Source organism: uncultured Arthrobacter sp. (assembly GCF_947493765.1).
In the GTDB taxonomy this organism is placed as follows: Bacteria; Actinomycetota; Actinomycetes; order Actinomycetales; family Micrococcaceae; genus Arthrobacter_D.
Genome location: NZ_CANLSZ010000001.1, coordinates 1 through 56,534 on the forward strand (window position 1 = coordinate 1; position 56,534 = coordinate 56,534).

General features: G+C 67.8%; 57 protein-coding genes, 4 tRNA genes and 1 pseudogene (1 of these 62 running past the window's edge). 32 read left to right on the plus strand and 30 right to left on the minus strand.

Going from position 1 to position 56,534, the window contains the following annotated elements; translation table 11 throughout:
* A partial coding sequence (locus tag Q0747_RS00005) for a transposase (protein WP_298251231.1) occupies positions 1-393 on the plus strand: 393 nt, incomplete at its 5' end.
* Between the two features lie 20 nt (positions 394-413).
* Here Q0747_RS00005 and Q0747_RS00010 read toward each other — a convergent pair.
* Positions 414-713 (minus strand): annotated as a pseudogene (locus tag Q0747_RS00010) (ISL3 family transposase); the annotation flags it as partial.
* A 307-nt stretch (positions 714-1,020) separates the two neighbouring features.
* On the opposite strand from Q0747_RS00010, the gene Q0747_RS00015 reads away from it, so the two are divergent.
* The 4 genes from Q0747_RS00015 (at position 1,021) to Q0747_RS00030 (ending at position 5,018) form a co-directional block, all read left to right on the plus strand.
* On the plus strand, positions 1,021-2,193 hold the full coding sequence (locus tag Q0747_RS00015) for an SPFH domain-containing protein (RefSeq protein ID WP_298251232.1): 1,173 nt from the start codon (positions 1,021-1,023) through the stop codon (positions 2,191-2,193).
* 302 nt (positions 2,194-2,495) lie between these two features.
* The gene (locus tag Q0747_RS00020; protein ID WP_298251233.1) at positions 2,496-3,131 is read left to right on the plus strand and encodes a YbjQ family protein; all 636 of its coding nucleotides are present in this window, start codon (positions 2,496-2,498) and stop codon (positions 3,129-3,131) included.
* A gap of 604 nt (positions 3,132-3,735) precedes the next feature.
* A complete protein-coding gene (locus tag Q0747_RS00025) occupies positions 3,736-3,981 on the plus strand; it encodes a hypothetical protein (RefSeq protein WP_298251234.1) in 246 nt (81 codons plus the stop codon).
* Complete coding sequence (locus Q0747_RS00030; protein WP_298251235.1) at positions 3,978-5,018, plus strand: SRPBCC domain-containing protein; 1,041 nt, start codon at positions 3,978-3,980, stop codon at positions 5,016-5,018. Before Q0747_RS00025 ends, Q0747_RS00030 begins: the two co-directional genes overlap by 4 nt.
* Before the next feature lie 304 nt (positions 5,019-5,322).
* Here the strand turns inward: Q0747_RS00030 and Q0747_RS00035 are convergent, their stop codons facing one another.
* From Q0747_RS00035 to Q0747_RS00050, 4 genes are all read right to left on the minus strand, one after another.
* Positions 5,323-5,946, minus strand: a complete 624-nt coding sequence (locus tag Q0747_RS00035; protein WP_367277646.1) for a class I SAM-dependent methyltransferase — start codon at positions 5,944-5,946, stop codon at positions 5,323-5,325.
* Between the two features lie 830 nt (positions 5,947-6,776).
* Positions 6,777-7,004, minus strand: coding sequence for a helix-turn-helix transcriptional regulator (locus Q0747_RS00040; protein WP_298251734.1), 228 nt, complete (start codon positions 7,002-7,004; stop codon positions 6,777-6,779).
* Complete coding sequence (locus Q0747_RS00045; protein WP_298251237.1) at positions 7,001-7,396, minus strand: hypothetical protein; 396 nt, start codon at positions 7,394-7,396, stop codon at positions 7,001-7,003. The genes Q0747_RS00040 and Q0747_RS00045 overlap by 4 nt, the downstream gene beginning before the upstream one ends.
* 850 nt (positions 7,397-8,246) lie before the next feature.
* A complete protein-coding gene (locus tag Q0747_RS00050) occupies positions 8,247-8,681 on the minus strand; it encodes a DUF1643 domain-containing protein (RefSeq protein WP_298251238.1) in 435 nt (144 codons plus the stop codon).
* A gap of 337 nt (positions 8,682-9,018) precedes the next feature.
* Between Q0747_RS00050 and Q0747_RS00055 the strand changes: the two genes are divergently transcribed.
* The 3 genes from Q0747_RS00055 to Q0747_RS00065 all read left to right on the plus strand — a co-directional run bounded on the left by Q0747_RS00055 (position 9,019) and on the right by Q0747_RS00065 (position 11,254).
* Positions 9,019-9,357 (plus strand): TIGR00366 family protein, encoded by a 339-nt coding sequence (locus Q0747_RS00055; RefSeq protein WP_367277626.1) that lies wholly within the window; start codon positions 9,019-9,021, stop codon positions 9,355-9,357.
* Positions 9,358-9,422: 65 nt separating this feature from the next.
* Complete coding sequence (locus Q0747_RS00060; RefSeq protein ID WP_298251239.1) at positions 9,423-10,235, plus strand: glycosyltransferase; 813 nt, start codon at positions 9,423-9,425, stop codon at positions 10,233-10,235.
* Positions 10,208-11,254, plus strand: coding sequence for a glycosyltransferase (locus tag Q0747_RS00065; RefSeq protein WP_298251240.1), 1,047 nt, complete (start codon positions 10,208-10,210; stop codon positions 11,252-11,254). Before Q0747_RS00060 ends, Q0747_RS00065 begins: the two co-directional genes overlap by 28 nt.
* 4 nt (positions 11,255-11,258) lie before the next feature.
* On the opposite strand, the gene Q0747_RS00070 is transcribed toward Q0747_RS00065, so the two are convergent.
* The gene (locus Q0747_RS00070) at positions 11,259-12,173 is read right to left on the minus strand and encodes a 2-hydroxyacid dehydrogenase (protein WP_298251241.1); all 915 of its coding nucleotides are present in this window, start codon (positions 12,171-12,173) and stop codon (positions 11,259-11,261) included.
* Positions 12,174-12,341: 168 nt separating this feature from the next.
* On the opposite strand from Q0747_RS00070, the gene Q0747_RS00075 reads away from it, so the two are divergent.
* From Q0747_RS00075 to Q0747_RS00090, 5 genes are all read left to right on the plus strand, one after another.
* Positions 12,342-13,724: a D-arabinono-1,4-lactone oxidase gene (locus Q0747_RS00075; RefSeq protein WP_298251242.1), complete on the plus strand. Its 1,383-nt coding sequence runs from the start codon at positions 12,342-12,344 to the stop codon at positions 13,722-13,724.
* Positions 13,725-13,793: 69 nt separating this feature from the next.
* On the plus strand, positions 13,794-14,624 hold the full coding sequence (locus tag Q0747_RS00080; RefSeq protein ID WP_298251243.1) for a glycosyltransferase family 8 protein: 831 nt from the start codon (positions 13,794-13,796) through the stop codon (positions 14,622-14,624).
* Between the two features lie 245 nt (positions 14,625-14,869).
* Complete coding sequence (locus Q0747_RS00085; protein ID WP_298251244.1) at positions 14,870-16,699, plus strand: immune inhibitor A domain-containing protein; 1,830 nt, start codon at positions 14,870-14,872, stop codon at positions 16,697-16,699.
* 282 nt (positions 16,700-16,981) lie between these two features.
* A complete protein-coding gene (locus Q0747_RS13885; protein ID WP_367277647.1) occupies positions 16,982-17,572 on the plus strand; it encodes an N-acetyltransferase family protein in 591 nt (196 codons plus the stop codon).
* The gene (locus tag Q0747_RS00090) at positions 17,569-17,970 is read left to right on the plus strand and encodes a hypothetical protein (RefSeq protein ID WP_298251245.1); all 402 of its coding nucleotides are present in this window, start codon (positions 17,569-17,571) and stop codon (positions 17,968-17,970) included. The genes Q0747_RS13885 and Q0747_RS00090 overlap by 4 nt, the downstream gene beginning before the upstream one ends.
* A 76-nt stretch (positions 17,971-18,046) precedes the next feature.
* On the opposite strand, the gene nusB is transcribed toward Q0747_RS00090, so the two are convergent.
* The 13 genes from nusB to Q0747_RS00155 all read right to left on the minus strand — a co-directional run bounded on the left by nusB (position 18,047) and on the right by Q0747_RS00155 (position 30,785).
* On the minus strand, positions 18,047-18,457 hold the full coding sequence (gene nusB, locus Q0747_RS00095) for a transcription antitermination factor NusB (RefSeq protein ID WP_298251246.1): 411 nt from the start codon (positions 18,455-18,457) through the stop codon (positions 18,047-18,049).
* The gene (gene efp, locus Q0747_RS00100; RefSeq protein WP_298251247.1) at positions 18,454-19,017 is read right to left on the minus strand and encodes an elongation factor P; all 564 of its coding nucleotides are present in this window, start codon (positions 19,015-19,017) and stop codon (positions 18,454-18,456) included. Before efp ends, nusB begins: the two co-directional genes overlap by 4 nt.
* Positions 19,018-19,154: 137 nt before the next feature.
* Positions 19,155-20,249, minus strand: coding sequence for a 3-dehydroquinate synthase (gene aroB / locus Q0747_RS00105; RefSeq protein ID WP_298251248.1), 1,095 nt, complete (start codon positions 20,247-20,249; stop codon positions 19,155-19,157).
* The gene (locus Q0747_RS00110) at positions 20,239-20,823 is read right to left on the minus strand and encodes a shikimate kinase (protein WP_298251249.1); all 585 of its coding nucleotides are present in this window, start codon (positions 20,821-20,823) and stop codon (positions 20,239-20,241) included. Before Q0747_RS00110 ends, aroB begins: the two co-directional genes overlap by 11 nt.
* Positions 20,824-20,831: 8 nt before the next feature.
* The gene (gene aroC, locus Q0747_RS00115; protein ID WP_298251250.1) at positions 20,832-22,040 is read right to left on the minus strand and encodes a chorismate synthase; all 1,209 of its coding nucleotides are present in this window, start codon (positions 22,038-22,040) and stop codon (positions 20,832-20,834) included.
* 32 nt (positions 22,041-22,072) lie between these two features.
* Complete coding sequence (locus tag Q0747_RS00120; protein WP_298251251.1) at positions 22,073-22,963, minus strand: shikimate dehydrogenase; 891 nt, start codon at positions 22,961-22,963, stop codon at positions 22,073-22,075.
* Between the two features lie 3 nt (positions 22,964-22,966).
* Positions 22,967-24,175, minus strand: coding sequence for an endolytic transglycosylase MltG (gene mltG, locus Q0747_RS00125; protein WP_298251252.1), 1,209 nt, complete (start codon positions 24,173-24,175; stop codon positions 22,967-22,969).
* A complete protein-coding gene (gene ruvX / locus Q0747_RS00130) occupies positions 24,172-24,780 on the minus strand; it encodes a Holliday junction resolvase RuvX (protein ID WP_298251253.1) in 609 nt (202 codons plus the stop codon). The genes mltG and ruvX overlap by 4 nt, the downstream gene beginning before the upstream one ends.
* A gap of 7 nt (positions 24,781-24,787) precedes the next feature.
* Positions 24,788-27,466 (minus strand): alanine--tRNA ligase, encoded by a 2,679-nt coding sequence (alaS, locus tag Q0747_RS00135; protein ID WP_298251254.1) that lies wholly within the window; start codon positions 27,464-27,466, stop codon positions 24,788-24,790.
* A 132-nt stretch (positions 27,467-27,598) separates the two neighbouring features.
* On the minus strand, positions 27,599-27,901 hold the full coding sequence (locus Q0747_RS00140) for a DUF6167 family protein (RefSeq protein ID WP_298251255.1): 303 nt from the start codon (positions 27,899-27,901) through the stop codon (positions 27,599-27,601).
* A gap of 23 nt (positions 27,902-27,924) precedes the next feature.
* Positions 27,925-28,299, minus strand: coding sequence for a DUF948 domain-containing protein (locus tag Q0747_RS00145; protein WP_298251256.1), 375 nt, complete (start codon positions 28,297-28,299; stop codon positions 27,925-27,927).
* A 161-nt stretch (positions 28,300-28,460) separates the two neighbouring features.
* On the minus strand, positions 28,461-29,087 hold the full coding sequence (gene rpsD / locus Q0747_RS00150) for a 30S ribosomal protein S4 (RefSeq protein ID WP_055771608.1): 627 nt from the start codon (positions 29,085-29,087) through the stop codon (positions 28,461-28,463).
* A 267-nt stretch (positions 29,088-29,354) separates the two neighbouring features.
* Positions 29,355-30,785, minus strand: coding sequence for a replication-associated recombination protein A (locus Q0747_RS00155; RefSeq protein WP_298251257.1), 1,431 nt, complete (start codon positions 30,783-30,785; stop codon positions 29,355-29,357).
* Between the two features lie 102 nt (positions 30,786-30,887).
* Between Q0747_RS00155 and Q0747_RS00160 the strand changes: the two genes are divergently transcribed.
* A complete protein-coding gene (locus tag Q0747_RS00160; RefSeq protein WP_298251258.1) occupies positions 30,888-31,673 on the plus strand; it encodes an acVLRF1 family peptidyl-tRNA hydrolase in 786 nt (261 codons plus the stop codon).
* Positions 31,674-31,765: 92 nt separating this feature from the next.
* Here the strand turns inward: Q0747_RS00160 and rpe are convergent, their stop codons facing one another.
* The 5 genes from rpe to Q0747_RS00185 form a co-directional block, all read right to left on the minus strand.
* The gene (rpe, locus tag Q0747_RS00165) at positions 31,766-32,425 is read right to left on the minus strand and encodes a ribulose-phosphate 3-epimerase (RefSeq protein ID WP_298251735.1); all 660 of its coding nucleotides are present in this window, start codon (positions 32,423-32,425) and stop codon (positions 31,766-31,768) included.
* 37 nt (positions 32,426-32,462) lie between these two features.
* Positions 32,463-34,025, minus strand: a complete 1,563-nt coding sequence (locus Q0747_RS00170; RefSeq protein WP_298251259.1) for an RsmB/NOP family class I SAM-dependent RNA methyltransferase — start codon at positions 34,023-34,025, stop codon at positions 32,463-32,465.
* Positions 34,022-34,972: a methionyl-tRNA formyltransferase gene (locus Q0747_RS00175; RefSeq protein ID WP_298251260.1), complete on the minus strand. Its 951-nt coding sequence runs from the start codon at positions 34,970-34,972 to the stop codon at positions 34,022-34,024. The genes Q0747_RS00170 and Q0747_RS00175 overlap by 4 nt, the downstream gene beginning before the upstream one ends.
* Positions 34,969-35,583: a peptide deformylase gene (gene def, locus Q0747_RS00180; RefSeq protein ID WP_298251261.1), complete on the minus strand. Its 615-nt coding sequence runs from the start codon at positions 35,581-35,583 to the stop codon at positions 34,969-34,971. Before def ends, Q0747_RS00175 begins: the two co-directional genes overlap by 4 nt.
* Before the next feature lie 149 nt (positions 35,584-35,732).
* Entirely contained in the window at positions 35,733-36,617 is an 885-nt protein-coding gene (locus Q0747_RS00185; RefSeq protein WP_298251262.1) for a cytochrome, read from the minus strand.
* Between the two features lie 194 nt (positions 36,618-36,811).
* On the opposite strand from Q0747_RS00185, the gene Q0747_RS00190 reads away from it, so the two are divergent.
* The 5 genes from Q0747_RS00190 to Q0747_RS00210 all read left to right on the plus strand — a co-directional run bounded on the left by Q0747_RS00190 (position 36,812) and on the right by Q0747_RS00210 (position 37,625).
* Positions 36,812-36,885: transfer RNA gene (locus tag Q0747_RS00190), tRNA-Gly, on the plus strand.
* A 52-nt stretch (positions 36,886-36,937) separates the two neighbouring features.
* Positions 36,938-37,008: transfer RNA gene (locus tag Q0747_RS00195), tRNA-Cys, on the plus strand.
* A gap of 26 nt (positions 37,009-37,034) precedes the next feature.
* Positions 37,035-37,109, plus strand: a tRNA-Val gene (locus Q0747_RS00200).
* 28 nt (positions 37,110-37,137) lie between these two features.
* Positions 37,138-37,211, plus strand: a tRNA-Gly gene (locus tag Q0747_RS00205).
* 165 nt (positions 37,212-37,376) lie between these two features.
* A complete protein-coding gene (locus Q0747_RS00210) occupies positions 37,377-37,625 on the plus strand; it encodes an antitoxin (protein ID WP_298251263.1) in 249 nt (82 codons plus the stop codon).
* Between the two features lie 69 nt (positions 37,626-37,694).
* Here Q0747_RS00210 and zapE read toward each other — a convergent pair whose 3' ends face one another.
* Positions 37,695-38,729: a cell division protein ZapE gene (gene zapE / locus Q0747_RS00215; protein WP_298251264.1), complete on the minus strand. Its 1,035-nt coding sequence runs from the start codon at positions 38,727-38,729 to the stop codon at positions 37,695-37,697.
* Positions 38,730-38,880: 151 nt separating this feature from the next.
* The gene (locus Q0747_RS00220) at positions 38,881-39,270 is read right to left on the minus strand and encodes a VOC family protein (RefSeq protein WP_298251265.1); all 390 of its coding nucleotides are present in this window, start codon (positions 39,268-39,270) and stop codon (positions 38,881-38,883) included.
* Between the two features lie 79 nt (positions 39,271-39,349).
* On the opposite strand from Q0747_RS00220, the gene Q0747_RS00225 reads away from it, so the two are divergent.
* Positions 39,350-39,844, plus strand: a complete 495-nt coding sequence (locus tag Q0747_RS00225; protein ID WP_298251266.1) for a nucleoside deaminase — start codon at positions 39,350-39,352, stop codon at positions 39,842-39,844.
* Here the strand turns inward: Q0747_RS00225 and Q0747_RS00230 are convergent.
* Complete coding sequence (locus Q0747_RS00230; protein WP_298251267.1) at positions 39,841-41,064, minus strand: amidohydrolase family protein; 1,224 nt, start codon at positions 41,062-41,064, stop codon at positions 39,841-39,843. The two genes, Q0747_RS00225 and Q0747_RS00230, sit on opposite strands and share 4 nt — an antisense overlap.
* A 220-nt stretch (positions 41,065-41,284) precedes the next feature.
* Between Q0747_RS00230 and Q0747_RS00235 the strand changes: the two genes are divergently transcribed.
* Positions 41,285-42,037 carry a methyltransferase domain-containing protein gene (locus tag Q0747_RS00235; protein WP_298251268.1) on the plus strand — a complete coding sequence of 251 codons (753 nt, stop codon included), beginning with the start codon at positions 41,285-41,287 and terminating at the stop codon, positions 42,035-42,037.
* Between the two features lie 133 nt (positions 42,038-42,170).
* Here the strand turns inward: Q0747_RS00235 and Q0747_RS00240 are convergent, their stop codons facing one another.
* Both Q0747_RS00240 and Q0747_RS00245 read right to left on the minus strand, forming a co-directional pair.
* A complete protein-coding gene (locus tag Q0747_RS00240; RefSeq protein WP_298251269.1) occupies positions 42,171-43,553 on the minus strand; it encodes an NAD-dependent succinate-semialdehyde dehydrogenase in 1,383 nt (460 codons plus the stop codon).
* Between the two features lie 266 nt (positions 43,554-43,819).
* Positions 43,820-45,226, minus strand: a complete 1,407-nt coding sequence (locus Q0747_RS00245; RefSeq protein WP_298251270.1) for an IS1380 family transposase — start codon at positions 45,224-45,226, stop codon at positions 43,820-43,822.
* Positions 45,227-45,612: 386 nt separating this feature from the next.
* On the opposite strand from Q0747_RS00245, the gene Q0747_RS00250 reads away from it, so the two are divergent.
* Positions 45,613-46,530: a sulfurtransferase gene (locus Q0747_RS00250; RefSeq protein ID WP_298251271.1), complete on the plus strand. Its 918-nt coding sequence runs from the start codon at positions 45,613-45,615 to the stop codon at positions 46,528-46,530.
* Positions 46,527-46,967, plus strand: a complete 441-nt coding sequence (locus Q0747_RS00255; protein WP_298251272.1) for a SufE family protein — start codon at positions 46,527-46,529, stop codon at positions 46,965-46,967. Before Q0747_RS00250 ends, Q0747_RS00255 begins: the two co-directional genes overlap by 4 nt.
* Here the strand turns inward: Q0747_RS00255 and Q0747_RS00260 are convergent.
* Entirely contained in the window at positions 46,951-48,219 is a 1,269-nt protein-coding gene (locus Q0747_RS00260) for a S9 family peptidase (RefSeq protein WP_298251273.1), read from the minus strand. The two genes, Q0747_RS00255 and Q0747_RS00260, sit on opposite strands and share 17 nt — an antisense overlap.
* A 68-nt stretch (positions 48,220-48,287) precedes the next feature.
* On the opposite strand from Q0747_RS00260, the gene Q0747_RS00265 reads away from it, so the two are divergent.
* The 9 genes from Q0747_RS00265 to Q0747_RS00305 form a co-directional block, all read left to right on the plus strand.
* Entirely contained in the window at positions 48,288-48,773 is a 486-nt protein-coding gene (locus Q0747_RS00265) for a hypothetical protein (RefSeq protein ID WP_298251274.1), read from the plus strand.
* Positions 48,774-48,787: 14 nt separating this feature from the next.
* On the plus strand, positions 48,788-49,213 hold the full coding sequence (gene msrB, locus Q0747_RS00270) for a peptide-methionine (R)-S-oxide reductase MsrB (protein ID WP_367277627.1): 426 nt from the start codon (positions 48,788-48,790) through the stop codon (positions 49,211-49,213).
* Between the two features lie 206 nt (positions 49,214-49,419).
* On the plus strand, positions 49,420-50,784 hold the full coding sequence (locus tag Q0747_RS00275; protein ID WP_298251276.1) for a DUF6421 family protein: 1,365 nt from the start codon (positions 49,420-49,422) through the stop codon (positions 50,782-50,784).
* Entirely contained in the window at positions 50,781-51,488 is a 708-nt protein-coding gene (locus Q0747_RS00280; RefSeq protein ID WP_298251277.1) for an SDR family oxidoreductase, read from the plus strand. Before Q0747_RS00275 ends, Q0747_RS00280 begins: the two co-directional genes overlap by 4 nt.
* A gap of 19 nt (positions 51,489-51,507) precedes the next feature.
* Positions 51,508-52,584, plus strand: a complete 1,077-nt coding sequence (locus Q0747_RS00285; RefSeq protein ID WP_298251736.1) for a low specificity L-threonine aldolase — start codon at positions 51,508-51,510, stop codon at positions 52,582-52,584.
* A 115-nt stretch (positions 52,585-52,699) separates the two neighbouring features.
* On the plus strand, positions 52,700-53,326 hold the full coding sequence (locus Q0747_RS00290) for a DUF3000 domain-containing protein (RefSeq protein WP_298251278.1): 627 nt from the start codon (positions 52,700-52,702) through the stop codon (positions 53,324-53,326).
* A gap of 36 nt (positions 53,327-53,362) precedes the next feature.
* A complete protein-coding gene (locus tag Q0747_RS00295) occupies positions 53,363-54,673 on the plus strand; it encodes an HRDC domain-containing protein (protein ID WP_298251279.1) in 1,311 nt (436 codons plus the stop codon).
* 82 nt (positions 54,674-54,755) lie between these two features.
* On the plus strand, positions 54,756-56,006 hold the full coding sequence (locus tag Q0747_RS00300) for a thiolase family protein (RefSeq protein ID WP_298251280.1): 1,251 nt from the start codon (positions 54,756-54,758) through the stop codon (positions 56,004-56,006).
* Positions 56,003-56,534, plus strand: partial view of a 3-hydroxyacyl-CoA dehydrogenase NAD-binding domain-containing protein gene (locus tag Q0747_RS00305; protein WP_298251281.1) — the start only. The gene runs 1,595 nt beyond the window's last position; the window shows 532 of its 2,127 coding nt (coding positions 1-532); it begins with the start codon at positions 56,003-56,005; its stop codon lies off the right edge, out of view. Before Q0747_RS00300 ends, Q0747_RS00305 begins: the two co-directional genes overlap by 4 nt.

Genomic DNA, 56,534 nt, shown 5'->3' on the forward strand with positions numbered 1-56,534 from the left:
GCAGAGAACCTCACTGACAAGCAGCGCGCCCGGTTCATCACAGCGATCGAAGCCCATGAAGCGCACGAGGAGGTGTTCATCGCGTGGCAGTGCGCCCAGCAACTCCGTGATGCGTACCGGCAGAAGGACCTGAGCCTCGGGCGGCGGATTGCCGAGAAAGTCGTCGAGACGTTCCCTACCTGCCCAATCCCCGAAATCGCGAGGCTCGGACGGACCCTCAAGCGCTGGCGGGAAGCGTTCCTGGCGTACTTCACCACCGACCGGGCAAACAATGGTGGGACCGAAGCCGTGAACGGGATCATCGAACTCCACCGTCGGCTTGCCCGCGGCTACCGCAACCGCCACAACTACCGGCTCAGAATGCTCCTCGCCGCAGGCGGCCTCACACCATGACCCCTACCGGATGTCCGAAGAGCCGCTTTCGTGGTGTCCTGCCGCCACACATGCCCGCAGCTGCCGCACCGGTAGCGGCGGATCGTGATCAGTAGTGTGGTCGGTCGCCAACCCAGAGGCTCGTGCGCCAACCGGCGAGTCACCGTATCCCGTGGGACACCTCCGGCTCCGCAGCGACGGCACCACTGATCCGGTTCCACCACCCTGCATGCAAGCACGGCACGATCAAGTTCAATACGTTGTCCAATGACGACGAGCCCGAGCTCATCGAGGCGGCAGAACGTAGTCAGGTCAGGGCGCTTGAAGGTAGCGTCATCCATGTCGAGGTCTTCCAAATGGCCGGCGTGAGAACCACCATTCTCGGAAGACCTCGGCGCCTACCTCAAGACCAACGCGCCACCGCGGCTACACCCTGGAATCGGATGAGCCCAGTAAGCCCCTCATCCTTCAGCCTTGGGTAATGAACGATCGAAATCTCCTGACGCGGCGCACCATCCAGAACACGAAAACGGCAATGAGAACAGATCACCGGAAAAACCTCTCCCGTGTGCTTGACTTGACGCGTTGAACTGAGCAACGGGCAATTCATGGGCTCTAGACGAGGTTACCTATGACGGAGGAACAGGAATGGGTTTAATCAAGGCTGCTATGGGCGCTATCGGCAGTACCTCTGCTGACCAGTGGAAGGATTTCCTCACTGTCCCCGCCAGCATTCCGCCAACAGCTGCGCTCTTCCCTGCTGTGCGGTCGGGAGCCAATGCGAACCGTAACTCGAATACCCGCGGGTCGCAGGCAGTGGTGACCAACGGATCCAAGATCGTCGTACCCGAAGGCTACGGCTTGCTCCTGTTTCAGGACGGAGAACTTACTGCTGCCACAGATGTGCCTGGTGGGTACATTTGGAATTCAGACGAATTGGATTCCCAATCTTTTTTTGTCAGCGATGATCAGTTCGCGACGCTCGTGATTCAGTCCTGGGAACGCTTCAAGTTTGGTGGGCGCCCAGGTTCGCAGCAGCTAGCTCTGTTCGTTGCCCTTAAGGAGCTTCCGAACAATAAGTTCGGGACGCAGTCGCCAGTCTATTGGGACGACGCCTACTTCAATGCGCAGGTCGGCGTGCTGACATACGGAACCTACAGCATGAACATTGTCGATCCGATTTTGTTTGCGAAACGGTTCGTCCCGGCCATTTATTTGCAGGCCCAGGGCGTATTCGACTTCACCGACGCGACCAACGATGCTGCCACCCAACTATTTTCAGAAGTTGTAGGCTCACTCTCCGCGGCTTTCAGCTCATACACGAACCATCCTCAGCGAGGCAATCGCATTACAGCAATTCAGCGGGACTCGATTGGCTTTGCAGAACACCTTTCTGTTGCAGTGGAGAGCGCTTATCAGTGGAGGACCACTCGCGGTCTTGCTATCTCAAACGTCAGCATTATGGGCATACGCTATGACGAGAGCACCCAGGAGCTTCTGAAGTCTGTCCAACGCGCCGACGCGCTGGGTGGCGCGCGCGGACACGCCAATCTACAGGCGTCGGTTGCGGCCGGGTTGGAAACCGCCGGAGGTGAAAGCGGAGCCAACGGCATCCTCGGCATGGGCCTCGCAGCCGGCGCCTTGAATATTCCCTGGGCCATGCAGAAAGTCGAGACGCCAGAAACTCCTCCAGCGGGCGCCCTCCAAGAAACGCCCGACCTCGTAACCAAGCTGGAAGGACTTAAGCGTGCACTCGATGCTGGCCTGATCGATCAGGCGGAGTTCGATGCCGCCAAAGCAAAAGCACTTGGCCTTTCTTAAGAATTTAGTGATCGCGGGAGGCTTGGAGTTGCTTTGAAAGTAATTGAATGCAGTCGATGTGGCAGCGGGGAGCTCTCCAAGGAAAATAGATATGCAATATGCGCCTATTGTCGATCACGGCACGCATTGCAACCAGCGGACATCTCTCAACGAAAAACCATAGTCAATCTAGTTTCGGATATTCAGGTGCTACTTCAAAAATGTGAAACAGATCCTAGAAATCGACATCGCTATGCAAGCTTAGTCCTTGATATTGACCCCACCAATCAGCACGCCATGAAGTATCTACGATAGGAAGAATCGTGAAGACTAGAGAAATTGCAAGAAACTACCAACTTGACCCATCCACCTTTGACCAGTGGGTGAAGCAGTCCGGCCTGCAATTCAAGTCTGGCATTACCGGCCTAAGCGTCGACGACGGAATCAACATGGATGAAATGGTTGGCCATTACAACCAGTATCTTGTTCAGGAAAATGCGCGAAGAGCTGAGGAACAGGAACGCCTTGCGTTTGAGCACGCCAACGCACAGCAAGCGGAGTTTGAAAAGCAGCAGGCCCTGGCAAATATGCTTATCACCTCCGGTTTCAACTTTGACGGGTACACTATCACCAAGTACTCAGGCTATATCTCCGGAGACAGCGCAGTATCAATGGATCGCCCCACTCAGGGTTGGCTATCCGGTGTGAACAGGGATGTCGGCGAAGACTTACTCTCAGGCCTGTCGCACATCAGACGAAATGCCCTGGCGGAGTTGAAAGAAGCAGCTTACGCCCTTGGCTGCAACGCAGTAATCGGCGTAGATTTCGACTACCTGACTTTGGACCCTCAGACCGCAAGCAATACGGGCGGAACACTGTATCTACCGTTCCTCTTTGCCGTGACAGCCAATGGCAACGCTGTGGTCATCGAGAAAAACGAACACGCTGGTTCAGCCTAGCGAACACCGTGGCACGCTAGGCAATTACCTAAAGAACTGAACCGGCTCGATGTTTCGCTAAGATCTTGGAGCAACAACCGACCAGTCCAGCTTCATGGCTAGACCGATTACAGTCCACCAAGGAAATTGTGGGAAGCCGTTCGACTCTGTTCGCTGAGCGAGCCAAGCCGAACGCGCTCCTCCACTTCACGAGAATCCGTTGCAGATCCTCGCGCTGCTCCAAGGTGCTGACCTTGGCCGAACAGGTACTCCCTAGAGATCACACCACGCACATCAAAGGTCTTGTTTTACGTTGGTGAGAACAATCAGCATGAGACACATTGGTGGGCCTCGGTGCAGGAGCAGGGCTTCGCGGAAATGCTGGGCTCTCTAATCCACTGTCTAAACTGCCGAACTAGCCAACTGTTCAAGCAACAGTCGCCATGCCCCAAACCGTTCTGTGAATGTGCCGGACAGTACGTAGCTCTTGGACACGGTCCATGGAACACGACATGCCGCTTCCAGCACTCTCCGCCGAGGATGTCTCGTGGGCGGTCGCTTGTTGGACCGCCCGCTTTAGCAACGCAGGTTGACGGAATGTGAGGAAGCAACATAGGTTGACGTCATGGAGTCTTCAGAGGTTGCGAGTGTCGCAGCGGATACCACTGATCCGCGCGCCGGCCTGCGGGCCGTGGCATCGCTGCGCGTTCTCGCAGACGCGTTGGAGCTACGTCAGGTCGAGGCGGCTCTTCGCTCGGGCATGAACTGGCAGATGATCGCCGATGCACTGGGCGTGACGCGTCAAGCAGTCCACAAGAAATACTCCAAGCGCGTTGATCCTTCACTTATCACCACCAGGAGCCGACCATGAGTAAGTTCACCCGGTACGCGGCGACCAGTCAGTCCCTGGCGTTGGCCGCGATGGAGGAAGCATCCCGTAGGGGTCTGCGGGAGGCAGATCTTCAGGACCTGTTCCTCGCTCTGACCTTGAGCGATCAGCACGCCGGCCATGTCCTTCGCGACCTGGGGATCACCATCAACGCCGGCCGCGCGGCGGTGGAGCAATGCCAGAAGGACCAGATCGAGTCCCTGGGTATCAGCGCGTCCTTGCCCCCGGCTGGAGACATCGTCGTCCACAAGACCAGTGGGTACGAATTGTCCAAGCGTGCCCTGGCTCTCATCGGAAGGGCCGGCGACAAAGGCACGACGGCCGACGCTGCCGCGGTTCTACGTGAGCTCCTCGATGAACCCAGCGGAATCGTGACAGAGCTCCTCGAGCGGCTCAATACCACTCCCGGCCTGGTAATCGCCGCACTGGACCACCCATCAACACCTCTCCCCCAGGACAAGGCGACTCGGCCGCGTCGACGGGGTGAGAGCACGGTGATAAACGAGTCGTTTGTCCCCGCTCCGATCGATGAGGTGTGGGCCCTCCTTTCAGAGCCAGACCGGATCCCGGAATGGGACCCCACGGCCGGCACCGTCGAGAACGCTATCGCCAAGACTGCGTCCTCGCCCGCGACGGCAGGCAACCATGAATCCAACGGTGAGAAAGTACAGGCAGGCGCAACGTGGACGGTTTACGCGTCGACGACGCAACCGGACGGCAAACCCCGCAAGGTCAACGAGAAATTCCGTCGCCGAACACTTGAAGTTCTCCACGCCACTCCCCCACGTCGCATCAGCTGGTTCCTCACGTACCCGGACTCCATCACCAGCCCGCCCATCACCAGGACCTTCGACCTAGCCCCAGCGACGGGTGGAACACACCTGACCATCACCATGACCTGGGCGCAACGCCAAGGATGGCAACAACTCCTAAGCCCTGTGCTGCTGCCCCTTCGACGGTTCCTGACCTGGATCATGGTCACCCAGATCAGAAACACGATCAGTCGCACCTTCCGCTAGGCATCCCCATCACACGGCGGCGTCCATCGGTGACAGCGCGCACGACCAAAGTGCGCGGCGACGAAGCCCCACGCGTGCACGGTCGGCGACACGGACCACACACCGGGTACGCGCGACTCTTCACCCCACGCAGACGCCTGGTCCTATCGATCGCTCACCGCCACAAAGACCACGCCGCATACAGTTGCGGTCTACCCTCACCCGCTGCCGAACCCTGCCACCGGTCCTGTCAAAGGATCGTTCACGAACGGGATATGGGAATGTCTCCCAACGCCGCTTCAACGCCTGCAACGACAACTACGGGCTAATAGGGCTTATGTCCGTAGAGGCGATAGCGGCGCTGGGTGATCCGGAGTGGGCCGCTGCGGTCCAGTTCCTGCAGTGTTTCCAGGTGGTCGTCGATTTGGAAACCGGGAACGTCCCAAGGGACCAGTGCCATGTAGGTCATGAGAGCCTCCAAGTCGGCAAACCCCATGAATCCTGCCCATTCTTCGGCCACGTCGACAGCGAGACCGGCCCTTACAACGGCCTCTCGCTCTGTGTTCAGACGGATATCCAGGTACTGTTGCTCGCCGCCAAACCAATCGCGCAACTCCTGCGCGTCCCGTCCGTCGACCTGCTGACTGAGGATTACCCCACCCGGTGCTAGCGTTCGGGCGACTTCTGCGGCGTCGAGCGTCTCATGACGACACATGATCAGGTCGAGCGAATCATCGTCGAACGGCAGTGCGTCCCCGGCATCTGCGTCGTACTCGACCACTTCGACCCCGACCGCGGCTAAATTCTTGCGCGCCACCGGGACATTCGGTTCCCAGGCTTCCGTCGCAATCAGGTGCGGCCGCGTACCGTCCGTCAGCTGCGACAACAACCGCAGTACTCGCTCCCCGCCACCGGTACCCATATCGAGAACCCGTTTCGCGGACGGCAGCGCATCGAGGCAGTCGGTTTCAAAATCCTAGGGTGGATCCTCGTGATCCAGTCGTCCATCCAGGACTGAGAAGTCCCAACCTTGCATCACGACCTCACCATGGACCTGGCGAAGGCGGTCCAACAGATTCGCAAGCGTCATGACTTGAGTATCGCTGATGGGACTCGCATCTCACGGCGATGAGTCTAAGAGAGTGAGCACGCCGCCCACTTCGATTCAGGAACGGCTTGCGGGCCGGCGACCAGCCATAAAGTGCTGCGAAGAACGCGCCGTCCACTGTCACACACAACTGAATTCTCCTGCCCGGTGGCAGACCCCGCCGCTCGTCCGGTCAAGAGATCCTTTGATGAGCGGGACCGGATGAGGGTCACCACGCTTGAATCTGCGTATCCAACCTCGAACGGGCACTGTCTCGAGCAGGTTATGTGGAATTCTATGGAGCCAGCTTTGTCGCGGAGCCTATTCACGGACCAGTGACGGTCGCCAGCCCGACGCCGCAGCGATTCACGGCAGCAGATCGATAACCTACAAACTGGACCGGCACACGTACGATTCAATGCGACGGATACCTACGAAACGATCAGCTACTTCGTCTGCATCCTTGGTGGGGCGGGCCTGATCATCAGGAGCTCCCTGTGGCCGATTCGGCATCCGCGGAAACCGGGCGAGCCATTGAGCAGAGAACGAAAGACCTGGATGGTGCTACCTCTGATCGGATCCGTACTTATCCTTGCTGCGCTTTTGACTCTGTGCCTAGAGAAAGTCGACGCGCACTGGTCGCTCCTCGGCCGATCCCTTCGCCGTCCTCGTTCATCAGCTGGTCCAGGAGTTCAAGCGCCGGCGTCGACGAGTGCGAGATCTTCCGGGTCCGCAGTGAAGACGTCTTCGATACTCGTGCCGAAGACATGAACTATGCGGAAAGCCAACTGCAAGGTGGGCTGGAAGCGTCCATTCTCCAGAGCAACGATGGTCTGCCGGGACACGAGCACTCTGCGAGCCAGCTCCGCCTGGCTCCACCGTCTTTCAGCCCGAAGAACACGGAATCGGTTGGATATCACTCCATCTCCCGACTGAGCCGTGCCCATGTCAAGATCCAGATGAGTCCTGCTGCGGCCGATACTACGGCGGTTGTCATGCGTGGAGCTCCTGCGAATGCTTCAAGGAGCGAGTAGCCGAAACCACCGACCACGACGACGGGCACGGTCACCATCGAGGCTCGTGCAACGTTCTCGCGTTCGACCCCCACCTGGTCCTGACGATGTGTCGCTCGAATGGTAACCCCGAAGAACACAGCCAACGCGGCGATTGCTCCGCCGCCGAGTACGGCAGTCCACCACGTCGGCACCTGGTCCGCGGTGTTGTAGAGGACGATCGCCAACACGGTGAGCAACACGTAAGAGATCAAGCTCGCCAGAAAGACCACTGCTTCGCCCTTGGTAAAAATCCTCATGCTCCACGGTAAAGCTGACATATCGCAAAGACAAGTTAACTTACCTAAAACAAGTCGCATGGCGAAGAAGAGCACAAGCTGCCACGATGCTCGACGGCGCTGTGAGTACTTCCTCCCACCCTGCGATGAAACTCCCCGAGAGACCACATTCCTCCAGGAACCACCACTTGACGCCCGGGGCTGCTGCACAGCTAGGCGACATCCTGATCTGGCATTCCCGCCGAAGAGCCATGAGGAATGTTTTTATGTCTAGGCCCTACCCGGGCGAGGTCCATGACGACGTGGTCCACGTCGCCCTCAACCGCGAGCCCGGAGTCCTAATCGAGCAGATTGCGAAAGACTTTGGAGTTCAGCCGCCGATGACGCCGCAGAAGTGGCTGCATTGCGCCCACATTGACAAGAGTGGCAGGCCCGGCCGATCCCGCACCGAGGCAGCCGAGGTCCGGGAGCTGCGGAAGCGGAACCGTCTGGTCGAGCAGGAGAACGAGGTCCTCCGGCGGGCTGCAACATATCTGTCACAGATGAACCTGTCGAGAGAAGGTTCTCCCCGCTCGTGATTGAGCTCGCCGAAGCAGCGATCCCTGAGACGGTGGTGTGCTCAGGTGCTCAAGCCCTCCTGCCAGCCCTACACCCGATGACTGGCCGCTCCATCATCACCAGCAAGGTGGTGGAGGCAAATCGCGCGAATGCGCTGTCCGACGCGAATCGTGTCGAGCAACGCCTGGTTCAGCGCGGTCGGCAAGCCCAAGCGGGGCAAGGGCCGCCACCCCTGCCCCTTCGTCGACCACGACCTCTGCTCCGTCGCCGGCCAGACCGCTAGGTGAATGCCGCGACTCCGGATCCTGAGGTTCTAGGTGCTGCGTGGATTCCACGACGCCAAGGGTGTGGTGCCCTGGACATAGAGCGGGTGACGGGGATGGCCCTCCTTCGTCGTTCCCCAGCATCGCAGGTCTACGCCCTCACCACGGAGGACCTCAAAGACCGCTAGAGCCCTTGCCCGGGCAAAAGGATGTGCACCCCAGGCGGCGACGATCGTGGTGCTCGTTCGAGCTGCTTCGAGGATGTACTTGTCATTCTCAGGACCGATTGCATCTGGCGCTGCTCTGAGGCCCTCAGGGTCGGTACTGCGCAGTGCGAACAGATTCACCACCCGCAGGCCGTCAGCGCCTGCCGCGTCGGCAAGGGAGATGCAGCGCCTGATCGTGCGGTCATCCTGCAGCGCATCAGCAATGGAGGGATTCAGCATGATCACCGTCAGGAGCGACGGTGATCCCGCTGTCTCCACTGACGAGTGAGCTGGTACCGGAAGGACGCTGTGCTCACTGCTGTCCTCAGGGGATCTCTCAGGGACATGGCGATTTCGGACATACAAGCATTGTGCCCCACCAACCAGGGCGTACCCAGAACCCCCGTGCAGGTGTACGTCCTCGTGTTCCTCGTCGCCCCAGTGATGTCCCTCATCATTTGGGCCCCGGCCTGGCTATCGGCGGACTGCTCGCGAAGGAGGTCGCTGCGTAGGCACGGGCCTAGGAGATGCCCCTGCACTTCCCCGTGCTGGTCGCGGCACGCTGCTCCGAATTCGCCGCCAGATCCTCCTGCAGTTCCCGCTCTACGCTGGCATCATGGGCATCACCGTGTTGATCGACCTCGAGTCCGACGGCATCGCGAGCATTGCCAGCCCCTCGACGTTCGGCGTGCTCGCACTACTCTCCGGCGCCCTCGTGAACTTCTTCGTCCCCTCCGGCGGTGGACAGTTCGCGGTGCAGGCCCCGAGGATGCTCGACGCCGCAGCCCGGCTCGAGGTGGACCCCTCGGTGGCCATCACGGCGATCTCCTACGGGGACCAGCGGACCCCCGTCCTGTCACCACAGGTACGAACCGCTGCAGGAGAGCGCCGTGGCAGCCGGCACCGCACCGGAGCGGTATTCTTCACTGTCGTTGCACCTCTCCACCTGACCTGACGGGACCTGATGTTCGTGACCAGTTCGTACGGCGATCGTGGGCGCCGTGCGTCCCGTGCCGAGCAGTGACCTCCTCGAGCACTACCGCGTCGACGCTGGTGGTCATCCCCGCGTTCGGATCGCCCGAGCTGACCGATGCGGTGGTGCATGATCTGTGCCGCGACGGGAATGATCTGGACCCGGACGTGCGGATCGTGGTGGTCGACAACGCCGGGGACTACGTCCTCCCGCAGGGGCGCATCGAGGTCCACCGCCCGGGGCGGAACCTGCGGTGGATCGGCGCCGCGAACTGGGCCCTGGAGACGTCGTCGAGGGATGGACACGCTGTCTGCGTGGTGCTGAACAACGACATCCGGCTCTCACCCGGATTCCTCGACGGATTGCTCGCGCCGTTCTCGACGGCGGACGACATCGCTCTCGCGGCGTCCTGCTATGACGACTTCTGGCTCCACCAGCGGGCCCACACCATCCCGCCCACCGCGGCCGAGTACGTCCCGCGCGACGTGTTGCGCGACGTCGACTTCTGTGACGGCACAGCGATCGCGTTCGCGGTGCCTGCCGTCGTCGAGCTGGGGGGTCTCGATGAGGTGACCTTCCAACGCCATGGCTACGGTGCCGATATCGACCTGGCGATCCGGGTGCGGGCGGCCGGGCTGCGGTGCGTGGTCACCGAGGGTGCCTACGTCTCGCACCTGCGGCGCCAGACGATGAACCGGACCGGCCAGACCGCGGAGAACAACCGGGCGGAGATCCTGGACGGACTGGACGCCAAGTGGGGCGAGGGATGGCGGGCGGACGTGGGGCTCGGCCCGGACTCGTTCCCCGCCCACAACGTCGGCAGCGGCGCGTCGTGGTACCTGACCCCTCCGGTGTGGTGAGCCGCCTCAGCGGGTCACCGGGGCGGATCGTCTACGCGGGCTTCGCCACGGCCCACCACAGCGGAGGCGTGCACGTGATGACCCAGCACGTCCGGCTGCTGCGTGAGCGCGGCCACGAGGCCTGGTTGTGGCTGCCCGATCCGGCTGACCGTACCGACTGGATCGAGGACGACGTACCGATGCTGTTCGGTGCCACCACTCCGATCAGCGCGGATGACCTTCTGGTGCTGCCGGAGACACCGACCGTCCACGGCCGCGATCCGGCCCCCGGGGCGCGCAAGGTCATCTTCAACCAGAATCACTTCTACACCTTCGCCGCAGGTGCTCCCGGCGAGGATTTCCCCGGGTGGTCACCGACTCCGGCGATCTGGGTCGTGTCTGCGGAGAGCCGCGACGTGCTGGCCGTCGTGCTGCCCGGACTGCCGGTGAGCGTTGTGCCCAACCCGGTGGACGGCGAATTGTTCAGTCCCGTCGCGACCGAGCAGGTGCGGGTGAGCTGGCTGCCCAGGAAGCGCCCGCGGGAGGCCTCGCTGCTGAAGCGGCTGCTGGCCGCCGACCCTCGGCTCGCCGGGGTCGATCTGGTGGAGCTGATCCGGACCCCGCGGGAGGAGGTGGCCGCCACCCTAGGGAGCTCGGCGGTCTTCGTCGCACTGGGACACAGCGAGAGCTTCGGTCTGCCGGTCGCCGAGGCTCTGGCGTCGGGCTGCCTGGTGGCCGGTTACGACGGCGGGGGTGGTCACGAACTGTTCGAGGCACCCGGTGCGTGGCGGGTCCCGGACCAACGACCGCTGCTGATCCGCGACCGGGTGGCGGACCTCGTCCAGAACGTCGCGGCCCTGTCCCCGGTGCGCGCCGCGAACCGCGTCTGGGTGCTCGATCGCTACACGTTCGCCCGCACCGGCGCAGCGTTGGAGGAGGCGGTCGCGGCGGCGCGGGCCCGGCCTGGGAACGACGCCGTTGCCGTCCATCCGACCGCCTGGCTCGACACCCTCGGTCCGCACTTCACGGCGTACGCCTGAGGCCTCAGTCGGCGCTCTTCACCACGTTGACGAGGTCCTCGCCGGCCACGTACCGGCGCACCTGCTCGTTGACCAGGGCGAACGCGCGCGGACCGGACTGCGCGATGGAGCCGGCCGCATGCGGGGTGATGATCAGGTTCGGCGCAGTCCACAGCGGATGATCGGCCGGCAATGGCTCCGGCTCCATCACGTCCAGGGCGGCCCGCAGCCGACCGGTCGTCAGCTCGGCCAGCAGTGCCGGGGTGTCGACGATCTTACCGCGGGCAACGTTGACCAGCAGGGCGCCGTCGGGCATCCGGGACAGGAACTCGGCATCCACGAGTCCGGTGGTGGCCGGGGTGAGCGGAACGGTCAGCACCACCACGTCGGCCTCGGGCAGCAGGTCCGGCAGCTCCGAGGTGGCGTGGATGCCGTCGCGTGCCGTGTGCGCCACGAGCACGGGGACGGCGTCGAAAGCCCGCAGCCGGCGGGCGGTCTGCTCTCCGAGGTCGCCGGCGCCGATGATCAGCACCCGCTTGTCACGCAGGTCGTCCGCCTCCATCGGGTCCCATCGACCCTGTCGCTGCGCTTCGACGAAATGGGGCAGCCGTCGCAGCGTGGCGAGGACGACGGTCAGGACCAGCTCGGCGACCGCCGGGCCGTGCACACCGCGCGCGGTGCACAGCGTCACACCGGCCGGGACGTGGTCGATGATGTCCTCGATGCCGGCACTCGTCAGCTGGGTGACCTCGAGCTTCGGCATGGCGGCGAACTTGTAGTCGAGGTTGGTGGAGTCCTCGACCTGCGGTACCCAGAATACGGTCTCCTCCAGACGGTCGGGCTTCTCGCCCTCGCCGTCCCACACGATCACCTCCACTCCGGCGGGAAGGGGTCCGAGGAGTTCACGGGCATTCGAATCGGGTATGCATACGACAGTCACCGCTCAAGTCTAGTCACCGCCGTGACCGTGCCTCGGTTAGTGTGATTCTGGGACTTCTACAGAAGTACGAAATATGTTCGGGGTATGGGAACTACCAGCGCCGCCGAACCAGTTGTGCAGAGCACTGCGGCTTCGCAGGCAGGACCGAACTCCTACAGGAGATGTGCCATGGATACCACCCAGCTCGCCTACCCCCGTCAGGAGCAGGACCTCGCCGGCGAGGACACCCGGCTCCGGAACTGGGCCAGGAACTCCCGCCTGGGTCCGATCGGCTCTGTGATCGCCCCGGCCACGGAGTCGGAGCTGTGCCACTTCCTGTCCACCAGTGACGGCCCGGTCCGGATGATCGGGAGCCGGATGTCCCCCGGCAGGATGATCGAGGTGGCGAACGGGAGCGGCACGCTGCTGGACCTGAGCAGGCTGAGCGGCCTGATCTCGAGCACCGAGGACACCGCGACGTTCGCCGGATCCACCCCGCTGGCCGAGGTGTACTCGTTCCTGTCGGCGCGAGGCCAGATGCTGGACGCCTCACCCGGGGTGATCGCCGAGCAGACACTGGCCGGCGCCCTGTCCACCGGGACCCACGGCCAGGGCCTGCAGCAGAGCTCGATCGCGGGTGCCGCGCTGGCCATCCGCGTGGTGCTGGCCGACGGCACGGTCGCGGAGTACGCGCAGGACCACCCGGACTTCCCCGCCGTCCAGCTCGGCCTCGGCTCGTTGGGCGTCATCACCGCTGTGACACTGCGCGCGCGGGAGTCGATGATCTACACGTGCGTCAAGAGGGCCGTCGACGCGGGCACCCTGGAGACGGACCTAGGAACCTGGAACCGGGAGAACATCCTGGTCAAGGCGTGGTGGTTCCCGCAGGAGAACCAGGTGCAGGTGTGGACCGCCAACGAGGCGTCCGACGACGACGTCGTGCGGTATCGAGCCGGCCACAGCGAGTTGCTGGAGCATGCGACCACCAACGCGACCATGAACAGCACGATCGAGTCCACGCTGCAGCACCTCCGCGACGACAGCAAGGGTGTCGCCGACAACGGCAAGTCGCTCCGCACGGTGTCGCGCTTCCGGGACTTCACCGACGTCACGGGTGACATCTACCAGGTGTTCTGCCGGGGCATCGCGACCCCCCAGATCAACGTCGAGATCGGTATCCCGCTGGCCCGGGCCGGAGCGGTGATCAGGAAGATCAAGGACTGGCACGCGGAGACGCGTCCCCGGATGCACTACCCGGTGATCCTGCGCTGCACCGGCCCGTCCGAGGGGTGGCTGAGCCCGTCCCACGGCCAGGACACCTGCTACTTCGGTTTCGTGGTCTACTACGCGGCCGATGGCTCGCTGTCCGAGGAGGGCGACAACTTCCTCCGGGCCGTGGAGCGGGCCCTGGCCGAGGAGGGCGGCCGTCCCCACTGGGGCAAGTACTTCGACGAGTCCCTCTACGACTGGCCGGCGCTCTACCCCCAGTGGGAAGCGTTCCGCCGCGTGCGCGAGACGCTCGATCCGCACCACCGCTTCGCCAACGCGTTCACCGCGGCCCTGCTCGACTGATCCGACACGGCCACTCTCCCGATCCCCCCTCGCAATTCCTGGACAGGAGCACCACCGATGAACGCCTGGGTGACCTTGCTGACCCAACCCGACTACGTGGTCGGGGTCCGGACGCTGCGGGCCTCGCTGGCGGCCTCCGGCAGTGATGCCCCCCTCGTGGTCATGGTGACCGAGGGGATCGACGAACAGACCCGCCGCCTCCTGCAGGACGACGGGTGCCTCCTGCGCGACGTGGCACCGCTGCGGCCGGCCGGGGGGTCGGCGGACAGCTACGCCAACGCCCGGTTCGCGGAGGTGTGGACCAAGCTGGCCGTCTGGGGACTCACGGAGTTCGAGCGCGTCGTCTTCCTGGACGCCGACATGCTGGTGACCCGCACCATGGACGAGCTGTTCTCGCTGGACCTGGCCGACGGCGCCATCGCCGCCTGCCACGCCTGCCGGTGCAACCCCAACCGGATTACGAGTTATCCGGCGGCCTGGACGCCTGAGACCTGCTTCTACACGCACTGCCGCGGCGGGGACCACGTCACCGAACCGGATGCGACGGACAACTATTTGAACGGCGGCTTCCTCGTGCTGACGCCCGACCAGGCTGTCCACGCCGACATGGTGGCGCGGCTGGCGGTCGTGGACGATCTGTCGGACTACCCGTTCGCCGAACAGGACTTCCTCAACGAGTTCTACCGCGACCGCTGGCAGCCGCTACCGTACGTGTACAACGCGCTGAAGACCCTGCCGCACCAGCACCCGCAGGTCTGGGATCCGGCGGCGGTGAAGAACATCCACTACATCATCGACAAGCCGTGGGCCAAGCCCCTCGACCCCACCGACCGGTACGCCGAGGTGAACCGGCTCTGGTGGGAGATGGCCGACACGCTGGGCGCACCCGTTCCCTCCTGACGCCGGCGGTCGAAGTACCGGACGCCGCACCGTGTCCGAGATGCAAGGCGGCGACGCCTCGTTGCCGGCCCTGGCACCTTCGGGGCTGTCAAGAAGGATCGCCGACTCGCCGCCTACCTCCTGTGTCCACGACGGGTGCTATCGTCTCCTCCAGAATATGTGACCTAGGCAACATATTCGGCTCCCCGGGCCCTCGACCCGAGGAGCCTCTTGCTCCGACTGGGACATTTCACTAAGGAGAACCCTTGAATCTCACCACTCATACCCGGAGGCTGCGGTGCGCGATGGCGCTCGCCGTGACCAGTGCTGTCGCGCTTGCTCCCGTGAGCGCGCAGGCCACCACCGATACCACCGCGGACTCATCGGCCGCGAGCACCTCGTTCTCGTCCTCGCCCAGCGCCGACGGCACGGCGAAGAAACTCGACGACCGCGCCGACCCCGCCGCCGAGCAACGCCGTGAACTGAACCGGCAGGCCGTGGAGAAGGTCATCTCCGGCGAGGCGAAGGTGGAGAACCGTAACGGGTCCAAGGCGGTGAAGATCGCTCCGGGCCAGTGGGCACAGTACGGGCTGCAGGACAGCGACCAGATCCTCTCCTTCCTCGTCGATTTCGGGGACCAGGTGGACCCGCGCTTCCCGTCATCGGCACCCGGCCCCGCCCACGACTCCATCCCCGAGCCGAACCGTACGGTGGACAACTCCACCTACTGGTCCGACAGTTTCGACCGCGAGCACTACCTCGACATGTTCTTCAGCGAGGAGGACGAGTCCCTCAAGGGTGTCTACGAGGAGATGTCCAGTGGCAGGTACACGGTCGACGGTGACGTCAGCGACTGGGTGACCGTTCCCTACAACTCGGCCAGCTACGGGCAGACCGAGAGCCAGGCGGACATGACCCGCTTCGTGCAGGACACGGCCAACGCCTGGTACGACGCGCAGATCGCCGCCGGCAAGACGCCTGCCGAGATCGACGCCTACCTCGCGACCTTCGATCAGTGGGACCGCTACGACTTCGACAAGGACGGCGACTTCGACGAGCCCGACGGGTACATCGATCACTTCCAGGCGATCCACGCCGGAGAGGGTGAAGAAGCGGGCGCGGCAGGATCGGCCATCTGGTCGCACCGCTGGTCCGTCGGCCAGGCCGGCCGCGGTACCTCCGGTCCCGCCGCCAATCCGTTCGGCGGCGTCAAGATCGGCAACTCGAACGTCTGGATCCGCGACTACACAACGGAGCCGGAGAACGGCGGCCTCGGGGTGTTCGCCCACGAGTTCGGCCACGACCTCGGCCTGCCCGATCTCTACGACACGAGTGGTGGAGAGAACGGTACGGGCTTCTGGACCCTCATGAGCTCCGGCTCCTGGCTCAGCCACGGTGATGGTGCGATCGGTACCACCCCGAACCACATGGGCGCCTGGGAGAAGCTGCAGCTCGGCTGGCTGGACTACGAGACGGCCACGGCAGGAGCGAAGTCGACCCACAAGCTCGGCCCGTCGTACCACGCCACGAAGGCACCCCAGGCCGTCGTCGTGAATCTTCCCAAGGACGCGGCCGGCAACAACCGCTTCTACATCGCCGAGAATCGCGTGTACGCGGGCTACGACGCCACGCTCGCCGTCGGACCCTACAACTTCGGCCGGGGCCTCACAGCTCCCGACACCGTTGAGCACTACGCCTACCAGGACGGCCTGAGCATCACGTACTGGAACACGGCGCAGCGCAACAACAACACGCGCCAGCACCCCGGAGCAGGCCTCGCGCTCCCCGTCGATGCACATCCGAAGGCCATGACCTGGTCCGACGGAACCGTGGTCCGCAACAGGATCCAGAGCTTCGACGCCACCTTCGGCAAGCAGGCCACCAATGCGCTCAGCCTCACTCGCGAGACCGCCGCCGGCCTCACCACCCTCACGGCACGATCGCAGCCGGGTGTCGCAGTCTTCGACGACACCGATCCGAACGCCTACTACGACGCCGCGAACCCCCAAGGGTCCGTGGTTGTTGCCGGCACCGGCACGAGGATCGAAGTCAAGCAGTCGAACTCCACCGGCATGCTGACCCTGCACGTTCGATAGGGCATCGGCGTCAGAACACCCAGGAGGAGCCGGGAGCGATCTCCCGGCTCCTTCCCTGTGCAAGCGGCCCGACGAGGTCGCTCGGTCGTCGCTCACGATCCAGCAGCGGTGGGCGGCCGAGCATCCGGAAGCGAACGGTCAAGCGCAGGCACACTCGCCAGACATGGATCGCCGGCGCTGACCGGATAGGGTCGCTCCATGAATTCTGCGGATGCAGTCGACATCAGTGAACTGTCCGTCCCCGACGACCTGACGCACCCGGGAGCCAAACTTTTCGAGGAGATGGTGGAGGTCCGGAACCGGGTCGAGACGGAGATTCTCGGCACGCCGGCGCTGTCCCACTCTGCAGCTGAGCTACTGCCCGGCTTCCGGAATACCTACAAGCCGAGACGACTGTTCGTCGCGCGGTCCGGTGGCCGCATGGTCGCCCGCGCCATCCTGTCCTGGCGCACCGCGGTGGTGTCACCCATCGCGACGGTGAACGTCGAGGTGCAGAGCGACGCACGCGGCCGGGAAATCGGGACGGCCCTCCTCGAGCGCATGGAAGCCCTGGCCCGGGACTTGAACCTCACGACCGTTCAGAGCTCCGTCGTCCACTCCGCCGACGCGGACGGTCATCGGGTCGAACCTCTGAGCGGGTACGGGTCCCTACCCGGGCGTGACCCGGGGTCCGCTTCCTCGCACGGCACGGCTACGCCCTCGAACAGATCAAACGGATCAGCTTCCTCGACCTGCCCCTGCCCTCGCGAACACTCACTGCGGTCCTGGAGGACGCGAAAATCCATACCGGCTCCACGTACAGCGTTGTACAGTGGCGCGGCTCAACCCCGGACCACCGGGTGGCGGACCTTGCGGTGCTCAAGACCAGCATGAGCACGGAGGAACCCACCGCCGGTATGCAGACCACCGAGGACCCATGGGACGAGCACCGGGTGCGCCGGCGGGATCAGGACCAGGAGGCCAGCGGCCGCCTGCTCCTGACAACGGCCATCGAGGAGTGCCGCACAGGCAGGCTGGTCGCCCTCACTGAAATCTCCCTGCCCGGACACCCAGGCGGTGTGGCAGCACAGGAGGACACCCTCGTCCTGCCCGGGCATCGCGGCCACCGACTGGGCATGCTGGCCAAGGCGGCCAATCTCCAGCAGCTCGATGCGCAGGCACCGCAGATCTACACCTTCAACGCCGAGGAGAACCGCCCGATGCTGTCCATCAACGAAGCACTCGGCTATCGCGCGGCGGGCTACGAGGGTGCGTGGGAGAAGTTGCTCTGACCCGGTGCGTGGTGACGGGCCCGGGATCGGGCTCGGTGACCCTGGAAGCAGACGCGGTGTGATGCCAGGATGCGCCCTATGCGAGCAGTGTCGGCTTGAGCTGCTGCAGTCTGCCGAGGAGTCCGTTGACGAACTTCGGTGACTCGTCGGTGGACAGCATCTTCGCGAGCTCCACGGCCTCGCTCACGGCGACGCCGTCGGGCACGTCGTCGTTGTAGAGCAGTTCCCAGCTCCCGATCCGCAGGATCATCAGATCCACGGACGGCATCCGCTCCAGGGTCCAGCCCTGGGAGTAGGTGCTGAGGAATTCGTCGATCTCGTCCTGGCGCTCGAGGACGCCCTCGACCACGTCGACCGTGTAGTCGGCGATGATCATGTCCGTCTTCTCGCGGCGTGCGCGGATGACCTCGAGGACCGGCACGTCACGCTGCGTGGACTCGAAGAGGATGTCCAGCGCCCGGCGACGTGCCTTGCTACGTGCACTCACTCGTTGACGCGTCCCAGGTACTCACCGGTCCGGGTGTCGATCTTGACCTTGGTGCCGGTGCCCAGGAACAGCGGGACCTGGATCTCGTGGCCGGTCTCCACCGTGGCGGGCTTGGTGCCGCCCGTGGAGCGATCGCCCTGCAGGCCGGGCTCGGTGTAGGTGATCTCGAGGACCACCGACGCCGGCAGCTCCACGTACAGCGCCGAGCCCTCGTGCATGGCGATGGTGGCCATCTGGCTCTCGAGCATGAAGTTGGCCGCGCTGCCCACGATCTTGCCCGGCACGGTGATCTGGTCGTAGTCCGTCGTGTCCATGAACACGAAGTCCTCGCCGTCCTTGTACAGGTACTGGTAGTCGCGGCGATCCACCGTGGCGGTCTCGATCTTCAGCCCGGCGTTGAAGGTCTTGTCGACCACCTTGCCCGAGCGGATGTTGCGCAGCTTGGTGCGCACGAAGGCACCGCCCTTGCCCGGCTTGACGTGCTGGAACTCCAGGACGTTCCAGAGGTTGCCCTCGAGCTTGAGCACGGTGCCGTTCTTGATGTCGTTGGTGGTCGCCACAGCTTCGCTTTCGTCGGTTTCGCGGGAGGATGGGCCGGCCGAGGCACGGCGGGCACGCGGAGGCGCGCCAGAAGTCCGTGGATCAGTCTACCCCGCGCTGCCCGCGGCGCCGTCGGGCCGCCTCCCCGCCGGAGCGGTCAGGAGGCGATCTCCTGATACGCGGCGAACAGCAGCGAGGTGTCCGGGACCTCGAGCATGCCGGGCCGGCCGATCCCGTCCAGCACCACGAAGCGCAGCAGGTCACCCCGGGACTTCTTGTCGCGGCGCATGCCGTCGAGCAGTGAGGCCCAGCGGTCACGCCGGTAGGTCACGGGCAGGCCGAGGGATTCGAGGATGCTGCGGTGGCGGTCCGCCTCGGCGTCGCCGAGGCGACCGACCATGCGGGAGAGTTCCGCGGCGAAGACGAGGCCCACGGAGACGGCTGCGCCGTGCCGCCAGGAGTACCGTTCGGCGAGCTCGATGGCGTGCGCCAGCGTGTGACCGTAGTTCAGGTACTCACGGCGCCCGGCTTCGTGCAGATCATCGGACACGATCGCGGCCTTGACGGCGATGGACCGTTCCACGAGCTCCCGCACCACCGGCGAGGAGGCGTCGGTCGCAGCACCGGTGTCCTGCTCGATGAGATCGAGGATGGCCGGGTCGGCGATGAAGCCGCACTTGACCACCTCGGCCAGTCCCGTGACCAGTTCGTTCTTCGGCAGCGTGGCGAGCGCGTCCAGATCCACCAGGACGGCGGCGGGCGGGTGGAACGCGCCCACGAGATTCTTGCCCTCGGAGGTGTTGATGCCGGTCTTGCCGCCCACGGCGGCGTCCACCATGCCGAGCAGGCTCGTGGGCAGGTGCACCACGCGCACCCCGCGCAGCCACGTCGCCGCGACGAACCCGCCGAGATCGGTGACCGCGCCACCGCCCACGGTGACCACGGCATCCGAGCGCGTGAAGTCGTTCTGTCCCAGGACCTGCCAGCAGAAGCCCGCCACCTGGAGGTGCTTGGCCTCCTCGGCGTCGGGGATCTCCGCGGTCACCGCCGTGAAGCCGGCGTCCGCGAGCTCGGCGCGCACCGTGTCCCCGGTGGCCCGGAGCGCGCGGGGATGGATCACAAGCACGCGGCGCACGCGTTCGCCGAGGATCTCCGGGAGCCTCTCGAGGAGACCGTGCCCGATCACGACGTCGTAGGTGCTCTCGCTCGTGCTCCCCGTGACGGGGATGATGGTCGGTGCGTCAGTCGCCATGGGTGTCTGTCCTGCTCTCGTGGTTCTGGCCCGCCGAGTGGGGCGGGGAAGCGGTGTGCCGGTCGGGAAGGAGGTGGGGCAGGGCACGGACGACGGCGTCGGCCGTTCCGCGCACGCTCAGCCCGCGCGTGTCGATGACCACGGATGCGAGCCGTGCGTAGAGCGGCCGGCGCTGGTCGTACAGTTCCTGCCACCGCTCCAGCGGGTTCCCTGCCAGCAGCGGTCGCTTCGCATCGCGGCTGATCCGCGGCAGGACTGTCTTCGCGTCCGTGTCGAGGAAGACCACGGCGGCATCTCGCAGGATCTGCTGCGTGCCGGCGTCGAGCACGGCTCCCCCGCCCAGGGAGACGATGCCCGCCTCGGCCACGGCGCCCTGCACGACGTCGGCCTCGAGCAGGCGGAATCCGTCCTCACCGTGCTGGTCGAAGAGGCCCCTGATGGGTCCGTACCGTTCGACGAGCACCCGGTCCGTGTCAACGAACGTCCGGCCGGTGCGCCGGGCGAGCATCCTGCCCACAGCGGTCTTCCCCACGGCCATCGGGCCGATCAGCACCACGGTGTCCGACGAGGGCATCGGTGCGCTCAGGACCGGGCGGAGTCGAGGAACTCCGGGATGCTCTCGAGGTAGGTGCGCAGATTGCGGGCGGTCTCCGCCAGGCTGTCGCCGCCGAACTTCTCGGCGACGGCGTCCGCGATGACCAGGGCCGTCATCGCCTCGGCGACCACACCCGCTGCCGGGACCGCACAGACGTCGGAGCGCTGGTGGTGGGCGCGGGCCGGCTGTCCGGTGCTGACGTCGATGGTGCGCAGGGCGCGGGGCACGGTGGCGATCGGCTTCATGGCCGCCCGCACGCGCAGGACGTCCCCGATGCTCATGCCGCCCTCGATCCCGCCCGCCCGGTTGCTGGCGCGGCCGATCCGCCCTTCGTCGTCCTGGACGATCTCGTCGTGCGCGGCGGTCCCCCGGCGTGCCGCCGTGGCGAAGCCGTCCCCCACCTCCACGCCCTTGATGGCCTGGATGCCCATGAGTGCCGCGGCGAGCCGGGCGTCGAGCCGTCGGTCCCAGTGCACGTAACTGCCCAGGCCGGGCGGAAGACCGTACACGACCACCTCGACGACGCCGCCGAGGGTCTCGCCCTCCTTATGGGCGGCGTCGACCTCCACCACCATGGCGTCGGAGGTGTCGCGATGGAAGCAGCGCAGCGGGTCGGCGTCGAGCGCGATGACGTCCTCGGGCGCCGGTAGCGGCGCGTCGTCGGGGACGGAGACGGTGGCGATGGACACGGTGTGGCTGGCGAGCCGGATGCCGAGTCCGGCCAGGAAGCGGGCGGCGACGGTGCCGAGGGCCACGCGCGTGGCGGTCTCACGGGCGCTGGCGCGCTCGAGCACCGGCCGGGCCTCGTCGAAGCCGTACTTCTGCATGCCGGTGAAGTCGGCGTGACCGGGTCGGGGCCGGGTGAGCGGGGCGTTGCGCGCGGACGCGGCGAGCTCGGCGGCGTCCTCGTCCCCGAGCGGGTCGGCGGCCATGATCTTGTCCCACTTGGGCCACTCGGTGTTGGCCACCTCGATGGCCACCGGGCCGCCCTGCGTGAGCCCGTGGCGCACGCCGCCGGTGATCCGGACCTGGTCCAGTTCGAACTTCATGCGGGCGCCGCGCCCGTACCCGAGCCGGCGCCGCGCCAGCGCGGCCTGGATGTCGCCGCTGGTGATCTCGACCCCCGCGGGGATCCCCTCGATGATCCCGACCACGGCAGGGCCGTGCGATTCTCCTGCTGTCAGCCAACGCACCATGGTCTCCATCCTGCCATGCGGCGGCGCACGGATCAGTGCCGGGGTGCGTCCACTGCGTCACACATCGCGGTCAGGATCGTGTCCCTGTGCTGCCGGAGGTGGGGGAAGAACAGGCGTACCTGCTCCACGGCCTGGTGGATCAGCATGTCGAGGCCGGGCACGATCACGCCGCCGCGCGCCTGCCATACCGCCGCCAGCCCGCTGGGCCACGGATCGTAGGCGACGTCGAGGAGTGTCCCGGCGGTCCTGAAGCCCGGATCGGCCGCGAGGAGCCCTGCCAGCGCGTCGGCGCCGCGGGGCGGGAGGGTGGAGACGAGGATGTCGGCGGCCGCCACTTCTGCCGGGCCGAGGTCCCACGGGACCATGACGATGTCGATCCCGAGCTGCTCACCGAGGCGGTGCAGATCGGCGGCAGCCTCCGGGCGGCGCACGATCACGCGGCAGTCCCCTGCCCCGAGCTGGGCCAGTGCGGCGATCGCCGCTGAGGCGGTGGCCCCGCCGCCGAGGACCACGGCCCGTTCGGGGACCCGGGCACCGGCGGCGAAGAGTGCGTGCAGCACGCCGGCGACGTCGGTGTTGTGCCCGGTGAGGATGCTGCGGCGGTCCCCGGTGGGATCCGCGGTCACGACGACGGTGTTCACCACGCCGAGCACGGCCGCGGGCTCGGTCACCGTGTCCATGAGCCGGGCCGTGCCGGCCTTGAGCGGCATGGTGACGGAGAGCCCGCGCCACCCGGGGTCGCGGCGCACCGCGGCGACGAAGCCGGCCAGTTGCGACTCGGCCACGTCCTCCGCGGTGTAGGTGCACGCGATTCCGAGGGCCCGGTAGGCCGCCGCGTGGAGCGCCGGTGATCTCGAGTGCCCGATGGGCGAGCCGATCACGGCCGCCCGGAGTCCCGGAGCGGCCGTGGGCTCAGTGGGCACGGGCTACTCGCACTGCCCCTCGTTGTCCGCGCACCACTGCTCGTACTCCTGGACGTAGCCCAGGTGCTCGGCATAGGTCTCGGAGAACTTGGTCTCCCCGGTCTTCAGGTTCACCGTGACCCAGAAGTAGAACGGCACGTCCGCGGGATTGACCGCGGCGTCGATGGCCTCGTCGCCGGGCGACCCGATGGGGCCCTCGGGCAGGCCGGTGTTGGCGAACGTGTTGTACGGGTTGGACTTGTCGGCCTTCTCCTCGGGGGTCAGCTGGTAGGTCCGCTCCCCCAGGCCGTAGGCGACGGTGGCGTCCGACTGGATGAACCCGTTGGTCTCCGTGTTCCCCGGCGTCAGCCGGTTCTCGATCGACCCGGCGACGGTGGCGTAGTCGCCCTCCTGCGCCTCGGCCTGCACGATGCTCGCGATCGTCAGGATCCGGTACTGCTCGTCCGGGTCGGTGACGCCGTCGTCGGTGAGCCGGTCCATGGTGGCGGCGATCATCTCGGTGACGATGTCGGTGGCGGTCGCGTCGATGTCGAAGCGGTACTCCCCAGGGTGCAGGTAGCCCTCGAGCGAGAGTGCCTGCGAGGGGAGCCCGAACTGCGTCGGGTCCTCGGCCAGGGCCGTGAACTCCGCGACGGGTATGCCCGTGGACTCGGCGAGGATGTCGAACACCTCGCCCTGGCGCAGGTCGCGCGCGACGGCGGCATAGGAGACGAGCGTGGGATCCTCGCCGAGGAGTGCCTCGGCTGCTCCCTCGGCGGACATCTGGCGTCGCAGCTCGTACTCGCCCGGCTGGACCTCGCGGCCGTCGGAGATCTCGCCGAGTGCCGTCACGAAGACACCCGCGTCGGCCACGATGTCGGCACTCTCCAGGCCGTTGCCGACGGCGAGGGCGCCGGCTCCCTGCTCCACGGTGAACACCGTCTCCTCACCGCCCGGGCCCGCGTAGTCGGTCACCTCGTTGAAACCGAGCAGGTCCCGGAGCATCAGGGCGACGCCGAAGACGGTACCGGCGAAGACGAGGAGGACGACGAGGACGATCACGGTGCGGCGGCGGCGCCGTCGCTGCTTGGCCCTGGTGCGGGGCGGCGGATTCTGCGCGTCCGGCCCACTCTCGTCCTGGGCCACGAAGAAGTCCTCGACGGTCTCCGGGTGGGCACCGTGGGCGCCGTCGGTTCCTTCGGTGAAGGGTGCGGGGCGGGATTCGCGGCTCACGCTTCCTCTTCCCTCCTGCTCGACGACATGTTCTTCATGGGTGGCTCCTCCGTAGGGGTGGGCAGTGGGTGTGGAACACCCGCTGCGTCACGTATGGGAACCGGATCCCCCACATCCCGTCCGCGCGAACGTTGCATGTCGATGGCATGCTGGAGTATTTCGACGGCAGCCACCTGGTCCACCACTTTACGATGCTCCCGGCTGCTGAGGCCAGCCGAGTGCAGCGACCGATGGGCGGAGACGGTGCTGAGCCGCTCGTCGACGAGTCGCACCGGGATGGGGTGCGCCTGCCGGCCGAGTTCCTCGACCACCAGTGCGGCGTATTCCCGGGCCATCTCCGCCGATGCCCCCTCGCGCCCGCTGAGATTCTTCGGCAGGCCGATGACGATCTGGACGGCATCGCGCTCGATCGCCTCGCGTACCACGAGCCGCACGTCGTGGTTCCGGCGGGCGTCCCGTTTCAGGGTCCTGACGGGGGTGGCGAGCAGGGAGTCCCTGTCGCAGGCGGCCAGGCCCACCCGCACCTGACCGACGTCCACCCCGAGTTTCGGTCCAACCGGGTACGACGGCCCGGCCTCCTGCCCGTCGGCATCCCTGCCCGTCACGGCGTCGTCAACGATCCGCGACCGCCGCGCGGACCGCCGACAGTGCGTCGGGGATGCGTGCGGGGTCGGCTCCGCCGCCCTGGGCGACGTCGTCCTTGCCGCCTCCGCCACCACCGAGGATCGTCGCGGCCGTGCGCACCAGCGCCCCGGCCTTGATGCCGGTGCCGCGGGCACCCTCGTTCGTGGCGATGAGCACCAGCGGACGGTCCTGGGCGATGCCGGCGGCGGCCACCACGGCCGGCTCCGAGCCGAGGCGTCCGCGCAGGTCCAGCACGAGGGTGCGCAGTTCGTCGGCTCCGCCGATCTCGCCGGCGTCGTGCGCGATCACGCGGACGCCGTCGACGTCGACGGCGGTGTCCACGAGGGCTCCGGCCGCGGCGACGAGCTGCTCCCTGCGCAGCCGGTCGAGTTCCTTCTCGGCACCCTTGAGCCGGGTCAGTGTGGCCGCGAGGCGCTCGGGGAGCTGCACCGAGGGCACCTTGAGCATGTCGGAGAGCTCCGAGACCAGGGCACGCTCGGCGGCGAGGTGGCGGAAGGCGTCGAGCCCCACGAGGGCCTCCACGCGCCGGTTGCCCGAGCCCACCGACTGCTCGCCGAGCAGGGTGAGACTGCCGATGAGCGAGGTCGAGGCCACGTGCGTGCCGCCGCACAGCTCGCGGGAGAAGTCGGCGTTCATCTCGACGACGCGCACGGTGTCACCGTAGGCCTCACCGAAGAGCGCGGTGGCCCCGAGCTCCTTCGCGTCGGTGAGGGACATGATCTTCGTCTCGACCTCGTAGTTGTTGCGGATCGCGATGTTGGAGACCTCCTCGATCTCCGAGCGTGCCGCGGCGCTGATGCCCTCGCCCCAGGAGAAGTCGAAGCGCAGGTACCCGGCCTTATTGAACGAGCCGCGCTGCAGTGCCTCGGGGCCGAGGATCTCGTGCAGGGCCGCGTGGACGATGTGCGTGCCGGAGTGGGCCTGCTCCCCCGCGTGCCTGCGCTGGCGGTCGACGGCGGCCGTGACGGTGGCGCCCTGCGCCACCTCGCCCTCGCGGACGACGGCGCGGTGCACGCTCAGTCCCTTGAGGGGGCGCTGGACGTCGAGCACCTCGAGGACGAAGCCGTCGCCGGAGATGAGTCCGACGTCGGCCGCCTGTCCACCGGCCTCGGCGTAGAACGGGGTCTGGTCGAGGACCACCTCGATCTCGTCACCCTGCCGTGCACTCGGCACGGACTGCCCCTTCTCGAGGAGGCCGAGGATCACGGCCTCCGAGGTGAGCTCGTCGTAGCCGGTGAAGACGGTCTGGCCGCGTCCGAGCAGCTCGGTGAACACCGAGAGATCGGCGTGGCCGGCCTTCTTCCCGCGTGCGTCGGCCTGTGCACGTCGGCGCTGCTCCAGCATGAGGGACCGGAAGCCCTCCGCGTCGACGGAGAGACCTGCCTCCTCGGCCATCTCCAGCGTCAGGTCGATCGGGAACCCGTAGGTGTCGTGCAGGCTGAAGGCGTCCTCGCCGGACAGGGGCCGCTCCTCGGCGAGGGACTCCTTGACGGCCTCCTCCAGCCGCGCGGTGCCCGAGGCGATGGTCCGCAGGAACGCCTTCTCCTCGGCGTAGGCGATCCGGCTGATGCGCTCGAAATCGGTCTCGACCTCCGGGTAGGACCCCCTCATGGCGTCGCGGGATGCCGGCAGCAGCTCGGGCAGGCAGGCCTTCTCCACGCCGAGCAGGCGCATGGCGCGCACGGCGCGCCGGATGAGGCGGCGCAGCACGTACCCGCGACCCTCGTTGGAGGGGCTCACGCCGTCGGCGATGAGGAGCAGGGACGAGCGGATGTGGTCGGCGACCACCCGCATGCGGACGTCGTCGGCGTGGTGCGGGTCGTCGGCGGACTCGGCGCTGGTGTAGGCCTTCCCGCTGAGCGCGGCGGCACGGTCGAGGACGGGACGGACCTGGTCCGTCTCGTACATGTTCTCCACGCCCTGCAGGATCATCGCCAGGCGCTCGAGGCCCAGGCCCGTGTCGATGTTCTTCCTGGGCAGTTCGCCGAGGATCTCGAAGTCGTCCTTGCCGATCCCCTCGCCGCGCTGGTACTGCATGAAGACCAGGTTCCAGATCTCCACGTAGCGGTCGTCGTCTGCCTCCGGTCCGCCCTCCACGCCGTAGGCAGGGCCGCGGTCGTAGAAGATCTCGGAGCAGGGTCCGGCCGGACCGGGCTGCCCGGTGGACCAGTAGTTGTCCTTCTTGCCCATCTTCTGGATTCGCTCGGCCGGGACACCGATGGTGTCGCGCCAGATGGTCAGCGCTTCCTCGTCCTCGTGGTAGACCGTGATCCAGAGCCGCTCCGCGGGCAGACCGAAGCCGCCGTCGGCGACGCTGCTGGTCAGCAGCTCCCAGGCCATGCGGATCGCTTCCGCCTTGAAGTAGTCACCGAAGGAGAAGTTGCCGCACATCTGGAAGAACGTCCCGTGGCGGGCCGTCTTGCCCACTTCCTCGATGTCCCCGGTCCGGATGCACTTCTGGACGCTGACCGCCCGGTCGTAGGGAGCCTCCTCCCGCGCCGTGAGATAGGGGATGAACGGCACCATGCCGGCAACCGTGAACAGGAGGGAGGGGTCGGAGGACACGAGCGATGCCGAGGGCACCACGGTGTGACCGTTCTTCTCGAAGTAGCTCAGCCAGCGACTGGCGATCTCATGGGACTTCATGGGTGGATCCTTCGGTGGAGTGATCAGGGCGCGGCGGGAACCGCGGGCGTCCCCGGCGCCCGGCGGGTCCGACCCGCGGCTCCTGCCGGCGGAGCGGGGATGCACCCGGACGAGGCAGGTGCCGCCGGTGGATCAGCGCAGTGAGCGCCGGGTGGGCGGGACGGCGGCGTCGGGGGTGACGACGGCGTCCCCGACAGCGGCGGGTGCCGCCGGCGCAGCGGGAACGTCCACGCCCAGGGCCGAGCGCAGGTCGTTCTCCCGCTCGGACATCGCCGAGCGGACGGCATCGGCGAAGTCCGCGATGCTGTCGCCGACCTGGCCCACCGCGCGGTTCAGGCCCTCGGGGCCGAGGGTGGACTTCGCCTGCGAGACCTTGCGCACCGCGACGACGCCGATGGTGATCCCGGCTGCGAGCCAGAAGACTCTTCTGATCATCGTTCTCTCCGTTCCAGTGGGGGCTAGCGGCTACGGCGCCGGCGCGCCGGTGAGGTCCGTCCGGCGAAGGCCGAGCGGACGCCGTAGGAGAACGCCGATACCTTGATGAGCGGTGCGCCGATCGTGGCCGCGACCAGGGATGACAGGGCGGAGATGTTGGCCGAGGCGTCGGAGACGTTCGAGGTGATGCCGTCGACGGTCCTGAGCTGCTGGTGCGTGGTGCTCACGGTGCTCGTGACCTCCTCGATCAGCGGCGTCGTCTCCTCCGTGACCGTCCGGATGGCCTTGCGGAGCTCGTCGAACACGCGGCCGAGCTTCCAGATCGGTACGGCGAGCAGCAGGACCAGGACGGCGAACACGCCAGCAGCTATCAGGCCCGCAATATCTCCACCTGACATGGGCGGTCTCCTTTACGCAGGGGTGGCCTCATGGCGAGGCCGGGCATGGGGATTTCTTGCTCTTAGTACCTTACAGAAGGAAGAGCCCGCGGCAGTGCCGCGGGCTCTTCCTTCACAGGCCGGTCCGGTGGCCGATCAGGCGCCGGACCGGATGCGGTCTATCAGCGGGCGTAGTACTCGACGACGAGCTGCTCTTCGCAGGTCACGGGGACCTCGGAGCGCTTCGGGCGACGCACGAGGCGGGCCTGGAGCTTGTCGAGCTGGACGTCCAGGTAGCCGGGGACGGCGGGGAGGACGTCGCGGTGCGCACCGGCGGCGGCCACCTGCAGCGGGACCATGGTCTCGCTGCGGCTGTGCACGTGGATGAGCTGACCCTCGGCGACCCGGAAGGACGGACGGTCCACGCGTGCGCCGTCGACCATGATGTGACGGTGCACGATCAGCTGGCGGGCCTGGGCGCTGGTCCGGGCGAAGCCGGCGCGCAGCACGAGCGCGTCGAGGCGCATCTCGAGCAGCTCGATGAGGTTCTCACCGGTCAGTCCTGCCGTGCGGCGGGCTTCCTCGAAGATACGGGCCATCTGGGCTTCGCGGATGTTGTACTGGGCGCGCAGCCGCTGCTTCTCGCGCAGACGGACGGCGTAGTCGCTGTCCTGCTTGCGGCGCGCGCGGCCGTGCTGGCCCGGCGCGTAGGGCCGGCGCTCGAGGTACTTCTCTGCCTTAGGAGTCAAAGCGATGCCGAGGGCTCGCGAGATGCGGACCTTCCGACGGGCACGTGTGTTGTTGGCCACGTCTACCTTTCGATGTTTTCGCGGCGAAGAGACGTCAGCCCCGAGGGCGTCGGTACTTCCTGGTGTCGCTGGCCTCCACTTGCGGAGAGCCGGGATTGGCCGCTTCCCGGTACTACAGTCCGTCGCGACCCTGGCCACCCCCCGGGCCGCGGGACGGATCCTGCGGCGATGTCGGGGAGACGGCTGGTACACGACGACTTGCCAGTCAGCGTCCAATGCTAGCAGTCACGCGGAGGGGCCACCGAATCGCTCCCCGCTGCCGGCTCGCTACCTCCCACGGATGATGCGGCGCAGGCGCGAGAGCCGCGCGGCGATGTCCCGTTCGGCTCCCCGGTCCGTCGGCTCGTAGTAGTTGCGCTCGGCGAGATCGTCCGGTGCGTACTGCTGCGTGGCGATCCCGTGGGGTTCGTCGTGGGAGTACGTGTAGCCCTTCCCGTGTCCGAGCTGCGAGGCCCCGGGGTAGTGGGCGTCGCGCAGATGTGCGGGGATGCCCTGCCCGCGGCCTGCCCGTACGTCCGCGACGGCCGCATTGATGCCGTTGTAGGCGGCGTTCGATTTCGGGGCGGTGGCGATGTGCACCACGGCCTCCGCGAGGATGATGCGGGCCTCGGGCATGCCCACGAGCTGCACCGCCTGGGCGGCCGCGACGGCGGTCTGCAGCGCCGTGGGATCCGCCATCCCCACGTCCTCTGAGGCGGAGATCATGAGCCGGCGGGCGATGAACCGGGGGTCCTCCCCTGCCTCGAGCATCCTGGCCACATAGTGTAGTGCGGCGTCGACGTCCGATCCGCGCAGCGACTTGATGAACGCGCTGGCGATGTCGTAGTGCTGGTCCCCCGCCCTGTCGTAGCGCAGGGCGGCCACATCCACCGCCTTCTCCGCGTGCTCGAGCGTGACGAGGGCGGGAAGGAAATCCTCACTGTCCTCGTCCTCCGGCGGCCCGGCCGGATCGGCGGCTGGACCGGGGCCCTGGTCCGAGCGGGCGACGCCGGCTGCGGCCTCGAGCGCCGTCAGTCCCCGCCGGGCGTCGCCGGCCGCCAGGCGGACGAGGTGCTCCAGTGCCTCGTCGGAGACCTCGACCGAGCCCGCCAGCCCGCGCTCGTCGTCGACGGCTCTCTGCAGCAGGCCGCGGATGTCGGCCTCGTCGAGTGGCCGGAGCGTCTGCAGCAGCGAGCGGGACAGCAGGGGCGAGACGACGGAGAACGACGGGTTCTCGGTGGTCGCGGCGATCAGCACCACCCACCCGTTCTCCACGCCGGGCAGCAGGGCGTCCTGCTGGGCCTTGTTGAAGCGGTGGATCTCGTCGAGGAACAGGACCGTGGTCTGGCGGTACAGGTCACGGGTGGTCAGGGCCTCGTCCATGACGCGGCGCACGTCCTTGACCCCCGCGGTGATCGCGGAGAGCTCCACGAACGTGCGTCCCTGGCCGCGCGCGATGACGTGAGCGAGGGTGGTCTTGCCGGTGCCGGGAGGCCCCCAGAGGATCACCGACGACGGAGCGGCATGCGCTCCGGGATCCTGTTCGCCGGCGAGGGTGCGCAGCGGCGAGCCGCGGCCCAGCAGGTGCTGCTGGCCCACCACCTCGTCCAGGGAACGCGGCCGCATCCTCACGGCCAGGGGGCTGCGCGGCCCGCCGGCGGCGCGTCCCGGTGAGGCGGGGCCGTCGTCCTCCGCTGCTGCGCTGAAGAGATCATTCACGCGCTCCACGTTACTGTGGGCTCCTGAGGACGCCCGCGCCACTGTGGGCCCCTGACGACGCCCGCTCCGGAGTGCCCGGCAGCCGACCACGAAGGACACGCCATGGACCGCACCAGATCGGTCCTCGTCGAAGCACACCGCCTCGAGGGCTGGCTCAGCCGCTTCGAGGTGCGCAACGGCCCCTACACCGTGAACCCGAACCCGGACCCGGCCCAGGACACAGACCCGAATCAGGACACGGACCCGGACCAGGACACGGGCACGCGCCCCGGGGCCCCGGTGCGCATCACCGCCGCCAACGGCTGCACCGCAGTGCTGACACCCCCGCTGCCCGCCGGTGCCGACGTCAGTACATCGCTGCGGCCGCAGCAGCAGGACGGTCCCGACGCCGCTCCGGGATCGGTGTCCCGAAGCGGCGGCCACGGAGCCGGGCTGGCGGCGACACTGCTGGGACGTGTGGATCTCGCTCTCCCCGTGGGCCTGCTCCTGATCCGCCGCGGCGGCTACTCGGTGGGTGTGGCCCGGGAGGGGCGGATCGTGGCCTCCAAGACCGGCACGCGCTACGTCCAGGGCAGGACGGCGGCCGGCGGCTGGTCGCAGCAGCGGTTCGCCCGCCGGCGGGCGAACCAGGCGGCGGGCCTCGTGGAGGAGACCGCGGGACGCGCGGCTGCACTCTTCGCGGCGCACCCGCCGGCCCTGCTGCAGCTCGGCGGGGACAGGACCCTCGCCGGTCAGGTCCTGGCGGAGCCGGTCCTCCGGACCTGGACGGGGCTGCCGCGGACGCCCTTCCTGACGGTCCAGGATCCCCGGTACGCCGTGCTCGAGGACGCCGGGCGCTCGGCACTCTCGGTCCGCATCACCGTCACCGACCCGGTGGCCGACGGCTGACCGCAGTGCACCGGTCGGCCAACGGATCGGTCGGTACAACTGATCAGCAAGGCTGACGGACGCTGCCGGACGCTGCCGGCCACCGCGCGGAATCAGCTCGCGGCGGCAGCCGTCCGGAGGGACTCGATGGCGGCGGCGGCGTCGTCCGCTCCGTACACGGAGGAGCCGGCCACGAACACCGTGGCCCCGGCGTCCGCGGCCCGTCGGATGGTCTCTGCCGTGATGCCGCCGTCCACCTGGATGACCAGGGGAAGATCCGCGCCACGGATGGCCCCGGCGGCCCTGCGGATCTTCGGCAGCGTGAGATCGAGGAAGCTCTGCCCGCCGAAGCCGGGCTCCACCGTCATCACCAGGAGCATGTCGAGTTCCGCCAGCATGTCCAGGAACGGTTCCACGGGCGTGGCCGGCCGCAGGGCCATGCCAGCCCGGGCTCCGGCGTCGCGCAGCTCGCGCGCCAGCTTCACCGGTGCTGCCGCCGCCTCCGCGTGGAAGGTCACCGACGCCGCTCCCGCCTCGGCGTACTGCGGCGCCCAGCGGTCGGGGTCCTCGATCATGAGGTGCACGTCGAGCGGCAGCGGACTCACCTCCTGGATCCGCTGCACCACCGGGAGCCCGAGGGTCAGGTTCGGCACGAAGTGGTTGTCCATGACATCCACGTGCACGGCGTCGGCGGAGCTGATGCGGTGCAGTTCCGACTCCAGATTGGCGAAGTCCGCGGAGAGGATGCTCGGGTTGATGCGCGTCACTGTGATTCCTTTCTCGTGCCTGCGGGAGAGCTGCCGCGAGGCCTCAGGGGGTCCTGCGGAGCAGGGCGAGATACATGGCATCCGTGCCGTGGACATGGGGCCAGAGCTGCGCGCTCGTCCCGTGCCCGGCCTGCAGCGGGCCGCCGATGCTCACGGCATCGAGCGCGGCCCCCGCATCCAGGCGCTCGAACTCGGGGCGCTTGCGCAGACAGTCGTCCACGACGGCGTCCGTCTCCGCGTGGTGCGGCGAACAGGTCACGTACGCGACCACACCGCCGGGCGCGACGGCGTCGAGGGCGGAGGTCAGCAGGTCGCGCTGGAGGGGTGCGAGGTCCACGAGATCGGCGGGCCGCCGCCGCCAGCGGGACTCCGGTCGACGCCGGAGCGCACCGAGCCCGGTACAGGGTGCATCCACGAGCACGCGGTCGTAGCTGCCCGGCTCCTCCCGGCCCACGTCCCGGCCGTCCCCCACCCGGACCGTCCAGGATTCCTCCGGCAGGGGGCGCAGCGCCTGCCGCACCAGCTGGGCGCGGTGCTCGATCGGCTCGTTCGCCACCACGTGGACGCCGGTGTCCTGCCCGAGCGCGGAGAGCAGGGCGGTCTTCCCGCCCGGTCCGGCGCAGAGATCGAGCCAGCGCTCCGGAGCGGTGCCGGCCACCTCGACGGCGGCGAGGGCGCGGGCCACCAGTTGCGAGCCGGAGTCCTGCACGCGGAGGGTGCCCGTGCCGATGCCGGGGAGCCTGCTGATGTCACCGCCCGCGTAGTAGGCCGAGCCGGGGGCCAGGCGTCCGGGCTCCGCGCCGTCGTCGAGCACCTCCTCGAGCGTCCCGAGCCCCGGCAGCGCCACGAGATGCACGAGCGGCGCGGCGTTGTCGGCGGCGAGCAGGCTGTCCAGCTCCGCGACGTCGCGCCCGTGGGCCACGAGTGCCTGGCGGAAGGCGCGGACGATCCACTCCGGGTGGCTGTGGGTCAGGGAGGCGATGGCGACGGGGTCCGTCAGTCCGGTGACCAGTTCGTCGATCCAGCCCTGGAGATCGCGCGCACTCACCTTGCGGAGCACGGCATTCGCGAGGGACGAGGGACCTGCCCCGATCACGGCCCGGACCAGCCCGACGGTCTGGTCGAGTGCGGCGTGCGCCGGCACGCGCATGGCGAGCAGCTGGTGCACCCCGATCCGCAGGGCGTCCAGCACGGCGGGGTCCAGTTTGCCGAGGGGCCTGTCCACGCACCGGGCGAGGACGGCGTCGTAGGTCCCCTGACCTCGCAGCGCCCCGTAGGTGAGCTCCGTGGCGAAGCCGGCGTCGCGGCGGTCGAGCCGGTGCCTGCGGATGCTCAAGGGCAGGACCAGATTGGCGTAGGCGTCGTCCGCGGCGACCGCCCGCAGCACCTCGAACGCCACGAGGCGTGCTGGATCGGCGCGGCGTGTGCGCTGCGACGGCGCTGCCTCGGAGAACTGCCGCTGCCCGCCACGATTGCGTTCGCGGCCCTGGTCGTCGCGGCGGCGATGGCCTCCCTGCGCCCGGCCCCCGGTCCTGCCCGGCTCCCCCGCTCGTCGCGGACGGCCGCCGTCCCGTGACCCGCTGCCGGATCCTGCGCTTCCCGTCATACGAACACCAGCTCTCCGCGCGCTGCCGCGCCTCGTGCCCAGTCGAGGGCATCCATCATCTTCTTGCCCGCCGGCTGGAGGCGTCCCAGCCGGACAGGCTGCGAGCCCGTGCCCACGAGGACGTCCCGGCCGTCCACGCGGAGCACCCCGGCCGCCGGGGCGTCCCCGGGTGGAGTGGTTCCGTCGGTGGCCGCTGCGGCCGCGGTGTCCGTGACCGGCCCGAGCTTCACGCGCTGGCCGTCGAGCGTCGTCCACGCGCCCGGCTCCGGCGTCACGGCGTTGATGCGGCGTCGTACGGCGACCGCCGGCAGGGACCAGTCGATCCGCGCGTCATCGATCGTGAGCTTCGGCGCGACACTCGGCTCACCGGCCTGCGGTGTGGGCGTGAGCTGCCCTGCATCCATCCCGGAGAGCGTCTGCACGAGCAGGACGGCGCCGCTGCGCGAGAGACTCCCGAGCACCTCACCGCTCGTGGCCGAGGGCTCGAGCGTCTGGGTCATCACGCCGAGGACCGGGCCCGTGTCGAGGCCCTCCTCGAGAAGGAACGTCGTCGCGCCCGCCACGTCGTCCCCGGCCAGGACCGCGTGCTGCACGGGGGCCGCGCCCCGCCACGCCGGGAGGACCGAGAAGTGCAGATTGACCCAGCCGAGGCGGGGCACCACCAATGCGGCCGGCGGCACGATGCCCCCGTACGCGACGATCGCGGCTGCGTCGAGGTCGAGTCGTCCAAGTTCGGCGACCAGCTCGGGCGTGAAGCGGTTGGCCTTCAGGACGGGCAGCCCCAGCTCGTCCGCTGCGGCGGCGACGGCGCTGGGCGTGAGGATCCTCCGCCGCCCGAGCGGCGCGTCGACGCGCGTGAGGACGGCCGCGACGTCGAAGCCGGCGTCGACGAGAGCGCGGAGCGACGGCACGGCGACCTCGGGCGTCCCCGCGAAGAGGATCCTCACCGGGTGGCCCGGGTACCGGTGGGATCAGCGGAGCGCGCCGGGGGTGCCGACGATGCACCCTGCACGAAGCTCGAGCCGAGGGTGCGGGACCGCTCGGCGGCCGTGCGGGAGGTCACCCGGTTGTAGTCCGCGCGGCGGATGGCCCGGAGCGCGTTCTTGCGATCCTCGCCCACGAGCCGGTCGATGTAGAGCGTGCCGCGGAGGTGGTCGGTCTCGTGCTGCAGGGCCCGGGCCAGCATGCCGGTCCCCTCGACCACGATCTCCTGCCCCGAGACATCCACCCCGGAGACCCGGGCCCAGTCCGTCCTGTCGATGTAGCTGCCGACGCCGGGGACGGACAGGCAGCCCTCGACGTCGGACTCCCCCTGGGACGGTCCGGCGGTCTCCAGCACGGGGTTGACCACGTGCCCCTCGGCACCGTCCACGCGGTAGGTGAAGACCTGCAGGCCAACGCCGATCTGGGGAGCGGCGAGACCTGCCCCCTGGACGTCGATCATGGTCTCGGTCATGTCCTCGATCAGCCGCGCCAGCTCGGGTCCGAAGTCCGAGACCGGGGCTGCCGGCGTGCGGAGGATCGGATCGCCGATCATGCGAATACTCAGGACGGACATCGGTGCTTCGTTCCTCACGTCGGTCTCGCTGACCGGCGGAGGACGCCGGCAGCACGGTTCGGTCGTCGTGGCCGGGACCACGAGGCTCCCGTCAATCCTAGTGCCGCGTCACCGACGGCCCGCTCCGGGGACGCCGCGCGAGGACCCGCTCAGGCCGGGTGCGACGAGTGGGCGGGTCCTTCCGCCGGCGTCCGGCCCGGCGGAGGTCCGATCGGCAGGAGCGCCCGGCCGGCCTCCTCGGCCTCCAGCCCCGCCTCCCAGGCACGGCGCAGGGCACAGAACCGCAGCCAGTGCTGCTTCAGGACCGCGGGGTTGGCCCGCATGGCACGCACCTCGGTCTGGCCGACGGCGACGCCGAGGAGGAGGGGCTGGTCGCCGTGCGCCCACGGGCGCCACCGGCCCTGCTCAGGATCCTCGAGGGACTCCTCGGCCTTCATCCCGGCCACGAGCTGCATGACCACCTTGTCGTCGAGTGCCTTCACGAATCCGTCGCGATCGGTCTTCTTGGTCTTGTAGTCGATCAGGCAGGTGCGTCCGCCGATCGTGGCGACGAGGTCCAGAGTACCCGCGTAGCCCAGGGACGCGTTCCAGACGGTCAATTCCGCCTCGACCGGGCGCACGTCGTACAGTTCCCACCACTCGTCGAAGCGCTGGGCGAATCCACCCTCCTCGTGCTCCTCCAGTGCGAGCCGGGCGGCGTCGAGCTCGTCGGGCCGACCGAGCGCCCGCAGCGCCACCTGCTCGCAGTAGTGGTGCACGCGCGTGCCGCGCAGTGCGGCGTCGTCGCGGTAGCGCTCGGCCGCCGTCGCCGCCTCCCGCACGGCGGTCCTCAGTTCCGAAGGCTTGCCGAGCGCCCCCGGCAGGCGTGGGTCCCGGGAGAGCGCGCTCGCCGCCATGTGACCGAACCACCCGCCCAGCGAACTGGGCAGCTGCGAGATGACGGTGGTGATCGAGGGGACCGAGGGCTGCTCGGAGGTGGATCGGGCGTACATCCTGCCGTGCGGCGTCGCGTGCGCGAGGAGGGGTGCGGTCATGGCTCCACTCTCCCAGATCCCTCTGACAGGGCGGTCCCGCGACGGCGTGCCGACGGCAGGATCCGGCCCTGCCCCGACTGCCATCGGATTGGACGAACCCCCGGACGTCCTATAGTGTTTCCTCTCGTTGGAAAACGAGGAATCACCGCCGAACGCACGGCGTCGAGCGATGGTTCCGAGAGACTTTTTCTTCTGCGGACGTAGCTCAGCTGGCTAGAGCACCACCTTGCCAAGGTGGATGTCGCGGGTTCGAATCCCGTCGTCCGCTCGCAAGTCACCGTAGGGTCGGAACTCACCGGCCGCCGAAGCGATTCGGTCATGGTGGGGTGGCCGAGAGGCGAGGCAGCGGCCTGCAAAGCCGTATACGCGGGTTCGAATCCCGTCCCCACCTCACTACGGTACGAGCACCATGGAAATGGGCGATTGGCGCAGCGGTAGCGCGCTTCCCTGACACGGAAGAGGTCACTGGTTCGATCCCAGTATCGCCCACCACAGCGTCCCCTCGGGGACGCTTTTCTTTGCGGACGTAGCTCAGCTGGCTAGAGCACCACCTTGCCAAGGTGGATGTCGCGGGTTCGAATCCCGTCGTCCGCTCTCGGGCCGAACATCGGCCATTGCCCGGTCCTGGCGAGGACCGGGCATTTTTTGTGTTCCCGGAGTGCGCTGTGGGTCTCGTTGCCCCTGGGCCAGCACTCCCACCCTGGCCTAGAATGACTGCAGGGAGACGGACTGCGTCTCCAAGACCGAAAGGAGGTGTCCGTGGGTTTATTGGACGGGCTCAAGGGCAAGGCCGGCACCCTCGCGGGTAAGGCAGGCGAACTCGTCGGCGACAATGCCGACAAGGTCAAGGACGGTCTCGGTAAGGCTGGCGACTTCGTCGACAGCAAGACCGGTGGCAAGTACTCGAACCACATCGACGGGGCGCAGGACAAGGCTTCGCAGATGGTCGACAGGCTCGACAAGAAGGACGGCAACGACGACGTCAGCCCTCCCCCGCCGGCCGTGTGATCCCAGCCTGGCAATACGGAAGCGCCGGTCCCGCCGAGAGGCGGCACCGGCGCTTCTTGCGTCCCGGGGCTACCCCGGGACCTCGCTGCCCTGCCGGGCGAGCGCTGTGAGGCGCGAGACGGCCCGGTAGTACTTCTTCAGGTAGCCACCGCTCATCATCTCCTCGGTGAACAGGTGGTCGAAGGTCGTCCCGCTGGCCATGATCGGCACGTCGCGGTCGTACAGGCGGTCGGCCAGGACCACGAACCGCAGGGCGACGGACTGCTCCGTGATGGTCGCGACGTCGTGCCAGGCGACGGCGTCGACGCCGTCGAGCAGTTGGCGGTAGCGGCTGGGATGCACACCGGCGAGATGCCGCACCAGGTCGGTGAAGTCGTCCTCCGCGACCACTCCCGCCGGGTACGTCGCGATGCGTTCGCGGAGCGACTCCTCGTCGAGTGCCTCCGGGGCCTCGGGCAGTCCACGGTGCCGGTAGTCCTCCCCGTCGATCCTGACGACCTCGAACTGGTCGGCGAGGACCTGGATCTCGCGCTGGAAGTCCTCGGCGGCGAACCTCCCGTCCCCCAGCGACCCCGGCAGGGTGTTGGACGTGGCGGCGAGTTTGACGCCGGCGTCGGCGAGCTCACGCATCAGTCGGGACATCAGCACCGTGTCGCCGGGATCGTCGAGCTCGAACTCGTCGATGCAGACCAGGCTGTAGGTGCTCAGCGCATCCACGGTCTTCCGGAAGGTGAGGGCACCCACCAGATTGGTGTACTCCACGAACGTCCCGAAGGCCTTCGGGCCGGAGGACGCGTGCCAGAGCGAGGCGAGCAGGTGGGTCTTGCCCACACCGAAGCCGCCGTCGAGGTAGATGCCGGCCCTCGTGGTCTCCTTCCTGCCTCCGCCGAACAGCTTGCGCAGGCCCGACGGTTTGGACTCGTCGACCGATGCGGCGAAGTCACGGAGCTTGGCGACGGCCGCGGACTGCGACGGCTGGTCGGGGTCGGGACGGTAACTGTCGAAGGAGACGTCCCCGAAGCGCGGCGAGGGGTAGAACCCTCCCAGCAGCTCATCGACGGAGACCTTCGGTGCACGCTCGGTCAGGTGTTCGATGGTTGGCACGGATCTTGCTGCTTTCTGTCGCCTGCAGGAGGTGGGCGCGCGCCCGGAGCGGTCGCCGCGCACAGCAAGACTACGGCACCCGGGAGTGCCGGGAACCGCCGATTCACCAGTGGACATCCCTTGGTGCCGGTGGTCGTCGCAGCCCCCGGGACTACGCGCTGAGGAAGATCTCCAGTGCGGTTCCGTCGGGGTCCCGAAAACTCACGGCCGTCCCGTAGGAGGCGTCCACGAGACCGCTGTGGTCGACGCCGAGGGCGCTGAGGTGGTCGGCCCACGCCTGCAACTCCTGCCGCGTGTCGACCCCCAGCCCCAGGTGGTCCATGCCGGGCGTGAACGGCGTGAAGGTCTCCCCGGTGGGCCGGGCATGCTGGGTCAGGCCGAGATTGGTCCCGTCCGGGAGGGTGAACAGCCGCCGTTCCAGCATGTCCCCGGACAGCTCGCCCGAGGGCGGGAAGCCCAGCACGCGCTCGTAGAACGCGGTGCTGAGCGCCAGATCGTTGACGGTGAGGGCGAGGTGGTTGATTCCGGTGACGGTAGGCATGACTACAGTCAACCGCATGCGGGCGGTCCGGTGCGCTGGAGGTGCGCTAGATTGGGGTCCTCGACGTCAGGAGCCCCTCGTGCAGATCCATCACTCACTGCTTCGGCGCTGCGTCGAGCTCGCCACGGAGGCGCTCGACGCCGGTGACGAACCGTTCGGATCGGTCCTCGCGAACGCCGATGGTGAGGTCCTGTACGAATCCCGTAACAGGGTGAACGGGGGGAACGCGACCCTCCATCCCGAATTCGACATCACGCAGTGGGCCGTGGCGGAACTGACCGCCCGTCAGCGCGCCGCCGCGAGGGTGTACACCTCCGGGGAGCACTGCCCCATGTGCAGTGCAGCGCATGCACTGGTGGGTCTCGGACCGATCGTGTACGCGTCGAGCACCGACCAGCTCTTCTCCTGGCTCCGGGAATGGGACCAGGAACTGCCCGCCTTCGCACCCCTGCCCATCGCCGTTGTCGCTCCGGGAGTGCACGTCTCCGGCCCGTTCCCCGAGTACGAGGGGCGGATGAAGGACCTCCAGGCGCGAGCGCGCGAGGTCGTCCGACCCGCCCCCGACGCATCCTAGTAGGGCGAGCCGGCGGAGAGGACCCTCAGGGCGTCGGCGACCACCACGCCGTCGTGCAGGACCGTCCGGTCGGTACCGCGGTCCATGACGGTGGACGTGATGGTCTCGCCGTCCACCAGCACCAGATCGGCGCGATCGCCCACGGACACACCAGGCCGATCTCCCACGGAGGCCAGCCTCGGCACGGCGCGATCCATGATCGAGGCACCGCCGATCGTGGCGACGGCGAGCGCGTGTCCGACGAGCTCGTCCCGGCGGAAGCCGTTGACGAAGGCCAACTGCCAGGTGCGGTCGAGCAGGTCGCAGTTGCCGTAGGGGCTCCAGTAGTCGCGCTGCCCGTCCTCGCCGAGCCCGAAGCGCACACCGGCGTCGGTCAGCTGCTCGAGGGAGAGGTGGTTCGAGGTGCTCGGGGCCACGGACGTCATGGAGATGTCCAGCTCGGCGAAGGTGTCGATCAGGCGTCGGCTGGTGGACTCGTCCACACTCCCCAGCTCGTACGCGTGCGAGAGATTGACTCGTCCCTGCATCCCCAGCACCCGGGTGCGCTCCGCGATCAGGTCCGCCGAGAAGACCCCCAGGCTGCCGGGTTCGTGCAGATGCACGTCCACGTCCACCTGGTACTTCTCCGCGAGGCCGAAGACCACATCGAGGTGACGCACGGGATCGCGGTCCAGTGCGCAGGGGTCGATGCCTCCCATGACGTCGGCGCCGGCCCTCAGCGCATCCTCGAGGTACTGCTCCGTGCCGTCCTCCAGCAGGATGCCGGCCTGGGGGAACACGATGATCTGGACCTCGGCGTCGGTCGCGAACTTCTGCTTCGCGGCGACGACGGCCTCGTACTTCTCCAGTTTGCAGTCGACGTCCACCTGGGCGAAGGAGCGCACCCGGGTGGTGCCCCTGGCGATCATGCGTTCCAGGGTGCCTGCCACCCGCTCCTCCAGGCCGACCTCCGCCTCCCGCCAGTGCTCGCGGTCGTTGCTCATCATGCCCCACACGCCCGGCCGCCCGGAGTGCTCGCGGAAGGGCAATCCGATGCGTGTGGAGTCGAGATGGACATGGACGTCGGAGAAGGACGGCAGCAGGATGCGGCCTCGTCCCGGGACGTCCCCTGCCTCGGTCCGGCGCTGGGGGTCATGGGGAGAGACCGACGCGATCTGCCCCTGGTCGATCACGACGTCGCTCGCTGCCCCGGCCCACGGCCTGACATTGCTGATGAGCATGGTGCCCTTTCTCTTTCCTCGGTCCAGTGCACCCGGCAGGGCCGGCTGCAGAGCTCGCGGCATCATTCCCCTTCCAGCCCGGTCCGGTCCGCCCGGAGGTGGAGAAAGGTCGGTGCGTCCACATCTCCCTCCGGCACTACAGATTGCCAGAGGATGTCTCGCGGAGCATCATCGGGACGGAGGTGAATAGGTCACCTGCAACCGGCCCGGGAGAACAGACATGACACGTGGACTTGCAGCGCGCACCGACGGGATCACGGCGGACGCCGGACCGCCGGGCGGGGGTAGGGATGCGACGGAGCACGCCTTCGACCAGGGGTACTGGGACCAGGTCTGGGCAGGGGACCGCGCGGCGGCGATGGGCGGGGCTCGACCCAGTCCCCACCTCGTCCGCGAGGTCGGGGACCTGCCGCCACGCAGCGCCCTCGATGCAGGCTGCGGCTCAGGAGCCGAGGCGATCTGGCTCGCCGAGCGGGGCTGGACGGTCACCGGAGCCGATATCGCCGCCGCAGCACTCGACCGCGCGGCGGAGCGGGCTGCCGCTGCCGGGGTCGCCGGGCGGACCCGCTGGCTCCAGGTGGACCTCTCGACCTGGGAACCGGACGAGCCCTACGACCTCGTCACCACTCACTACGCGCATCCCGCGATGCCGCAACTGGACTTCTACGACCGCATCGCCGGGTGGGTACGCCCCTCGGGAACCCTCCTCGTCGTCGGTCACCGACGGCACGACGGCGCGGAGGGGCATGAGCACGATCATGGGCACGATCGGTCCGGGAGCGACGGCGGCGGGCATGATGCCGGCTCTCCACCGGCCTCGGCCTCAGCGACGGCGGCCGAGATCGCCGCGCGCCTCGAGCCCGCGCAGTGGCGGATCCTGACCTCCGAGGAGTCACGCCGCACGGTGTCCGATCAAGACGGTCATGGCACCATTCTTCAGGACGTCGTCATCAGGGCCACCCGACTCGGGTGACCCTGCGGCCCCCGGACGGTGGACCGTCCCGTCGACCACGCACGAGCGCCGAGGCGTCCGGTTCCGTGGAACCGGACGCCTCGGCGCCTCGGGCAATCATGTTCTCGCTCGCCCCGGAGCTCCGGGCCGTGACCTACCTCTTCTGGTGCGAGGTCCGGCGCAGCCGCGTGTTGACGAACTCGCCCATACCCCAGCGACCGAGCTCCCGGCCGAAGCCGGACCGCTTCACTCCACCGAAGGGCAGGCCGGGCAGCGTGGTGCCGTGTTCGTTGACGTAGGCCATGCCGACGTCGAGCTGATCGGCGACCTCCTGCGCCCGGGCGATATCGGTGCTCCACACCGAACCGCTCAGACCGAAATCGACGTCGTTGGCGAGAGCCACGGCCTCCTCAGGTGAATCCACGCCGTAAACGACGGCGACGGGGCCGAAGATCTCCTCCGAGTACGCGTCCATGTCCTTGGTGACTCCGGAGAGCACTGCAGGCTGCATGAAGGCTCCATCACCCTCGGCGGCCTGGCCGCCCACATGGAGGGTGGCACCCTGCTCCACCGCACGCTGCACCTGCGCGACGACGCGGTCCCGGGCCTCCACCGAGGACAGCGGACCCATCTGGGTGTCCGACTTCGTCGGATCACCGACCTGCACGTTCTCGAACACCGAGACGACCGTGGAGAGGAACGCGTCGAACTCCGACTTGGGCACGATCATCCGCTTGGGAGAATTGCACGCCTGTCCGGCGTTCGAGAGTCGCGCTTCGGCTGCGATCTCCGCCGTCTTCTGCACTTCGCCGTCGTCGAGCACGATCAGCGCGTCCGAACCGCCGAGTTCGAGCACCACCTTCTTGAGGTTCTTCCCCGCCGTCTCCGCGACTGCCGCGCCGGCCCGCTCGCTGCCGGTGAGGGAGATCCCGCGTACCCGAGGATCGGCGATCATGTCGGCAATCTGCTCATTGCTGGCGAAGATATTGATGTATGCATCTTCCGGGATTCCGGCTGTATGCATGATCTCGGCCATCAATTCGGAGGACGCGGCACAAATGGGCGCGTGCTTCAGCATGACGGTATTTCCCGCCATGAGGTTGGGACCCGCGAATCGCGCTACCTGGTAATAGGGGAAGTTCCACGGCATCACTCCGATGAGCGGACCGACCGCCTCGGTCTGCATCATGGACTCGTCCGCGCCCTGGGGGTCGAGCAGCTCCGGCTCGAGCAACTTCGGCCCGTTCTCGGCGTACCAGCGATAGATCGCCCCGGACAGCTCGGCTTCTCCTACCGCTTCCGCGAGTGGCTTCCCCATCTCGCGTGCGATCAGCTCGCCCAGTTCGTCCTTCCGGGCGTCGTAGGCATCGGCGACCTTCGACAGCAGCTGCGCGCGTTCCTCCACGGGGACGTCGCGCCATGATGCGGCGGCACGATCCGACCGCTCGATGATCCCGGCAACCTCGGTGTCCGCCAGTGTCGTGAATTCCTGCTCGGTCTTGCCCGTGGCAGGATTGGTCAGTGAATACGTCGTCATGTCTTCATCATATGCCGACGACAACTTTACTGTCGATTCATCGAAGATCGACGCATTTAATCTCGTAAAGAATCCACTCGAGGGAATAAAGCAGCATTCCCCATTGCTATACGGGTCCCACTAAGCCTCGATCCACCGACGAGCCCTCTGCGGGTGGCGTCGGCGTGATTTGCTGGCCCTGATCGGCCGCGGGCAGGGGTGAGTTCCGGGCGTCTCATCCCGGTCGTCCACTTCGTTCTTGGTCGTGCCGCTGGTGGCGGCGGTGGTCAGCTGGCCGCTACCGGTGGTGGTGCGTGCGTCGCGGTGAAGAGTCGGTCGAACGCGGACTGCCAGGGCCAGGCGTCCGGCAGGTGCAGGATGATGCGGCGCGCCGACCGTGCCAGTCGTGCCGGCACTGAGATGAGGGTGCGGCGAATCGTCGCGGTCGTTGCCCGGGCGAGCCGCCCGCCTCGGTCGGCGATGAGTCCAGCGGCGCGAGAGAGGTTAAATGCGATCACGGCGAGGACGAGCCATGCGCTGTTCGCGGTGAACACTCCCGAGGGCAGGTGAGCGAGCGGGCCCGCCTTCAGGTCGGCGTGAACTTGCTCGATGATCGCGTGCCCGCGGTGGGTCTTGTCCGCCGCGACGGTTCCCATTGTCTGCTTGTCGGTGGTGGTGAAGAACGCGTGGTGCCGGTAGCTGTCGAACAAGGTCGGCTGCTCGACCTGCTTGGGGTTCAAGTCTGGGATCCGTCGGACCACCAGTCGTCCTTCAACCCGTTCGGCGATCTTCCGGGACCGGAACGCGACGAAGGGCACCTCGGCGACTTCGGCTTTCGAGATCCACCGCCCGGTGACTTCGTCGGGGATCGCGTTCGGATACTCGATCGTCTCCCATGTGTCGTCGGGGATCGAGGAGATCGCTGTCTTGACCGCGGGGTCCATCCGGACGGTGACAGATACGTCCGCGCCAGCTTTGATCGCGGTGCCGATGGTGGCGTGGCCGTAGAACGCGGAGTCCGCCCGCAGCAACGGCCGAACACTGCTGCCCAGGTCCATGCGGCGAAGCGTGGCGAGGGTGTCGGCGACGATCCTGGCCGCGCCTTTCGGGGAACCGGTCTTCCCCTGCCGCAACCGCCGGGCGAGGATCACCGGCGCTGAGGGCGTCGTCGACGCTGTCGCGACGAGGGCGTTGAGGCCGCGGACGCCGGAGTACCCGAACGACGCTCCCTGCTTCTGGTAGCCGTGGACCTCGATGATCGTGTCGTCCAAGTCGACCATCACCCGCTCACCGTCCCGGATCTGCAGCAGCGGCGCGGCCGATGCGAGGTTCACCAGCGTCCGTGAGGCGACGGCATCCAGCTGGCGGACGTGCCCGAACCGGAACTCCCGCAGGAACGAGCCAAGCGTCGACGGTGCATACGTCCGATCGAACAACCGGCCCATCCCGCCATGACGCAGCAGATTCATGTCGTCGATCGAGTCCGCGCCGGCGAGCATCCCCGCGACCAGCGCCATCACCTTGCCGCCGGCGTTCGCGCCCTTGTCCGTCGGGACGCTCAACCTCGACTGCGCGAGCTCATCAAGCCCCGCAGAACGGGCAAGACGGAGCATCGGGACCAGTCCCGCGACCGACACGAGATTCGGATCATCGAACACGGCAGACACGGCAACGGGAGCATGCTTGAATTGCACCTACGAGATGCCTCTCAGACTCGGGAAATAGGACCTTAGACAAGCTCTATTCTTCCTGGTCAGAGGGGCATTTCTGCGTTACGACGCCAACTCAGCAAGCCTCCCCATCGGTGGATCGAGGCTAAGGCACTTCTGTACCATCAATCAGGCGCCAGCCGTGACCAGCATGCCGGTAGCGGACGCGTACGGAAGATCACGCAGGTTCGTCTCGGTGAAGCCCGCCTCCGAAAGTGAGAGGACGATGCCCTCCTCGGTGCGGAGTCGCAGGGCCATCCAAGGTCGGCGCTCCCCGGAACGGAAGGATGCCGGAAGCAATGTCCCGACGACCTCGTTAGGCTGGGTAGCAAGACAGAAGCAGTGTCCCCACAGCTACGCGAGAGGCCCCCATGACCCTGGCTCCAGATACGCAGGACAAGTTCGCCGAGTACGCCCACCCGGAGCGGCTCGTCTCCACCGAGTGGCTTGCCGCACATCTCGACGCCGATGGTCTGGTGGTCGTCGAGTCCGACGAGGACGTCCTCCTGTACGAGACGGGTCACATCCCCGGAGCCGTCAAGATCGACTGGCACACCGAGCTCAACGACGAGGTGACCCGGGACTACATCGACGGCGAGGGGTTCTCCCGCCTCATGGCCTCCAAGGGCATCTCCCGGGACACCACCGTGGTCATCTACGGCGACAAGAGCAACTGGTGGGCGGCCTACGCCCTGTGGGTGTTCACGCTCTTCGGCCACGAGGACGTCCGCCTGCTCGACGGCGGCCGCGACAAGTGGATCGCGGAGGGCCGGCCGATCACCACGGACCGCCCGGACACCTCCGAGACCGAGTACCCGGTGGTGCAGCGCAACGACTCCGTCATCCGCGCCTACCTCGACGACGTGCTCGAGCACTTCGGCAAGCCGCTGATCGACGTCCGCTCCGGGGACGAGTACACCGGAGCCCGTACCACCATGCCCGCCTACCCGGAGGAGGGCGCCCTGCGCGGCGGGCACATCCCCACCGCACAGTCCGTCCCGTGGGCCCGGGCCGCGGCCGAGGACGGCAGCTTCCGCACCCGCGCCGAACTCGATGCGATCTACCGCGACGAGGCAGGCCTGAAGGACGGGGACGACGTCGTGGCCTACTGCCGCATCGGTGAGCGCTCCAGCCACACCTGGTTCGTGCTCACGTACCTGCTCGGTTTCCGGAACGTCCGCAACTACGACGGCTCGTGGACCGAATGGGGCAACGCCGTCCGCGTGCCGATCGTGAAGGGCACCGAGCCAGGCGAGGCCCCCGAGCTCCCGTCACGGTCGTCGCGATGACCGCCGAAGCCATCCCGTCCAAGCTCGCGGAGATCATCGACGACTTCCAGGACCTCACGGAGCCGGACCGCCTGCAGTTGCTGCTGGACTTCTCGCGCGAGCTCCCCGAGCTGCCCGAGCGCTACGGCGACCATCCCGAGCTGCTGGAGCGGGTGGTGGAGTGCCAGAGCCCGCTGTTCCTGACCATGGAGATCGGTGACGCCCCCGAGCGGGCCGTGCACCTGTTCTTCTCCGCCCCGCCGGAGGCTCCCACCACACGCGGGTTCGCCGGAGTACTGCTCGAGGGGCTCGACGGACTCCCCGCCGCCGAGCTGCTCGCGGTACCCGACGACGTACCCGACCGCCTCGGTCTCACCCGTGCCATCACGCCCCTGCGGATGCGCGGCATGAGCGCCATGCTGGGCCGGATCAAGCGGAAGATCAGGGAAGCGCAGTAACGCTCCCGCCGGCCCTCCCGCCCCCCGGGAGGACGCGGCCGTACAGGTGCGCGTGCAGCCAGCGTTCGACGGCGGTCTCCCAGCGCTGCGGGTCCACATTCCACTCCTTCGTATGGCGTGCCTGCTGGAAGCGCTCGAGCGTGACGAAGGCCGGGTTCTTCGCCGCCAGGGCCGCGGACGGCCCGATCGGCACGAACTCGTCGTCCTCGCTGTGCAGGATGAGGGTGGGCAGCGTGAGCTGTTCGGCCCGCGCTATCCAGTCCATGCTCCGCAGGTCCAGGGGCGCCGCGAGACCGGTCATCCTGCGCGCCCGGCGGCTCGCGAGCAGATACTGACCCAGCCGCCCCACGGGCGCCGGGATACGGTTGAGTGCGGCGTGGTGCGCCAGGACCTCGATCCAGTTGATCACCGGCCCGTCGAGCACCACCGCGCTGATCCGCCGGCGGTGCCGCGAGAGATCCGCGGTGCGCAGGACGATCGCGCCGCCCATCGACCATCCGAAGAGGACCACGTCGCGTGCCCCGTGCGAGACCGCGAAGTCGATCGCGGCGTCGACGTCGTGCCATTCGGTCATCCCGAGCCCGTACCGACCGTCCGGCGCGGAGGGCGCCTCGCCGTCGTTCCGGTAGGACACCACCAGGCTGGTCAGCCCCAGGGACCGCGCGGGCGTGAGCGCGCGCAGCGCCTCGGCGCGCGAGGCACCGCGACCGTGCACCATGATGGCCCAGGAGCGGGCGGGTGCCTCGGCCCGGACCAGCCAGGCCGGCGCCACTCCCCCCTCGACGGGGATGAGCACCTCCTCCTCGGCGAAACCCATCGCGGCCGGCGAGGGATACACGGCTCCGCCCCACCAGCCGCGGGTGGCTGCCTCCAGATCACCCGTGTAGACGGTCTCCACCTCCCGCTCGACGGTGCCCTCACGGGGAACGTAGGAGCGGATCTCCCCGATGCGGGCATGGCCGGCACCTCGCTGGAAGTACAGGCTGTAGGTACCGGGGACGGTGGTGTCCTCATTGGCCGGCAGGATCACGGTACGGCTGCCCCCGGAGCCCACGACGGCGAGGATGTCGAGATTCTCGTCCCGCGTGCGGGCAGGCGTGACGATCTGCCGGGCGAAGAAGACGGCCAGACCCGAGACCACGGTGGCCATCGAGGATGCGAGGGCCGCACCCGCTCCGACCCCCAGTGCCGTCCACCTCAGCCAGGGCGCAGTGCCGCTCCGGACTACCGCCGCAGACCTCTTCGATGCCATAGCTTCCTTTCTACCCTGCCCACCCAGCGCCGTCGATCCACGCCACGGTCGCGCAGTACAGTGGCGCCATGACCCAAACAATCCTTGTGCTCGCCGAGGAAGCCCTGACGTACCCCGATCTCCTCAATCTCCAGACCCTGCAGGGGGACGAGCCGGCCGAGGTGGTGATCCTGATCCCGGAGGAGCGCAACGAGTCGGTCCTGGGTCAGTTCTTCCGCCATCTCGGACTGCTCGAGGTGGGCGAGGCGTTCCGGTCGTTCTCGGCGGACGACCGACGGCAGGACGAGGTGGAGGCCCGCACCGCCCTCTCGGAATCCCTCGAGCTGCTCACTCGGGAGGGCTTCTCCGCATCGGGTCACACGACGACGGGCGATCCCGTCGACGCTCTCGTCGAGGAGGCCGGCAGGAGGGCGGCGGTGCAGGCCATGGTCATCACGCGTCCCCATGCGCTGGCGGACACCTTCCACACGGACTGGGCCAACCAGGCCCAGGACAAGCTGGGCATCGCGGTGCTCCACGTCTATGCGGGAACGGGATTTATCGGCGACTCCTAGGCGTTATGAGGAGTATGACTACAGAATCAGAGACCTACCGGCCGGAAATCGAGAAGTCCGACGAGCAGTGGCGCCAGGAACTCTCTCCCCAGGAGTACGAGGTACTGCGCAAGGCGGGCACGGAGCGCCCCTACACGGGTGAGTACTACGACGAGAAGACCGCCGGGACCTACGCGTGCCGTGCCTGCGGCGCCGAACTGTTCACGAGCAATGAGAAGTTCGATTCACACTGCGGCTGGCCCTCCTTCTGGGCGCCCCTCGCCGAGGACAAGGTGCGGTATCTGCACGACCGTTCGCTGGGCATGGAGCGCATCGAGGTGCGCTGCTCGCGCTGCGACTCCCACCTCGGCCACCTGTTCAAGGGCGAGGGCTTCGACACCCCGACCGATCAGCGCTTCTGCATCAACTCCGTCTCGATGAAGCTCGTCGAGGCGCCGTAGCGGGGTCTGCTCGCTGCTCCCCCGGAAGGCCGGCCCTCGGGCCGGCCTTCTGCGTGCTGGTCAAGCGACGCTGATCCACGGCGCGGTCCCTCCACCCCTCAGCATAAGAGTTACTTCACGTTAGGCCTCCTGAGTATAAGTAGAGCTGTCTGCAGCGCTAGGCTTCGGGTAAGGATCAGCGACACGACGAAGAGGAAGCAGGAGCCATGACCATCAGCACACTGGCACCGGTAGACAGCAGCCCGCAGGCCACCCCGGCGTGGCGGACACTCAAGGAAGCGGTGCAGGAGCTGCGTCTCCTGCAGGTCAAGGACGGTTCCATCCCCGACGCCGGGGACCACGCCGCAGCGGGCCGGTTGGTGGCGGCCATCACGGCCGCCGTGCAGGAGCTGGCTCCCCGCTTCCCGCACGACGCCGAGTACCTGCAGCGGACGGTCGCGGCCTTCGGGGCATGGCAGGACAGCGCCTTCACCGTTCCCGACTTCCTCGAGCCGCTCCTGGCCTTCCAGCCGCAGCAGGACCGCCTCGACGGGCTCCAGCACCTCGTCGTCTTCCCGATGTACACGCAGAACGGCAGCACCAGCCGGCTCGTCGAAGCCGTTCTCATCGAGGTGCTGTGGCCGGAGTTCATCGCCGAGCTCGAGGCCGGCTACTACTCCAATGCCCTGTTCGTCCCCATCCGGTTCCTCGACTTCACCGAGGGCTACGACACCAACTCGGCGGTCCTCTTCCCCGAGACCGTCGCCGTCAGCTCCACGCCGACCTTCACCTGGGGTGCCATCTTCGCCGACCGCGAGGCCGCGCGCTTCCGCCGCGTGGTGAGGGCTGCTGCCGACATCACACGCCTGGACCTGCCCGCCGACGCCCTCGAACTCCTCGACGACCAGCAGCTCACCGAGGAGACCTTCGTCATGTGGGATCTCATCCACGACCGCACCCACATGCGGGGCGATCTGCCGTTCGATCCGTTCATGATCAAACAGCGCATGCCCTTCTTCCTCTACTCCCTCGAGGAACTGCGCTGCGACCTCACGGCGTTCCGCGAATCGGTGCGGATCGAGAAGGACGAGGAGGCCTCCCCCGAGGCGCGCAGGCACGCGAAGCTCGTCCAGTACGCCGTGATCTTCGACCGCATCTTCCGCTTCAGCATCACGGGCAGCCGTGTGCGCAACTACGACGGCCTGGGAGGCCAGCTGCTCTTCGCCTGGATGCACCAGCACCACGTACTGCACTGGACCGACACCAAGCTGACGATCGACTGGGACGAGGCGGCCGGCGTCGTCGTCGCCCTCGGTGAGCAGATCGAGCAGCTGTACTGGCGCTCCATCGACCGGCCCAAGATCGCCCACTGGCTCGCCGCCTACGAGCTCGTCTCCGCGACGGTCACCCCGCACCCCGCCTCGGTGTGGGCGAAGGGCCCGGACGCGCTCGAGCTCTCCGGCCCGCCCCGGGCGCTCACCGACGCCGTGCTCGATGACGAGTTCCCGCTCTCCATGTTCTTCGAGGCGCTCGACCGCAAGATGAAGCCGGTCATCGAGTCCACAGCGGGCATCACGGCGGACTCCGCATGAGTGCGTCCGACGCACACCGGACCGCGGTCGTGGCCGGAGCCACGAGTGCTTCGGGCGTCGCCCTGACCCGCAGGCTCCTCGAGAAGGGCGTGGGCGTGGTCGCGGTCGGCTCCGACGCCGCACGCCTCGCCGCCGCCTACGCGGAGCTCGACGGCGTGGACCGGCAGGTGTGCGACCTGACGGACGAGGCAGCCGTCGCCGATCTCGCGGCCCGGGTGAGGCAGGACCACGGCGGGGCCGACGCCCTCTTCCATCTCGTGGGTGGGTGGCGCGGCGGCAAGGGCATCACCACCCAGTCGGCGGAGGACTACGAGTTCCTGCACCGAACGGTGTTCCTCACGCTCTTCAACACGAGCAGGGCCTTCTACGACCAGCTCGCGGACCGGGGCGGCCGGATCGCCGCGGTCTCCGCGACGGCGGTGGCCAGGCCGACCGCCGCCAACGCCTCCTACGCGGCCGTGAAGGCCTCCGTGGATGCCTGGCTGCAAGCCGTGGCTCAGGGTTTCGCGAAGGACGAGGCGGAGGCGGCCTCCACCGCCGTCGTGGTCAAGGCGCTCGTCGACGACGCGATGCGCGCCGAGCAGCCCGAGCGATCCTTCCCGGGCTTCACGCACGTCGATGATCTCGCGACGACTCTCGTGTCCCTCCTGGACAGCCCTGCCGCGGAGATCAACGGAGCCCGCATCGACGCCGGTCGGGGATAATGGTCCAGTGACCGACACCATGGATGTTCCCGCTGTGAACCACGCGCCCACGAGCCTGCACGACCGCACCCTGCGCAGCTTCGCCTCCGACAACTACTCGGGCGTGCACCCCGAGGTCCTCACGGCGCTGGCCGCCGCGAACGAGGGCCACCAGGTGGCGTACGGCGAGGACCAGTACACCGCCCGGCTCCTCGAGGTGATGGAGCACCACTTCGGCGACGGCATCTCCATCTTCCCCGTCTTCAACGGCACGGGGGCGAATGTGCTCTCGCTGCAGTCGATCCTCCCGCGCTGGGGTGCCGTGATCTGCCCGCAGACAGCCCACATCAACGTGGACGAGAATGCCGCTCCGGAGCGCGTGGGCGGGATCAAGCTCCTCACCGTGCCCACTCCCGACGGCAAGCTGACCCCGGCGCTCATCGACCGGGAGGCCTGGGGCTGGGGGGACCAGCACCGGGCGCAGCCCCTGGCCGTGTCCATCACCCAGACCACCGAACTGGGCACGCTCTACTCCGTGGCCGAGATCAGGGCCATCGCCGACCACTGCCACGCCAAGGGCATGCGCCTGCACATGGACGGGGCGCGCCTCGCGAACGCAGCGGCTGCACTCGGCCAACCCCTGCGCGCCTTCACGCGCGACGCCGGGGTGGACATCCTCTCCTTCGGCGGCACGAAGAACGGCCTCATGTTCGGCGAGTGCGTCGTCGTGCTGAATCAGGAAGCATCCACCGGTCTCGACTACCTGCGCAAGCTCAACATGCAGCTCGCCTCGAAGATGCGCTTCGTCTCGGCGCAGCTGGTCGCCCTGCTCGAGGGCGACCTGTGGCTCCGCTCGGCCACCCACGCCAATGCCATGGCCGCCCGTCTCACGGAGGGTGTCCGCGGCATCGAAGGTGTGACGCTGACGCAGGAGACCACGGCCAACGCGGTCTTCGCCATCCTCCCTCCCGGCGCCGCCGATCGCGTCCGCGAGAGCTTCCGGTTCTACGACTGGGACCTCGCAGCGGGCGAGGTGCGCTGGATGTGCTCGTTCGACACCACGGAGGACGACGTCGACGCCTTCGTCGAGGCCATCCGCCGGGAAGCGGCAGCCTGATCCGGACTGTATTCCTGCCGCTCGGAAGCCCGGCTGCGCGCGGACGATAAGGGCCTACGGGCCCTCCACGGCGCGCCGCCCAGCCTCCGGCCGACACAGCGCATAATCTGCGGGGGTGAGTGCAACCGGTGGCGTGTCGCAGCTTCCTGCGGAGTTCGTCGATGTCCTGACCGCACTCCGGGCGGCCGTGCGTCGCAGCGCCCTCCGCCTGGAGGAGATCCCCGCACCCTCCCGTCTCGCCCCGTTCGCCGTCGCCCTCGGGGCCGACGTGATGGACCACCCGTCCACGGGACCGATCTCCCCGCAGCGCCTGTTCACCCCTGCGCCGGAACCCGAGGAGCTCGCCACCGGCCGTTTCATCCTGCTCTACGATCCGCAGGGCTCCTCCGTGTGGAACGGGAGGTTCCGGATCGTCACCTACATCCGCGCGCAACTCGAATCCTCCATGGGAGAGGACGCGCTCCTCGGCTCGGTCGCCTGGACCTGGCTCTGTGAGGCGCTCGAGAACCACGGGGCCCGCCACCACAGCACCGCCGGGACGGCGACCCGGATCCACTCCGAGAGTTTCGGCACCCTGGCGGATCGTCCCGACACCGTAGATGTGGAGCTGCGGGCGTCGTGGACACCGGAGGTCGCGGGCATCCGCCGTCACCTCGAGGCGTGGTCGGACCTGGTCCGCGTGTTCGCCGGTCTTCCCCCGCTGCCCGAAGGCGTGGCCCACCTGCCCCACCGCCGGTCCTGAAGCGTCGGGAACCGACGGGGCTAGACTGCGAGGACCATGAGTGCCCATACCTCCGAACAGACGGACAGCACCACCCCCGCTGCCTCCGCCGTCGAACCCGACGCCCCCGGCCTCCCGCTGCTGGACGAACCGCAGGACGGCGTCCCCCTCGTCATCGACACCCGAGCCGGGCTGGAGCGCGCGGCAGCCGCCCTGGCCGCGGGGACCGGACCGGCCGGTGTGGATGCGGAGCGGGCCTCCGGGTTCCGCTACGGCCAGCGGGCGTTCCTCGTGCAGATCCGCCGTCGGGGTGCCGGGACCTGGCTCATCGATCCCGAGCCGTTCGACGACCTCCGCATCATCGACGACGCGCTCGCAGGCGTCGAATGGATCCTCCACGCCGCCAACCAGGACCTGCCCGGGCTGGCCGACCTCGGCATGCACCCCAGCAAACTCTTCGACACCGAACTCGCAGCCCGGCTTGCCGGTCTTCCCCGGGTGGGGCTCGCCGCGGTCATCGAGTCCCAGCTCGGCTTCACCCTGGCGAAGGAGCACTCCGCCGCCGACTGGTCCAAGCGGCCCCTGCCCGAACCATGGCTCCGCTACGCGGCGCTCGACGTCGAGGTCCTCACGGAGCTGCGCGACAAGCTCGCCGCCCTGCTCGACGAGGGTGGCAAACTGTCCCTCGCGGAGGAGGAGTTCGAGCACATCCGGAGCACTCCGCCGGCAGAACCCCGGGTGGATCCGTGGCGCCGGACGTCAGGACTCCACCAGTTGCGCGACAGGCGACAGATCGCCGCGGTCCGGCAGATCTGGCTCGAACGCGAGGAACTCGCGCAGCGCCGCGACGTCGCACCCGGACGACTGATCCCCGACTCTGCGATCATCGCCGCGGCGAAGGTCATGCCGAGCACCGTTCCGCAACTGCTCGCCACCAAGGGCTTCCACGGGCGGGCGGCACAGAAGGAGGCTCCGCGGTGGCTGCGGAGCATCAGCGAGGCGAGGAAGCTCACCGAGCTGCCGCCGCTGCACATCCCGACCAACTCCCCCCCGCCCCCGCGCACCTGGCCCGAGCGGGATCCGGAAGCGGCGGCCCGACTCCAGACGGCGCGCCCCCGCGTGGCACGTCGCGCGGAGGATCTCGCCATGCCCGTCGAGAACCTGATCACCCCTGATCACCTCCGCCGCGTCGCCTGGCGTCCGCCCGCCGAGATCTCGCTGGAGAGCATCTCGGCGGCACTGTCCGAACTCGGCGCCCGCCGCTGGCAGGTGGAGCAGGTCGCAGCGATCATCACCGTGGCCTTCCTCGACCCCGAACCCCTGATCGACAAGAATCAGCAGGATGTCCGCGTCGCTCCCGGATCCTGAGTCCGGACCCGGAGCATTGGTTGCACGCTATGTTACCCGCCAGTAACATTGGCGCGGATCAACATCTCAAGGAGGAGCACACGTGAGCCCACAAACCGGCACCGCGTCCACACGGAGCGCAACGAGATCGGTGCGCGACGTCGTCTTCGTCGACGGAGTACGGACCCCGTTCGGACGAGCGGGTGAGAAGGGGATCTACGCGGGCATGCGCGCCGACGACCTCGTGGTCAAGTGCATCCGGGACCTGATGAGGCGCAATCCCTCGCTGCCGGCCGAGCGCGTGGACGAGGTGGCCATCGCCGCCACCACGCAGACAGGCGACCAGGGCCTCACCATCGGCCGCACCGCGGCCCTCCTCGCGGGACTCCCCCGGACGGTGCCGGGCTTCGCTATCGACCGCATGTGCGCCGGAGCCATGACGGCCGTCACCACCACCGCGTCGGGGATCGCCTTCGGGGCCTACGACGTGGTGATCGCAGGAGGAGTGGAGCACATGGGGAACCATCCCATGGGGTCCGGAGCGGATCCCAACCCGCGCTTCGTGTCGGAGCGGATCGTCGATCCCGCCGCACTCAACATGGGCAACACCGCCGAGAATCTGCACGACCGTTTCCCCGGTATCACCAAGGACCGGACCGACGCCTACGCTGTGCGGAGCCAGCAGAAGCTCGCGAAAGCCTACGATGCCGGGCAGATCCAGCCCGACCTCGTACCGGTGGCCGGCAAGAAGGCCGGATCCGGCTGGACACTGAACACCGCGGACGAGCCACCCCGCCCGGGCACCACGCTGGAGGATCTCGCGAGCCTGCGCACGCCGTTCCGCGCCCACGGTCGGGTGACCGCGGGCAACGCGGCAGGGCTGAACGACGGGGCCACGGTAGCCCTGCTCGCCTCGGGCGACGCCGCGGAGGAGCTCGGGCTTCCCGTCCGGATGCGCCTGGTCGGCTATGCCTTCGCCGGGGTGGAGCCCGAGGTGATGGGCATGGGGCCGGTGCCCGCGACGGAGAAGGCCCTGCGCCAGACCGGGCTGGAGATCGAGGACATCGGTCTGTTCGAGATCAACGAGGCCTTCGCCGTGCAGGTGCTGAGTTTCCTCGACCACTTCGGCATCGACGACGAGGATCCCCGCGTCAACCGTTACGGTGGCGCGATCGCCGTCGGTCACCCGCTGGCGTCCTCCGGCGTCCGGCTGATGAACCAGCTCGCCCGCCAGTTCGAGGAAGACCCCGGCGTCCGGTACGGCATGACGACGATGTGCATCGGCCTCGGGATGGGTGCCACCGTCATCTGGGAGAACCCCCACCACGAGCACTACGGACAGGATGCAGCATGAGCTTCGAACGCTACGACGAACTGGCCGGGCTCTTCCCCGCGGAGATCGTCACCCACTCCTATGTCCAGGACATCGATCTGCCCGAGGACGCCGGTGTCCTCGCGCTGGTCACGCTGGACAACGACCTCGACCAGACGAAGCCGACCACGCTCGGTCCCAGCACCCTGATCGAGTTCGGCCGCACCCTCGAGTCCCTGAAGGAGCGGGCGGCGTCCGGGGAGATCGTGGGAGTCGCCGTCACGGGCAAGCCCTACTTCCTGGTGGCCGGAGCGGATCTCAGCACCGTGAAGAGCGTGAAGTCCGAGCACCTGGGCAGGCTCATGGCCGAACTCGGGCACGAGGCGTACGATCTGCTCGCCGACATGGGCGTGCCGAGCTTCGCCTTCATCAACGGCGTCGCGCTCGGCGGAGGGCTGGAGGTGGCGCTGGCAGCCAACTACCGCACGGTGTCTACCGGGGCCAAGGGCATCGGTCTTCCCGAGGCCTTCATCGGGCTGGTCCCGGGCTGGGGCGGCGTGTACCGCCTGC

Coding starts and splice junctions, on each gene's coding strand:
- Q0747_RS00015 (WP_298251232.1), top strand. CDS start 1,021: ATGGGTTTAATCAAGGCTGCTATGGGCGCTATCGGCAGTACCTCTGCT.
- Q0747_RS00025 (WP_298251234.1), top strand. CDS start 3,736: ATGGAGTCTTCAGAGGTTGCGAGTGTCGCAGCGGATACCACTGATCCG.
- Q0747_RS00030 (WP_298251235.1), top strand. CDS start 3,978: ATGAGTAAGTTCACCCGGTACGCGGCGACCAGTCAGTCCCTGGCGTTG.
- Q0747_RS00045 (WP_298251237.1), bottom strand. CDS start 7,396: ATGAGGATTTTTACCAAGGGCGAAGCAGTGGTCTTTCTGGCGAGCTTG.
- Q0747_RS00055 (WP_367277626.1), top strand. CDS start 9,019: ATGGGCATCACCGTGTTGATCGACCTCGAGTCCGACGGCATCGCGAGC.
- Q0747_RS00075 (WP_298251242.1), top strand. CDS start 12,342: ATGGATACCACCCAGCTCGCCTACCCCCGTCAGGAGCAGGACCTCGCC.
- Q0747_RS13885 (WP_367277647.1), top strand. CDS start 16,982: ATGGTGGAGGTCCGGAACCGGGTCGAGACGGAGATTCTCGGCACGCCG.
- Q0747_RS00090 (WP_298251245.1), top strand. CDS start 17,569: ATGAGCACGGAGGAACCCACCGCCGGTATGCAGACCACCGAGGACCCA.
- aroB (WP_298251248.1), bottom strand. CDS start 20,249: ATGGCGACTGACGCACCGACCATCATCCCCGTCACGGGGAGCACGAGC.
- Q0747_RS00110 (WP_298251249.1), bottom strand. CDS start 20,823: ATGCCCTCGTCGGACACCGTGGTGCTGATCGGCCCGATGGCCGTGGGG.
- aroC (WP_298251250.1), bottom strand. CDS start 22,040: ATGGTGCGTTGGCTGACAGCAGGAGAATCGCACGGCCCTGCCGTGGTC.
- alaS (WP_298251254.1), bottom strand. CDS start 27,466: ATGAAGTCCCATGAGATCGCCAGTCGCTGGCTGAGCTACTTCGAGAAG.
- Q0747_RS00140 (WP_298251255.1), bottom strand. CDS start 27,901: ATGATCAGAAGAGTCTTCTGGCTCGCAGCCGGGATCACCATCGGCGTC.
- Q0747_RS00145 (WP_298251256.1), bottom strand. CDS start 28,299: ATGTCAGGTGGAGATATTGCGGGCCTGATAGCTGCTGGCGTGTTCGCC.
- Q0747_RS00160 (WP_298251258.1), top strand. CDS start 30,888: ATGGACCGCACCAGATCGGTCCTCGTCGAAGCACACCGCCTCGAGGGC.
- Q0747_RS00170 (WP_298251259.1), bottom strand. CDS start 34,025: ATGACGGGAAGCGCAGGATCCGGCAGCGGGTCACGGGACGGCGGCCGT.
- def (WP_298251261.1), bottom strand. CDS start 35,583: ATGTCCGTCCTGAGTATTCGCATGATCGGCGATCCGATCCTCCGCACG.
- Q0747_RS00185 (WP_298251262.1), bottom strand. CDS start 36,617: ATGACCGCACCCCTCCTCGCGCACGCGACGCCGCACGGCAGGATGTAC.
- Q0747_RS00220 (WP_298251265.1), bottom strand. CDS start 39,270: ATGCCTACCGTCACCGGAATCAACCACCTCGCCCTCACCGTCAACGAT.
- Q0747_RS00230 (WP_298251267.1), bottom strand. CDS start 41,064: ATGCTCATCAGCAATGTCAGGCCGTGGGCCGGGGCAGCGAGCGACGTC.
- Q0747_RS00235 (WP_298251268.1), top strand. CDS start 41,285: ATGACACGTGGACTTGCAGCGCGCACCGACGGGATCACGGCGGACGCC.
- Q0747_RS00240 (WP_298251269.1), bottom strand. CDS start 43,553: ATGACGACGTATTCACTGACCAATCCTGCCACGGGCAAGACCGAGCAG.
- Q0747_RS00250 (WP_298251271.1), top strand. CDS start 45,613: ATGACCCTGGCTCCAGATACGCAGGACAAGTTCGCCGAGTACGCCCAC.
- Q0747_RS00255 (WP_298251272.1), top strand. CDS start 46,527: ATGACCGCCGAAGCCATCCCGTCCAAGCTCGCGGAGATCATCGACGAC.
- Q0747_RS00260 (WP_298251273.1), bottom strand. CDS start 48,219: ATGGCATCGAAGAGGTCTGCGGCGGTAGTCCGGAGCGGCACTGCGCCC.
- Q0747_RS00265 (WP_298251274.1), top strand. CDS start 48,288: ATGACCCAAACAATCCTTGTGCTCGCCGAGGAAGCCCTGACGTACCCC.
- msrB (WP_367277627.1), top strand. CDS start 48,788: ATGACTACAGAATCAGAGACCTACCGGCCGGAAATCGAGAAGTCCGAC.
- Q0747_RS00275 (WP_298251276.1), top strand. CDS start 49,420: ATGACCATCAGCACACTGGCACCGGTAGACAGCAGCCCGCAGGCCACC.
- Q0747_RS00280 (WP_298251277.1), top strand. CDS start 50,781: ATGAGTGCGTCCGACGCACACCGGACCGCGGTCGTGGCCGGAGCCACG.
- Q0747_RS00285 (WP_298251736.1), top strand. CDS start 51,508: ATGGATGTTCCCGCTGTGAACCACGCGCCCACGAGCCTGCACGACCGC.
- Q0747_RS00295 (WP_298251279.1), top strand. CDS start 53,363: ATGAGTGCCCATACCTCCGAACAGACGGACAGCACCACCCCCGCTGCC.